Source organism: Brachyspira pilosicoli (assembly GCF_008016535.1).
GTDB classification, from domain to species: domain Bacteria; phylum Spirochaetota; class Brachyspiria; order Brachyspirales; family Brachyspiraceae; genus Brachyspira; species Brachyspira pilosicoli_A.
The window spans coordinates 1-57,671 of record NZ_SAXY01000058.1; the positions used below are offsets into that span (position 1 = coordinate 1).

The 57,671-nt window shown below is 28.0% G+C and carries 50 protein-coding genes, 1 tRNA gene and 1 pseudogene (1 of these 52 running past the window's edge); 25 read left to right on the forward strand and 27 right to left on the reverse strand.

All coding sequences use genetic code 11. The annotated features are described in order from the left end of the window. Positions 1 to 194 precede the first annotated feature (194 nt). Entirely contained in the window at positions 195 to 725 is a 531-nt protein-coding gene (locus tag EPJ72_RS09465) for a restriction endonuclease subunit S (protein ID WP_147731922.1), read from the reverse strand. Positions 726 to 880: 155 nt separating this feature from the next. Here EPJ72_RS09465 and EPJ72_RS09470 point away from each other — a divergent pair, with 155 nt between their 5' ends. The 3 genes from EPJ72_RS09470 (at position 881) to EPJ72_RS09480 (ending at position 4,129) form a co-directional block, all read left to right on the forward strand. Further along, positions 881 to 2,485 (forward strand): peptide ABC transporter substrate-binding protein, encoded by a 1,605-nt coding sequence (locus EPJ72_RS09470; protein ID WP_147731923.1) that lies wholly within the window; start codon positions 881 to 883, stop codon positions 2,483 to 2,485. 421 nt (positions 2,486 to 2,906) lie between these two features. Further along, complete coding sequence (locus EPJ72_RS09475; RefSeq protein ID WP_147731924.1) at positions 2,907 to 3,266, forward strand: hypothetical protein; 360 nt, start codon at positions 2,907 to 2,909, stop codon at positions 3,264 to 3,266. Between the two features lie 5 nt (positions 3,267 to 3,271). Further along, on the forward strand, positions 3,272 to 4,129 hold the full coding sequence (locus EPJ72_RS09480; RefSeq protein ID WP_147731925.1) for a radical SAM/SPASM domain-containing protein: 858 nt from the start codon (positions 3,272 to 3,274) through the stop codon (positions 4,127 to 4,129). A gap of 437 nt (positions 4,130 to 4,566) precedes the next feature. Here the strand turns inward: EPJ72_RS09480 and EPJ72_RS09485 are convergent, their stop codons facing one another. From EPJ72_RS09485 to EPJ72_RS09535, 11 genes are all read right to left on the reverse strand, one after another. Then, on the reverse strand, positions 4,567 to 6,258 hold the full coding sequence (locus EPJ72_RS09485; RefSeq protein WP_147731926.1) for a phospho-sugar mutase: 1,692 nt from the start codon (positions 6,256 to 6,258) through the stop codon (positions 4,567 to 4,569). 166 nt (positions 6,259 to 6,424) lie between these two features. Next, entirely contained in the window at positions 6,425 to 7,039 is a 615-nt protein-coding gene (locus EPJ72_RS09490; protein ID WP_158636895.1) for a leucine-rich repeat domain-containing protein, read from the reverse strand. 348 nt (positions 7,040 to 7,387) lie between these two features. Next, positions 7,388 to 8,443 (reverse strand): pseudouridine synthase, encoded by a 1,056-nt coding sequence (locus tag EPJ72_RS09495; RefSeq protein WP_147731928.1) that lies wholly within the window; start codon positions 8,441 to 8,443, stop codon positions 7,388 to 7,390. Between the two features lie 342 nt (positions 8,444 to 8,785). Then, a complete protein-coding gene (locus tag EPJ72_RS09500) occupies positions 8,786 to 9,214 on the reverse strand; it encodes an OmpH family outer membrane protein (RefSeq protein ID WP_147731929.1) in 429 nt (142 codons plus the stop codon). A gap of 92 nt (positions 9,215 to 9,306) precedes the next feature. Next, positions 9,307 to 11,931 carry an outer membrane protein assembly factor BamA gene (gene bamA / locus EPJ72_RS09505; RefSeq protein ID WP_147731930.1) on the reverse strand — a complete coding sequence of 875 codons (2,625 nt, stop codon included), beginning with the start codon at positions 11,929 to 11,931 and terminating at the stop codon, positions 9,307 to 9,309. After that, positions 11,931 to 16,373 carry a hypothetical protein gene (locus EPJ72_RS09510; RefSeq protein WP_147731931.1) on the reverse strand — a complete coding sequence of 1,481 codons (4,443 nt, stop codon included), beginning with the start codon at positions 16,371 to 16,373 and terminating at the stop codon, positions 11,931 to 11,933. Before EPJ72_RS09510 ends, bamA begins: the two co-directional genes overlap by 1 nt. A 170-nt stretch (positions 16,374 to 16,543) precedes the next feature. Beyond that, positions 16,544 to 17,257, reverse strand: coding sequence for a 2-C-methyl-D-erythritol 4-phosphate cytidylyltransferase (ispD, locus tag EPJ72_RS09515; RefSeq protein WP_147731932.1), 714 nt, complete (start codon positions 17,255 to 17,257; stop codon positions 16,544 to 16,546). After that, positions 17,244 to 19,085: an MATE family efflux transporter gene (locus EPJ72_RS09520; RefSeq protein WP_147731933.1), complete on the reverse strand. Its 1,842-nt coding sequence runs from the start codon at positions 19,083 to 19,085 to the stop codon at positions 17,244 to 17,246. Before EPJ72_RS09520 ends, ispD begins: the two co-directional genes overlap by 14 nt. Positions 19,086 to 19,198: 113 nt before the next feature. After that, positions 19,199 to 20,152 (reverse strand): M28 family peptidase, encoded by a 954-nt coding sequence (locus EPJ72_RS09525; protein WP_147731934.1) that lies wholly within the window; start codon positions 20,150 to 20,152, stop codon positions 19,199 to 19,201. Between the two features lie 458 nt (positions 20,153 to 20,610). Next, positions 20,611 to 21,711, reverse strand: coding sequence for an aspartate-semialdehyde dehydrogenase (locus EPJ72_RS09530; RefSeq protein ID WP_147731935.1), 1,101 nt, complete (start codon positions 21,709 to 21,711; stop codon positions 20,611 to 20,613). Positions 21,712 to 21,850: 139 nt separating this feature from the next. After that, positions 21,851 to 22,654 carry a M55 family metallopeptidase gene (locus EPJ72_RS09535; protein WP_147731936.1) on the reverse strand — a complete coding sequence of 268 codons (804 nt, stop codon included), beginning with the start codon at positions 22,652 to 22,654 and terminating at the stop codon, positions 21,851 to 21,853. A 574-nt stretch (positions 22,655 to 23,228) separates the two neighbouring features. On the opposite strand from EPJ72_RS09535, the gene EPJ72_RS09540 reads away from it, so the two are divergent. The 12 genes from EPJ72_RS09540 (at position 23,229) to EPJ72_RS09600 (ending at position 34,949) form a co-directional block, all read left to right on the forward strand. Beyond that, the gene (locus EPJ72_RS09540; RefSeq protein ID WP_147731937.1) at positions 23,229 to 24,533 is read left to right on the forward strand and encodes a CHAT domain-containing protein; all 1,305 of its coding nucleotides are present in this window, start codon (positions 23,229 to 23,231) and stop codon (positions 24,531 to 24,533) included. Further along, on the forward strand, positions 24,526 to 25,569 hold the full coding sequence (locus EPJ72_RS09545; protein ID WP_147731938.1) for an N-acetylmuramoyl-L-alanine amidase: 1,044 nt from the start codon (positions 24,526 to 24,528) through the stop codon (positions 25,567 to 25,569). The genes EPJ72_RS09540 and EPJ72_RS09545 overlap by 8 nt, the downstream gene beginning before the upstream one ends. A 4-nt stretch (positions 25,570 to 25,573) precedes the next feature. Continuing rightward, a complete protein-coding gene (locus tag EPJ72_RS09550; RefSeq protein WP_147731939.1) occupies positions 25,574 to 26,248 on the forward strand; it encodes an SAM-dependent methyltransferase in 675 nt (224 codons plus the stop codon). A gap of 64 nt (positions 26,249 to 26,312) precedes the next feature. Beyond that, positions 26,313 to 27,452 (forward strand): HD-GYP domain-containing protein, encoded by a 1,140-nt coding sequence (locus tag EPJ72_RS09555; protein WP_147731940.1) that lies wholly within the window; start codon positions 26,313 to 26,315, stop codon positions 27,450 to 27,452. A 588-nt stretch (positions 27,453 to 28,040) separates the two neighbouring features. Further along, positions 28,041 to 29,396, forward strand: a complete 1,356-nt coding sequence (locus EPJ72_RS09560) for a signal recognition particle protein (protein WP_147731941.1) — start codon at positions 28,041 to 28,043, stop codon at positions 29,394 to 29,396. Positions 29,397 to 29,415: 19 nt separating this feature from the next. Next, entirely contained in the window at positions 29,416 to 29,781 is a 366-nt protein-coding gene (gene rpsP, locus EPJ72_RS09565) for a 30S ribosomal protein S16 (protein WP_147731942.1), read from the forward strand. A gap of 27 nt (positions 29,782 to 29,808) precedes the next feature. Next, entirely contained in the window at positions 29,809 to 30,051 is a 243-nt protein-coding gene (locus EPJ72_RS09570) for a KH domain-containing protein (RefSeq protein ID WP_008726607.1), read from the forward strand. Next, a complete protein-coding gene (gene rimM / locus EPJ72_RS09575; protein WP_147731943.1) occupies positions 30,048 to 30,557 on the forward strand; it encodes a ribosome maturation factor RimM in 510 nt (169 codons plus the stop codon). Before EPJ72_RS09570 ends, rimM begins: the two co-directional genes overlap by 4 nt. Before the next feature lie 994 nt (positions 30,558 to 31,551). Then, positions 31,552 to 32,082: an ATP-dependent protease subunit HslV gene (gene hslV / locus EPJ72_RS09580; RefSeq protein WP_013244233.1), complete on the forward strand. Its 531-nt coding sequence runs from the start codon at positions 31,552 to 31,554 to the stop codon at positions 32,080 to 32,082. A 3-nt stretch (positions 32,083 to 32,085) separates the two neighbouring features. Beyond that, entirely contained in the window at positions 32,086 to 33,447 is a 1,362-nt protein-coding gene (gene hslU, locus EPJ72_RS09585; RefSeq protein WP_147731944.1) for an ATP-dependent protease ATPase subunit HslU, read from the forward strand. A gap of 25 nt (positions 33,448 to 33,472) precedes the next feature. Beyond that, positions 33,473 to 33,967: a bacteriohemerythrin gene (locus EPJ72_RS09590; RefSeq protein WP_242004982.1), complete on the forward strand. Its 495-nt coding sequence runs from the start codon at positions 33,473 to 33,475 to the stop codon at positions 33,965 to 33,967. Between the two features lie 715 nt (positions 33,968 to 34,682). After that, complete coding sequence (locus EPJ72_RS09600) at positions 34,683 to 34,949, forward strand: hypothetical protein (RefSeq protein WP_147731945.1); 267 nt, start codon at positions 34,683 to 34,685, stop codon at positions 34,947 to 34,949. Between the two features lie 93 nt (positions 34,950 to 35,042). On the opposite strand, the gene EPJ72_RS09605 is transcribed toward EPJ72_RS09600, so the two are convergent. Beyond that, positions 35,043 to 36,566 (reverse strand): YifB family Mg chelatase-like AAA ATPase, encoded by a 1,524-nt coding sequence (locus EPJ72_RS09605; RefSeq protein WP_147731946.1) that lies wholly within the window; start codon positions 36,564 to 36,566, stop codon positions 35,043 to 35,045. Between the two features lie 86 nt (positions 36,567 to 36,652). Beyond that, positions 36,653 to 37,147 (reverse strand): hypothetical protein, encoded by a 495-nt coding sequence (locus EPJ72_RS09610; RefSeq protein ID WP_147731947.1) that lies wholly within the window; start codon positions 37,145 to 37,147, stop codon positions 36,653 to 36,655. A 192-nt stretch (positions 37,148 to 37,339) separates the two neighbouring features. Between EPJ72_RS09610 and EPJ72_RS09615 the strand changes: the two genes are divergently transcribed. The 6 genes from EPJ72_RS09615 to gatA all read left to right on the forward strand — a co-directional run bounded on the left by EPJ72_RS09615 (position 37,340) and on the right by gatA (position 42,692). Beyond that, positions 37,340 to 37,879 (forward strand): hypothetical protein, encoded by a 540-nt coding sequence (locus EPJ72_RS09615; RefSeq protein ID WP_147731948.1) that lies wholly within the window; start codon positions 37,340 to 37,342, stop codon positions 37,877 to 37,879. Between the two features lie 223 nt (positions 37,880 to 38,102). Continuing rightward, positions 38,103 to 38,843: a basic amino acid ABC transporter substrate-binding protein gene (locus EPJ72_RS09620; RefSeq protein ID WP_147731949.1), complete on the forward strand. Its 741-nt coding sequence runs from the start codon at positions 38,103 to 38,105 to the stop codon at positions 38,841 to 38,843. 35 nt (positions 38,844 to 38,878) lie between these two features. After that, the gene (locus EPJ72_RS09625) at positions 38,879 to 39,610 is read left to right on the forward strand and encodes a basic amino acid ABC transporter substrate-binding protein (protein ID WP_147731950.1); all 732 of its coding nucleotides are present in this window, start codon (positions 38,879 to 38,881) and stop codon (positions 39,608 to 39,610) included. A gap of 52 nt (positions 39,611 to 39,662) precedes the next feature. Then, entirely contained in the window at positions 39,663 to 40,376 is a 714-nt protein-coding gene (locus EPJ72_RS09630; RefSeq protein WP_147731951.1) for an amino acid ABC transporter permease, read from the forward strand. Continuing rightward, complete coding sequence (locus EPJ72_RS09635) at positions 40,369 to 41,097, forward strand: amino acid ABC transporter ATP-binding protein (protein WP_147731952.1); 729 nt, start codon at positions 40,369 to 40,371, stop codon at positions 41,095 to 41,097. Before EPJ72_RS09630 ends, EPJ72_RS09635 begins: the two co-directional genes overlap by 8 nt. Positions 41,098 to 41,243: 146 nt before the next feature. Beyond that, entirely contained in the window at positions 41,244 to 42,692 is a 1,449-nt protein-coding gene (gene gatA / locus EPJ72_RS09640) for an Asp-tRNA(Asn)/Glu-tRNA(Gln) amidotransferase subunit GatA (RefSeq protein ID WP_147731953.1), read from the forward strand. Between the two features lie 811 nt (positions 42,693 to 43,503). Here the strand turns inward: gatA and pyrF are convergent. From pyrF to EPJ72_RS09700, 11 genes are all read right to left on the reverse strand, one after another. After that, positions 43,504 to 44,859, reverse strand: a complete 1,356-nt coding sequence (gene pyrF, locus EPJ72_RS09650) for an orotidine-5'-phosphate decarboxylase (protein ID WP_147731954.1) — start codon at positions 44,857 to 44,859, stop codon at positions 43,504 to 43,506. After that, complete coding sequence (locus EPJ72_RS09655; protein ID WP_199749284.1) at positions 44,856 to 45,773, reverse strand: dihydroorotate dehydrogenase; 918 nt, start codon at positions 45,771 to 45,773, stop codon at positions 44,856 to 44,858. Before EPJ72_RS09655 ends, pyrF begins: the two co-directional genes overlap by 4 nt. Then, on the reverse strand, positions 45,766 to 46,536 hold the full coding sequence (locus EPJ72_RS09660) for a dihydroorotate dehydrogenase electron transfer subunit (RefSeq protein ID WP_147731956.1): 771 nt from the start codon (positions 46,534 to 46,536) through the stop codon (positions 45,766 to 45,768). The genes EPJ72_RS09655 and EPJ72_RS09660 overlap by 8 nt, the downstream gene beginning before the upstream one ends. 24 nt (positions 46,537 to 46,560) lie before the next feature. Then, a complete protein-coding gene (locus EPJ72_RS09665; protein ID WP_147731957.1) occupies positions 46,561 to 47,382 on the reverse strand; it encodes a DinB family protein in 822 nt (273 codons plus the stop codon). 157 nt (positions 47,383 to 47,539) lie between these two features. Beyond that, positions 47,540 to 48,595 carry a hypothetical protein gene (locus EPJ72_RS09670; RefSeq protein ID WP_147731958.1) on the reverse strand — a complete coding sequence of 352 codons (1,056 nt, stop codon included), beginning with the start codon at positions 48,593 to 48,595 and terminating at the stop codon, positions 47,540 to 47,542. A 9-nt stretch (positions 48,596 to 48,604) separates the two neighbouring features. Next, a complete protein-coding gene (locus EPJ72_RS09675) occupies positions 48,605 to 49,282 on the reverse strand; it encodes a hypothetical protein (protein ID WP_147731959.1) in 678 nt (225 codons plus the stop codon). Beyond that, positions 49,275 to 50,492, reverse strand: a complete 1,218-nt coding sequence (locus EPJ72_RS09680) for an ABC transporter permease (protein ID WP_147731960.1) — start codon at positions 50,490 to 50,492, stop codon at positions 49,275 to 49,277. Before EPJ72_RS09680 ends, EPJ72_RS09675 begins: the two co-directional genes overlap by 8 nt. Then, a complete protein-coding gene (locus tag EPJ72_RS09685) occupies positions 50,489 to 51,166 on the reverse strand; it encodes an ABC transporter ATP-binding protein (RefSeq protein ID WP_147731961.1) in 678 nt (225 codons plus the stop codon). The genes EPJ72_RS09680 and EPJ72_RS09685 overlap by 4 nt, the downstream gene beginning before the upstream one ends. A gap of 20 nt (positions 51,167 to 51,186) precedes the next feature. After that, positions 51,187 to 51,954 carry a hypothetical protein gene (locus EPJ72_RS09690; RefSeq protein WP_147731962.1) on the reverse strand — a complete coding sequence of 256 codons (768 nt, stop codon included), beginning with the start codon at positions 51,952 to 51,954 and terminating at the stop codon, positions 51,187 to 51,189. Positions 51,955 to 51,987: 33 nt separating this feature from the next. Next, positions 51,988 to 52,704: a hypothetical protein gene (locus EPJ72_RS09695; protein WP_147731963.1), complete on the reverse strand. Its 717-nt coding sequence runs from the start codon at positions 52,702 to 52,704 to the stop codon at positions 51,988 to 51,990. Positions 52,705 to 52,726: 22 nt separating this feature from the next. Further along, positions 52,727 to 53,647 (reverse strand): hypothetical protein, encoded by a 921-nt coding sequence (locus tag EPJ72_RS09700; protein ID WP_242004983.1) that lies wholly within the window; start codon positions 53,645 to 53,647, stop codon positions 52,727 to 52,729. A gap of 422 nt (positions 53,648 to 54,069) precedes the next feature. Here EPJ72_RS09700 and EPJ72_RS13785 point away from each other — a divergent pair. Next, positions 54,070 to 54,905 (forward strand): annotated as a pseudogene (locus EPJ72_RS13785) (transposase). Here the strand turns inward: EPJ72_RS13785 and EPJ72_RS09710 are convergent. Both EPJ72_RS09710 and EPJ72_RS09715 read right to left on the reverse strand, forming a co-directional pair. Next, on the reverse strand, positions 54,898 to 55,440 hold the full coding sequence (locus tag EPJ72_RS09710) for a ComF family protein (RefSeq protein WP_147731964.1): 543 nt from the start codon (positions 55,438 to 55,440) through the stop codon (positions 54,898 to 54,900). The pseudogene EPJ72_RS13785 and the gene EPJ72_RS09710 sit on opposite strands and share 8 nt — an antisense overlap. Next, positions 55,433 to 55,933, reverse strand: coding sequence for a hypothetical protein (locus EPJ72_RS09715; RefSeq protein ID WP_147731965.1), 501 nt, complete (start codon positions 55,931 to 55,933; stop codon positions 55,433 to 55,435). The genes EPJ72_RS09710 and EPJ72_RS09715 overlap by 8 nt, the downstream gene beginning before the upstream one ends. A gap of 420 nt (positions 55,934 to 56,353) precedes the next feature. Here EPJ72_RS09715 and EPJ72_RS09720 point away from each other — a divergent pair, with 420 nt between their 5' ends. The 3 genes from EPJ72_RS09720 to EPJ72_RS09730 form a co-directional block, all read left to right on the forward strand. Then, the gene (locus tag EPJ72_RS09720; protein ID WP_147731966.1) at positions 56,354 to 56,905 is read left to right on the forward strand and encodes a CYTH domain-containing protein; all 552 of its coding nucleotides are present in this window, start codon (positions 56,354 to 56,356) and stop codon (positions 56,903 to 56,905) included. A 134-nt stretch (positions 56,906 to 57,039) separates the two neighbouring features. Then, positions 57,040 to 57,112, forward strand: a tRNA-Val gene (locus EPJ72_RS09725). A 35-nt stretch (positions 57,113 to 57,147) separates the two neighbouring features. Continuing rightward, a protein-coding gene (locus EPJ72_RS09730; protein ID WP_147731967.1) for a M15 family metallopeptidase crosses the window boundary here: on the forward strand, positions 57,148 to 57,671 show its beginning. It continues 571 nt past the right edge of the window; only the first 524 of its 1,095 coding nucleotides appear in the window; its start codon is at positions 57,148 to 57,150; the stop codon falls past the right edge of the window.

Consider the following 57,671-nt stretch of genomic DNA (forward strand, 5'->3'; position numbering starts at 1 on the left):
TATTGTTTAAAATATATAAAAGTGATAAAAAGCATAGTTTCCAAAGAAAGTTTTCTTGGTCTGCCATTATTAAAACCTTTATATACTTTTCTTAATTCTTCTAAAAGAAATAAATATGTTTTTTTAAACCAATCACACTTTGACAATCAATCATTTTTATAAAATCCTTTTTTACGAATATATTAACATAATTCTTACTTCTTTGAAACTATAAATTGATTTGTCAAGTACTTTTGAAACAAGTCTATTATATCAAGAACTTTTGACATATCAGGGTGCTTAATTCCTGCTCCTCTATAAAATGAAGATATTAAATCTAATTTATTTATTAATACATAATATAAAAACTTATTATCTAATTTATTTACATCTATTGAAGTGGCTATTCTATTAAAACCTGTAATAAATTTACCTTTATAATATTGAACTATAGCATTACCGCCTTCTGGGATGCATACTATTTCACCATTGTTTAAACTATTTGAAACTAATTTTTCTAAAGTAAATAAATTACTAATATTTGTTGTAAGTATTTTTACATCACCATTCTCAACTGCTAATTGTTTTAATTCATCTGCTGTAAAATATCTATATTTAAAAGTAGTTTTTTGTTTATCTTTATCAACTGAATTAAATTTTTTATCCCATATTGTTACAGACCATAAAGGTACATACTCCACGCCGTTGGGGCAGTGCTTTTTTAAAAGTTCTTTTATGGTGTTCATAACTTAAATATTATAAACAATTATACTATTTTTCTCAATTACATTTTTTATCTCTAAAAAATATTTTTATTATATCATTATATCAATAATAACTATTGACTTTATAATCATTAATTAATAAAATTATGTATACAAAAAAATTAGAGAGATAAAAAATGAAAAAAGCTATATATATCATTTTTTTAATACTATCAATAATTTCATGCAATAATAACAACAAAACATCATCAAATAATGAAATATCTATATCTCTTGGCGGAGAGCCTAAAACTCTAGACCCTACGCTAAACTCACTTAGTTTCGGCTCAATATATATGATACATTTCTTTGAAGGTCTTACAAAGAAAGATAAAAATGATGAAGTTGTAGCTGGTATGGCTAAAAGCTGGGATATATCTGAAGACGCTCTTACATATACTTTTTATTTGAGAGATGATGCTAAATGGTCTGACGGTGAAAAAGTGAAAGCTCAAGATTTTGAATATGCTATAAAGAGGGCAGCAGACCCTAAAACAGCAGCAGCTTATTCTCATATGCTTAATATTGTAAAAAATGGAAGTTTGGTTATAAGCGGTAAAACTAATGTTGATGCTTTAGGAGTGCGAACAATTGATGACAATACTTTAGAGATCGTATTAGAAAACCCTACTCCATATTTTCTAGAATATTTATCTGTGAGCAGTGCTTATTTTCCTGTGAGAAAAGACATTGTAGAAAAATACGGAGATGATTGGTCAAGAAACCCAGAAACATATATTGTAAACGGTGCTTATGTGATGACAGAGAGAAAAACAGATGAAAAAATTGTTATGGAAGTAAATACTAATTATTATGATAAAGACAGCATTATTGCCAAAAAAATTAATGTTATTATAATGAGCGATTCAAACACTTCTCTTGCCGCTATAAAAAGAGGAGACATACAATTTTCTGTAATAGAAGCTCCGCTTGGAGAGATATCTTCTCTTATAAAAGAAAATTATATATTACAAGAGCCTGCTTATGGAATATATTTTTTAGAGATTAATTCTAAAAAAGGTGTGCTTACAAATAAAAACATAAGAAAAGCATTAGCATTAGCATTTGACAGAAACTATATAATATCAAACATTACAAAGATGAATCAAACTCCGGCATATGCATTTGCAGCCTACGGAATGAAAGATAGTACAGGCAATGACTTTAGGGCAAATGGAAGCAATTACCTTAATCTTGGAAGCTACAGTGAAAACATAAAAGAAGCTAAAAGGCTTATGGAGTTATCAGGATATACAAATGGAGAACATTTCCCTGTACTTGAAATTAGAACTACACCGGGATATTTTACTTTAATATGCGAAGCTATGCAGGAGATGTATAAAGAGAATTTGGGAATAGATGTTACAATAAAGTCTGAAGAATACAACGAAACATTTCAAGCTATGGTTGAAAAGAATTATGATTTAGCACGCACTGGCTGGACTGCAGAGTACAGCGACCCTTTAGCTATGATTAGTTTCTTTTCTGAAGTAAGTGCTGTTAATCATAGCGGATTTAGCAGCAAGGAGTTTAACGATTTATTGAAATTTGCTTCAAGCACAACTAACACCGATGAAAGAACAAAAGCATTGCATAAAGCAGAAGATTTAATATTTGATTATATGCCAATAATACCAATAATATACAGAATGGACCCATTTATGATTAACCCAAAATTAAAAGGTGCAATATTCAATCCGCTTGGAAGATACAGATTTCACTATGCATATTTAGAAAAATAGTTTATTTAAATAAATACCAATTATTTTAAATTATTATAATATCTTTTTATTTTTAAAAGATTAATATATAAAAAAACTTTATATGTAATTGACATAATTATTATTTATGTTAAAATAATTTATATGAAATCTGTTTATTTAATTAGGTTTATAGACAGTCTACAGTCTACAGTCTACAGTCTACAGTCTACAGTCTACAGTCTACAGTCTACAGTCTACAGTAGTATAATTTTAAATATATTTAACCAAATTAAAAAATATTACTCATTAATATTATATAACATTATTTTTGTATTGCATAAAAAATCAAATAATTGTTTTTCTGACAAAATTAAAACATACATCAAAAAATTAATACTATTATATTTATTAAAAAATAATCATTATAAAAATTCAATCAAAAAAATAAGGAGAAATATATATGGCTGGCTTTATGGATTTTATTAATGATGCTGTTAATTCAGCTATTAATAGTAATGATAAGGATAGTTTTTTTAAAGTGGCATGCCTTTTAGTATATGCTAATAATGATACTGCTTCAAAAACAGATATTGAGTTATCAACAGAGCTTTATAATACAATATTTTTTAATGAGCCTATGATATCTATTCAAATGAATAAAAAACTAAAGAAGATATATCAGGATATTTGTGATAATGGATATGATCCTGATGATGTTATAGAAGATATTTTAAATGGAAGAATAGATAGAAATAAACTTAAAATATTTTTTGTATGTGCTTGTATTTTAGGATGTATGCCTAATGATTATGGAGAATAGTAAAAATGAAAAAAATCAAAATATTTTTAGATGCATTAATTAGTAATATAGAAAAATATAATCCAGATTTATACAGAAGATTAGTTTACGATGGGTATAAAAAATATTCATATATAGTAAATTATATTAAATATAAAGATAAATATTTTTTTCATGGAGTTTGTGTAGAGATATCAACATTTTGTAATAGGAAATGTCATTATTGTCCGAATAAAGACTATGAAACTCCTAAAAAATTTATGGATTGGGATACGTTTAAATTAGTTGTAAGTCGTTTACAAGATATTAATTTTACAGGATTATTTCAATATAATTTTTTCAATGAACCTTTGTTTGATGATAGGTTAGCATTATTTGCTGAATATGTTTCTAAGAATTTACCAAAATGTATACAAGTTCTTGTTAGTAATGGGGATATATTAAATGTTGATAAAGCAATTGAATTGTCAAATGCGGGTATTGATAAATTTGTAATAACAGTGCATGATGATAATCCAACAAACAATTTAAAAAGATTACAACCTGTAAAAAATATATTAAAGCATAAAATGAAATTACAGACTTCACAAGATTTATATCTCAATAATAGAGGTGGAGCAGTAGATGTTTCTAATGAAACTAGAAAAACAACTTATAAGACTTGTCAAGATATTAAAAATTTAAATATTATGATAAATGGTGATGTAGTATTGTGTTGTCAAGATTATTTTAGAAAATATGTTATGGGAAATATTAAGGAAAAAGATATATTATATATTTGGAATTCATATAAAGAAATCAGAGAAGAGCTATTAAAAAACAATAAAGCAAGATTATATATTTGTAAAATATGTTTAGAACAAGATAAAGATGAGGAAAATTAAATTTTAACTAATATGAAATTTATTATGTTATATAATTTTATAGTGTACTAATAAATTATATATTTATATAGTTACTAGATGATTTTAATGGAAATATTGTATATGAATTATAAAAAGTTATAAAATATTTTAGTATTTGTATAAATTTATTAGTGTAAATTTTAATACTAATATTGACTATTCATTTCTTTTTATTTTATTAATATCATAATTAATATTTTTTCTGTAATTATTTTAGTATTTTTATTAAAAAGAAATAAAAAAAGAAGAAGTTATCAATGAATGTAAAAAATATGGTAATATAGAAAAAATAAAATTAAACCTTATTATAGGTTTGACACAACATATTATTTTAGTAAGAAAATAGATTGTTATAATACAAAAAGAAGAAACCCTATTATTAAGAGCTTCTTCTTTTTTATTAAAACTTAATTATATTATTCTTTTATAAACTTCTTGAAATTAGTTGCTTTTTCTTTGGCTATATTTAATCTCTTATCTTTGCTTTCCTTTACGCAAACTTCAAAATAGAACTTTATTTTTGGTTCAGTGCCAGAAGGTCTTATAGTAATTTTAGTTTTATCAGAAAGTATATATTGAAGAACATTAGATTTTGGAAGGGTAATGTCGCTTATTTTTTTGCCGCTATTGTCATAAACTTCTTTTTTCTCATAATCGCTTATGCTTACAACTTCAACACCAGAAATCTCTTTAGGTAAATTGTTTCTATAATAAGTCATTAAATCAGCTATAGCCTTAGCTCCGTCAGCACCTTTTTTAGTGATTGAAATAGTTTCTTCATAGAAGTAACCATATTTTTCGTAAATGCTCTCTAAATAATCAGCTAATGTTATGTTATTATCTTTACAATAAGCAAGCACTTCGGCAAGCATTAAACAAGAACTAACACCGTCTTTATCTCGTACATTTGAATTTATACAATATCCAAAACTCTCTTCAAAACCAAATAAATAAGTGCCGTCTTTTGTTCTCTCTATAATGTCAGCAATCCATTTAAAACCAGTAAGTACATCATAAAGCTTAACATTGTTAGCATCAGCAATAGCTCTAGCAAGCTCAGTAGTTACTATAGTTTTTACTATATAAGGGTCTTTAACATTCTTTTTATTTGTAATGAGATAATAAGCCATAATAGAGCCTATTTGGTTTCCAGTAAGATACATATAGCTTCCGTCTTTAGTAAGCAAAGCACAGCCCATTCTATCGCAGTCTGGGTCAGTACCCATAACAAGCTCAGCACCAATCTCTTTAGCCTTATTAACAGCTATCTGTAATGCCTCTGGATTTTCTGGGTTAGGTGATTCAACTGTAGGGAAATTTCCATTAGGAGGCTGAGCACCTTCTAAAGTTGTTAAATTAGTAAATCCTGCCTTTCTCAAAGCCATAGGAACCATTTTATAACCAGAACCATGAATAGGAGTATAAACTATTTTTATATCATGATGTTTTTTTATGATATCAGGATTAACTAAATAACCCATTAAATCATTCATATATTTATCTTCAATATCTTTTCCTATAAGTGTAACCTTTGAAGCATCTCCCATTTTTACCTCTTCAGGTTTTACTTTCAATACTTCATCTATTATATTTTTATCATGAGGAGGAATAACTTGAGCACCGTCAGTCCAATAAACTTTATAACCATTATATTCTTTAGGATTATGGCTAGCAGTAACAACAATTCCAGCAATACAGCCCAAACTTCTAACAGCATAAGAAAGAAGCGAAATAGGGTGAATATCATCATATAAATAAACGCTTATTCCATTTGAAGAAAGTATCTCAGCAGCAGCTTTAGAAAATACATCAGAATTATTTCTTGAGTCATAAGCTATAGCAACTTTATAATTGCTTGCACCTTGCTTAAGTATATAATTAGCTAAGCCCTGAGTAGCAACACCAACAGTATATTTATTCATTCTGTTAGTACCAACCCCCATTATGCCTCTAAGTCCGCCTGTACCAAACTCTAAATCTCTATAAAAAGCATCTATTAATTCTTTTTCATTACCAGAATCTAATAATGCTTTAATCTCTTTTTTTGTTTCTTCATCATAAGAGCCATTAAGCCAAGAATTAATTCTATCTTGTACATTTTTTTTCATAAGTTATTACACCTCTAATATTTTATATTTTTTCTAATTTTAATATTATATTTAAAGTATATTATATAAAAACCATATAATCAAGTAAAATGTTTAATATTATTTATATAAAAAAGAGAACCTATAAATATTATAAGTTCTCTATTATTTTTGATTAAAATATTTTTTAATTACTAGGCATAGACTGTTTATATTTTATTTTATCAGTCCAATCATATCCTAAGAAACTCTCCCAAGGATTAGTATCTTGAGGCGGATTAGATGCAGTTGGGTCATCTACATTAGGCAAATAAAGATTCTGAGGTGTAGATTCTAAAACTTCCCCATCATATTTAAATATATTATCTCCATTTACTGATGCAGCATTGTCTCCATTATATTCTATATCATATAAAGCAACACATCCAGTAAAAGTATAAAATCCTATTTTTGTTAATGTAGAAGGTAAATTAACCTGTCTTAAAGATTTACAGTTATAAAAAGCCATGTTATCTATTGTTAATAAACCTTCTTTAAATATTAAAGCCTCAAAACCACATTTATTAAAACTAAATGGTCCTATAATAGTTAATGATGCAGGAAAATCAATTTCTTTCAAAGAAGAACAATCGCCAAAAGCAGTACTTTTTATCTCTGACAAATTATTAGGAAGCAAAACTTTTTCTAATTTGGAACAACCATTAAAAACTTGTATAGATAATATAGTTATTTGTGTACCTTTTAAATCAATTTCTTTCAAATTGGCACAATTTATGAATGCCCCCGATTCTATATTTTCCAATGTAGATATCTGGAACACCCTCTTCTGAAGGAGGATTACCTACATCAGATATACTAGGACGTGTTGTGGCTTTTCTGCAAGATATAATTAAGACAAATATTATAAATAAAAAGAGTAACTTCTTAAATATAACAAACCCTTTTTATAGTAAAAAACCTATGGAATGTGAATTTGTAATTTATTTTCATCAAATATTTATTTGAGTTTAACAAAAATTAAAGAAAAACATAGTATTTTTTTATTGATTTTTTTGTTCTATAGTGTATTATTAACAGAAAGAATATGTATATACTTCCATAATTTTAATATATTAATAAAGTGATAGCCCTATAACTATTATAGGGCTAATTATTTACTTCTCTTACTTAAAGATTTTGTATTCTTTTTTAATGACTTTTTAACAGATTTTTTTACTGGTTTTAATCTATTTTCTTTAGTAGATTTTTTAGCAGGAAGTTTTTTAGCAGCAGATTTTTTGGAAGCTAATCTCTTTTTCTTAGGCTTAGCCTTAGCCCATTTAGATTTATCATGCTGTTTTTTATCTTCTTTTTTTATTTCTTTCTCGCTATCTTTTAGAAACTCTTCTTCATTGAACTCTTCTTCAATAGAATTAATAGAATCATCAGAAAATAAAGACTCTATCTCTTTTAACTTTTTATCTTTTTGCTTAAAGAAAAACTCTATCTCTTTTTTTGTTAAATCTCTAATATGCCCAGCCTCTAAAGTACCAGATACATCATCATATTTGCTAACACAGCCAACAGATATTCTCTCCAAATCAATAACCTTATAACCCAAATAATCAAATATCTTTCTTATCTCTCTATTTTTACCTTCGTTTATAGTAAGGCGAATTTTACTTTGCATTCTTCCCTTTGAAAGAATTTTAAACTTAAAAGGAGAATATGTAACATTTTTTATAGTAACACCACCACTTGCTTTTAAAAGAGCTTCGGAATCTATTTTTCCATTAACAGTAACATCATAAACCTTTAATATTTCATAAGAAGGATGCGTGATGATATTAGCAAACTCACCATCATTTGTAATAATCATTATGCCTCGAGATTCAGAGTCCAGCCTTCCAGCATAAAAAAGCCTCTCTTTAATACCCTTAAAAAACTCTGTAATAATTCTCCTGCCGGGTAAATATTTAGTAGTGCTTACAACACCTAAAGGCTTATATAAAGCCATATACCTTTTAGTTTGCCTCTCTATAATATTTCTATCTATTGAAACACTGTCAGTCTCTTTAACTCTATAAGCAGGATCTAATATCACCTGATTATTTACCCTCACTCTTCCAGACACTATAGCTTTTTCGCAATTTCTTCTGCTTGCAAAACCAGATTCTAATATAACCTTAACAAGTCTAGTATTTTCTTTATTTGTCTTATTATCCATTTTTACTCTCTAATTATATGTATTGGGGTTTTTATTTGATTAATAATAAGCGAATAATTTAAAACACATAATATATAAAAAAGCTCCGCTTCAGCCGTATGCGACATAAATGCACCTAACTTTATAGTCAGGTGGGTTCTTCAGAAACATGACCTTGATTTCTCTATACCATATCGCGATAATGGCGAGCCTATCATTAATGCTTCAATCCAGATCCCTTTAGCATTAAATTATACTGGTGCAAGAATGTCATCGCTTCACGTACCAAGCAGAGTGATATTAATATAAAGTCTTTTTTATTATTTGTCAATAGTATGTATTTTACTAAATTTATTATAATAATTACTTCTTCATAACAGATTCTTTTACATCTTTAATAACAGCATCTGTAATATCAAAATTTCTATCTGCATAAAGAATAGCATACTCAGTTCTTTCAAGTATTAAAGTATACCCCTCTTTTTTTACAATACCAAGAAGTGAAGAAGCAACCTGTCTTTTAACCTGTCCTCTCAAAGAATTATCTCTAGGATTAGTATTAATTTCTGTATTATTAGTTTCTGAAGACATATCTCTATTATTTTGCTCTTCCATTTTTAATTTTAAATTCTCAACAAAAACATCATCTTTAGTAACTTCTTTTACAACTCTATCTAAATCAACATAACCAACTTTAGTAAGCCTATATGATTGAGTAAAAACTCTAGGGCTTATTATAGATATAACCAAAAAAGACAAAAACATTAAGCCAAAAATATAATATTTTTTCATAATTTATTTTCTCCTTTTATATTTTACTGACAAATTATTTATAAATATAATAAAAATTATAATAAAAACTGCAAAATATCAATATATAATTTTTAATAGAATGGGTGGTTCATTGTAAATGCAATTCCCCAACCTCTGCCAAGCCACTTACCAAGAGGAGAATAAGTATCCCCCTCAAAGTCCTGAAATCCTTTACCAAATCCAACATCCTCTTTATTGTAAACAAATCTTTTAGCAAAATAAAATCTAATATTAAATATAGGTATAGTAAGCCTCAAACCAAAACCTACAGAATACATATATTGTGAAGGGTCAAATATATCTTTAATATTCATAAACTGTGAAGGATAATTATAAGCATCTCCATCAGTATTAAGTCCCGTAGAATAAGGAAGCCATAATTGACCAGCATCAAGAAAACCAACAAATCCCAAAGTTTTTGGTATAATAGGTATACGAAGCTCAGCAAAGAATCTAACTTTAGCCCTACCATAACTCCAAGAATCTTTTTGTCCGCTGTCATTCGGCAAGTCATAAGTACTTAAGCCTCTATTATATTTAAATATTGTATATTTAGAAGTATCCCAACCTCTAACATCTTCAAATGGGTTAAGATAATAAAGTACATCAGCATCATTCTGTATAGGAAGTCCAGGAATAGCCACAATCTGACCAATTTCACCATAGAATGCAAATGATAACCATTTAGCAGCAGGCACAGCCAAGAAACCTGTAGCATTTAATCTCATTAATTGAGTATGGTTAAAGTAGAAATCCACTGTACCTCTTAAGAAACTTCCTCTTGTAGGGTTAAGATAATCGTTTCTGCTGTCTCTAAGAAGCGAATAAGATACTATGAATGTTGTAAACCAATCACTTTGCCATCTTTCGAAACTTCCGTCTTTTTTATTTACTCTATGAACTAAATATTTTTTGATATCATTCAATACATGATTAGGACCTGCATCGCTTGCTCCTTGGTCATACCACTGCTGATACTGCTGTACAATAGTATCAAATGTTAAGAAAGTTGAGTAGTAGTCAAAGAAATAATAACCAACTCTAGCAATACCTTCAAAACCATGCCTTGTATAATAAGAATATTTAGGAAGCCCGAATTGATCCGTACCTATCTGGTCGCCTGTATTAACACTCTCATTAAAATAAGATAAATCAATACCTAAATATATAGGCAAATTAAGCAAATAAGGCTCTGCAAAATTAACAGCTATTCTCTTTTGAGTCTGACCGAACTCACCGCTTAAACCTAATTGCAAACCTCTTCCCAAAAAGTTATTTTCCCTAATAGAAGCAAATACCTTAAAACCAGAACCAGTAGAAAAACCGCCTCCTCCAGATACCATAGCAGACTTACCATCAGTAACATTAAGTCCAAGCTCCATAAGCCCTTCGGCAGAACCAGGTTTTACATTTATGCCTATATTATCAAAGAATTGAGTATTATATAATCTCTCCTGTACACGCTGTATTTTGGCAGAGTTAAATACTTCTCCTGGTTTTATATCAATATATCTCTGTATAACAAAATCTTTAGTTTTAGTATTTCCTGATATTGTAATATTTTCTATATGAGCTTTATCGTTTTCAACTATATCATACATTATATTTACTATTTTGTTTTCTTCATTAACCGATATAACAGGTATAACTTGTCTAAATATATAACCCTTCTCAGAATATTTATTTTGTATGCCCTGATAATCAGACATATGATAAGTATAATTATATAAAGCACCCTTTTTAGATTTTATATCTGCCTGTATAACATCCGAAGGTATAACAAAATTGCCTTTAAATCCAATATCGCCAAAATAATATTTATCACCCTCTGTTATATAAATATCTATAATCAAATCCTGCTCATTTTTTATCTGAGGGTCTCTCCATTGATAAGTATAACGAACATTATTTACCTTAGCCTTATAATAACCCCTATCAGCATAATATTTCACTATTTTAGACTTATCTTCTTCAAACTTAAACTCATTGAACTTACCTAAAGATAAGAACCCATTTTCTTTTGTGGACATTTGCCTCTTTAATTCATTAGGAGAAAAGTGAGTGTTGCCGTGAAAACGAATGCTTGATACTTTAACTTCATTTCCCTCTACAATATTCATCTCTATAACAACATCAGAAGCCTCTTTATCTTCTGTAACTTTAGGTTCAACATATGCCTTTAAATACCCTTTGTCTTGATAGTTGGTAATAATGGCATTAACAGCATCATTTAACTTTTGCGGTATATAAGGGTCTCCCACACGCATTATAGGTTTTATGGCATCATTCAAAGCTGTTCTGCTTAAACGTTTATTACCGTTATATATTATATCTTTAATAATAAATCTCTCTGCTACTACTATATTAAGTATAATTCCGTCATCTTCTCTCGTAACATCTATAGCAACCCTGTCAAAAGATTCTGTATTAAATAAACTTTTTATAGCATTATTAATTTCAGCCCTAGCAAATTTACTTCCTTTCTTAATGGGAAAATTATTTTTTATCTGTTCCTCAGTAAGTCTTGTTTCACCCGTAACTATTATATCTTTAATAATAAGACCTTCATAGACAGCAATATTTTGTGAAGTTTGTAAATTGTCAAAATCACTCTCGGCCGCCCTTAAAAATAAAAAAGCAGTAAAAAGTATAGAAATAGAAATAAAAATAATAAAACGATTCTTTATAAATTTCACTAAAATCTCCAACGCGTAACTATGTTAAAGTCTTGTCCTGTTCCTTTTATATTGAAAGGGTTAATTTTATACTCAAATACAAAATTTGCAAGTCTGTAATTTTTTAGTAAAGACACCTCAAAACCAAATTGATGGTCAAAATAATAAGCATCCACTGGTCTTCCTAACTCGCTCGGTCTTGAAGCATCATTAACTTTATAAGTAACATCATATTTCAAATACAAATACTTAGAAACATATTTACCTATACCTACGCTAGTATTATCCCAAACAGAAGAAGCACTAAGATTATTATTTGTAACAAATAACAAATTGTTTACCACCGTAGGGCTTAAGTTAATATAATCTATGCCCAAAAACTGCCTTACCCAACGCTCTACTGGTCTTAAAACAGTACTTCTCAACATCAAATCACTATAATTCATAGTAAGCTGCTGCAATTGAGCATTATTCATATTGTTAGCAGAGTTTATAGTATTGAAATTCTCAGCATAAACTTGATTTTCTCTATTACCAAAAGTTCCCTGAGGTATTCCTGCTAATTGATTAACCTGATACTGTCCAAGCGAAGGAATAGTGTAAAATCTTACAGGAGAAATACCGCCCGTGCTGTCTGTTAATAATTGAGAAACTCTAGCATTCATCTCCATATAAAGTGTAACATTCTCCCCAGAATTTTGATATTCCAAAGAATCAGCAGAAACTGTAGTATTTGGAGAATAATATTTTTTGTATGTAAAAGCAGTTGCCTCTATTATAGGGTCATAGCTATTAACATCTGGGAATGTTAAAGTACCATTTTCTATTTGATAAACATTATGTAAATAATATATACTTCCTCTATCAAAATTAATACTACCTTCTAATTCTAATCCGTCTCTTAATGTATTATATACACTCATTTTAGAGCCGTCTTCAAGATAAACATCACCAACTAAATAATGAGTTACTCTTACCTGTTGCCATGCCTCTATAATAAAATCCCAGTAAATTTTACTAGCCATTCCATAAACATGCTCTTTATATGTATTTTGAGGGTTTATAGACAATTGAACATCGCTTTTCATGAGAGTTAATGTTCCGCCTATTCTCGGCTCTGCTATATTGCCTCCAACTTGTAAATCTACGTGCAAAGGTCCTCTTATTTTCACAACATTAAGGTCTAATGAGCCATTTAAAAGACCTAATTGCTCATCTGATGAAAGTAAATCAAATGCCATGTAATTTATATTATTTTTGAATATTTCAGCTTCTCCTGTAATAGATAAATTCTTCTTACCCCTATAAGTAAATGTAAGATTGTTTACATTAAACATATTTCCATTAAAATTAAAATCTACAACAGTGCTATCAAATACATCAGAGAAATATGCTATCTTTACCTTTTTTCCATGACCCAAAAATCTTCCATCAATTGCAATATCGTCTTTAAGACCATGCATTCTAGCGTATAAAGTATAAGGCTTATTATCAACCATAAAATTAGTCGGAGATGATTGTATCTCTGTAAACAACACATTAAATATCTCAAATATCTCTACATTAAGCCTGTCAGAAGTGAGAAGCAAATCAACTTGATCTTTGCCAGTATCTTTTACAGTGCCGTCAATATTAAGAATATTATAATTATCATAAACATATTTTAACGCTGTTTCACTTACTCCGTCTTTATTAGAAATAGTTCCAGATATACCATGACTTTTATTGTTTTCAAAAGTAATATAATCTTTTTTATAATTTACTACTGTTCCAAATTCCGGCAGCTTTCTTTTATTGATTGTAATAGGCGTTGTTTGTATCCTAAACTCTTTGCTTCCGTCTGATAAATAACGCATATTATAATTAATAGTGCCTGAATAAGTACTCAAATAAAATAACTTATCAACTTCTATAGTCATATTATGCAAATCTTTTGAAAAATAGGCATAAGGTATCTTTAATTGTTCTCCTGTCTTTTTAAATGTTCTTGATTTAATAATACCTGTAGAACCCGTTTTAATCATAAGTACATTTTTTATTTCAAGCTCATCTGTTTTATAATAACCTGTTAAAGAAACATCATATCTGTCGCCTAGAATTTCAAAGTCTTTTATATTAAACTTATCTAAATATACAACAGGGTCATTAAGAAGACCTATTACAGTGGCATTGGCAGTAATTATTCCATACATTCCGCCTGCAGTAGTGAGGTTAAAAGGCAAATCTGATATTGTTAGCTTTCCAAATAAATTATTCTGATTGATAGAAGCATCTAAAGCAATCAGTCCGCTATTATCAGCATCTTTGAGTAAAGCTGTAAATTTATTAATTCCGTCAGAAGAAGAAAGTATACCCTCTCCAAATACCCTATTATCTCCATAATCCACTATTATATTAGTAAATACTATACTTGTGTTTGAAAGTTCAAATTGAGTGTTTAGAGCAACTACAGGAGAGAGGCTTTTATTAAATTTTACATCTCCATACAAATATAATGGCTTATTTCTATAATTATCTATAGATACATCTGCATCAAAAGATATATCATTAACTTTTATTTCATTTGGAGTTGATATATTTAATTCAAAATCTCCATTAGTTGCTATAGAACCATTTGCAACTATTTCTGAGTTTTCAGTAGAAGCATATAATATTCTACTTCCATTAGTAGCCGTAAGAGTGAAGGCATTTACATTATAATCACCTATAGGAGTTTTTAAACTTCCATTAGCTTTTACATTAAAATTTTTATCATACTCTACAACAGCACTAGCATTAATTCCGCCGTCTTCTGAAAGCCTGTAAAATATATCATTAATCTCTATCTTATTACTATAAGCTAAAGCACCCACCCTAATTAAATACTCTTCTGTATAAATCTTTCTAGAGGACAAATTTAATACATGAACATTCCCCTTTCCATCTGTATATGAAGCATTACTTAAACTATATTTAACATTAAGAGAAGATAAATTATCAATAGGATTTCCGCCCAAAAATACAACAAACAATTCCTGAGGTATAATGCCGTCAGCATCTACTAATACAGCTCTAGTATTGTCTAATGATATATTAACATCAAAAGGCTCTATATATTTATTAGCACTTAAATTCATCGCTATGTATTTTTCTTTTTTCATATACCTTACAACCCATTTTAAAGGGTGCGTCAAAGCATTGGCATAAGATAATTCTGATATTATAAAACTAGAAGATAACTCTTCATCATTAACTCTTATAGGATTTAATGATAATGAAGCTGATAATCTATTAACACCCGCAGATATATCATTAATATTCAAACTCAATACACTGGAAACAGGGTCATTTAAAGGAACTATGCCGCTAAGTATTATATTTCCGTCTAAAGTATTAACATTAACATTAGACAATATTAAATTATTATTTGTAATTTCAGCATCAGCATATAAATTAAACAATTTATCCTTTGCACTAACATCAAAATCTACATATATATCTTTATTTACTTCGTAATTACCATAAGCATTAATTCTTAAATAATCAAAACGATTGATAGCATTACTAATCATTTTTATATTGTCATCATCTGGCTTTATAGCGTTATATATTAAAGGTGTATCTAATGCTATATTCATGAACTTATAAACTGTGTTTTTATCTATATTAGCATCCAAAAGTTCAAAATTAAGTTTATTCTTGTTATAATCATAATTAAAATTAAGTAAATCTTTTTTTTCTGTATTTTTTAAATTTAATTCCAAAAAATCATTATTATTAGTAGCATTTATATCATACTTAAATAAATCTTTTTCACTGTCTTTAGCTGTAACTATACATGTTAAAAAAGATAAATTGGGATTAATTTCTGTAGAAAAATTAACAATAGTTGCATCTGGAAGATTTAAGTTGTAAGTGAGAAAATATTTATATGACCTAAAGTTTCCATTGAGAGAGGTGATAGAAAATTGGGTTATATTGCCTTCTTCATCTTCTATTTTTGTATTAAAATTTCTAACAAGAATGCTCTTATCTAATAACATGTCTGTAACATTTTTAATAATTTCTCTATAATCTGTATTAGCATTCGTATTAGATTGAAAAATAGAAGTATCTAAAAACTCAGGATAAAAATCAGCCTTAGTAACATCAACATCACTAAGCATATAAAATATATCTTTTTTTATAAAAAGTCTTAATGGATTAAACTGCAAAAAAGCTCTCTCCATACTAGCAAACTCTTTATCATTACCCTTAGAATAAAGTTTTACATTATCTAGAATAATTTCTAATCTAAGCGATAAACTTATATCATCTATATGAATATCAATGGGATACACTTTATTTATATAAGACACAATATTCTCTAAGTACTTTTGCTTATTTGAAAAAACAAAAGAAACACTAAACAAAGTAGGTATTAAAAAAGCTATCAAGGTAGTAGCTAAATAAAGTTTAAAACGTGAGTGCTTTTTACTACGCACTCATATACCTCCGTAAGGCTATATAAAAGTAACTAATATAATAACCTATTTTAACAAAAATTGTTATATAAAATTTTCGGATATATACTTATTAAAATATATCTTATACATATATTAAATATACAAAAATACATAGCAAATTTACAAAATTATATATTTAATCTAGAAAATTAAATATCTTTTAGTTTTTTAAAAATGGATAAATCTTCTCTATTAGTTATTTTTATATTATTTGAAGAGCATTCTATAATACCAACACTGCCTGAATATTTACTATATATTTCAGCATCATCTGTTGCTAGCTTTTTGTTTTTAGCATCCATATATTTATTTATAGCTATTAAATATTTACTAAAATTGAATGCTTGAGGAGTAGCAGCTCTGTATAAACATGTTCTGTCTATTGTTTCTGTAATATTTTTATTATCATCAACTTTTTTTATAGTATCTGTTACTTTAGAAGCGAGTATTGCCGCATCATTTTTTAATACATAATTGTAAAGCCTTAATATTTCTTTTTTGGTTACTAATGGTCTTACGCCGTCATGAATAAATACATAATCAGTTTTTATATTATTATCATTTAAATATTTAATTGCATTATAAACAGAATAAACCCTCTCACTTCCGCCTTCTATATAATGCATTATTTTTTTATTACTATTATTTATAGCATTTTCTTTTTCTATATACTTTTTTATATTATTTATTTCATCTTTTGAACTAACTAAAACAATATTATCAAATTTAAACTTTAACATATTAATTAGGGTATGTATAAATATAGGCTTATTATCAACTTTGATAAACTGCTTTTTAACTTTTCCGCCAAATCTTTTTGACTGTCCTGCTATAAGTAAAATTAATGTATTATAGTTCTTCATTTTTATTATTTCTTAAATTTATTCTCTCTTCAATTTGTTTTTCTTTTTCAATTTTTCTCTCTTCTCTAAGTTTATGTCTTGCCTCTCTTCTTAATCTCACATTTTCTGATATTTGCTGTTTTTTAGCTTCTTTTTCTTTTTTTCTCTCTTCATTATATTTTCTTCTCTCTTCGTTCATTTTCTCTCTATTTTGCTTTATCTCCTCTATTTGTCTTTTCCACTCTGCAACATCTTTTGACCTCTTTTCTTCTCTATCTCTTATTCTCTCTTCACGCTCTTCCATTCTTTTTAATCTTTCTTCTTCTCTTTTTTCAAACTTTGACAATTTAGCAGGGTCTGTAATATTTTTAATTTTATTTTTTAATTTCAATGTATAATCTTTTCTCTTTCCAATATTTTTAGGGAAAAATCTAGCACTAAGACCATCAACAAATAACTTAGCCCTAAGCATAAATATATTTTGTGTTTTCATATTAATAACAGATACCCAAGGGACTCTACTAATTATAATAAGTGCTATAATACCTGCCATAGTGTTTGAGAATAAATTGCCCCAAAATACTGACCAATATGATAAATATTTAGTAGTAACTATTATAAATATAAACCTCAAGAACCATATTCTAAGTATACTGATTATGAGAGGCACCCGCGTACGTCCAAGCCCAATCAAAGCCCCCTGTGCCACCATCGTAATCCCAAAACCTAAAACACCTAAAGCAAATATAGGTAATGCACCATTAGCAACATACAAATCTTCTGCATTTCTTGTAAAAAGTATAGTCATATGAGGCGTTAAAGGCACTACAATCGCTATGAGAATAATTGCTGTAATAGCACTTAATAACATTCCTGTATAACATGATTTTTTTGCTTTATCTGCATATTTAGCTCCTATATTCATACTTACCATTGTAGTAACCGCAGAACCAAATGCAGCAGGCAAATTAAAACATACTGCTGTAATATTATTAGCTATACCCTGACCGTTCAATACTGTAGCACCATATTTTTCAACTTCACTATTTATTAAGAAGAATCCTAAATTACTTAAAAATGTGGTAAGCATTGAAGGAACCCCTATTATCATAAGTTCTTTCAAAATGCTTGAATCAAATTTAAACTCTTTTAAAGATAATCTATCATCACCTTCTTTTATAAATAAATCATAATACATCCAAGCTGTAACTATTGCATAAGTAGAAAAAGATGCTAATACGCTTCCTACTACCTCTAAATGCAAAAAATAAACATATACAAAATTGAAAACTATTTTTAATAAAAGTAATATAACACTTCTTATAAAAGTAGCTTCAGGCTTACCATTAGCATTTTTTATACCATTATATAAAGCAGCCAAAAAAGTCATAGGCATAACAAAGCTGTATAATGATAAATATTGATATACATTCTCCTTAACGCCTGAATGTAAATTTATAGAAACAAGTATGCTTACCAAATATAGTGTAGGTCCCATAGCAATACCAAATAAAACACCTGTAACTACTATTTGTGTAGATATTCTTTTGGCATTTTTTAAGTCGCCTAATCCATTATATTGCCCCACTATAGCCATAGCAGCAACACCCAAACCTTGAGATAATGCTGTCATCATATTTATTATAGGCTCTGCAAAGTTTACACTGCTTGCTATGATAGTATTAGTAACATTATTAAGAAAAAGCCCGTCCATTAGAGGAATCATTGACTGCACTAATGTCATCATCAATGTAGGAATAGAAAGCATTATTAATGTGTTTGTTATAGAGCCATGAAGTATTAAATCCCTTCTTGCCTCTGTGGATTGGCTTTTAAAAAAGTTGACCATATTTTCCCTTCTAAATTGCTGTATAATAACTAACTAAAAAATATTATAACAATAATAATAAACTTTTAAAGATATTTTTAATTATTTTATCTAGAATAAATAATATTTTTTTATTATTTAAAAGTATTTACTATTGTAAACTCTATAGTTTTTCCAACAGCTTCCAAAGTGTTAACATCTATTTTGTCTATTGTATCATTTTGAGTATGATGATATTTATAGCCCATATCTATAACATCTATAAAAGGAATATTGTTAAAAATAAAAGGAGTATGGTCATCTATTATGCCGCCATAAAAATCATTTACAAAAAACTTTTCATAGCCTAAATATTTAGCGTTAGACCATACATTTTTATAAATATCAGAATAATAAGTATAAGCAAAGTTCTCGTATTTAAATAAAGCCTCACTGCTTCCAACCATATCAAGAAGTATGCCGAATTTAATTTTATTTTTATCTAACACATTATCATTTACAAAAGCAATGCTTCCCTGTATCCAATCGGTTTCAATAGGTGAAGTGCCTACAACATCAAATAAATTTCCGTCATCCTCAAGGTCAAACAATACAAAACATATACTGTAATTAAGCTCATAATTTCTCAAAGCATTCATAAGTTCAAGCAAAAGCCCAGAGCTGCTTGCTCCGTCATTAGCACCGTCTATTGGTTTATTTCTATTTTCAGGTATAGGGTCTTTTTCTGCAACGCTTCTGCTGTCATAATGGCTAGCTATTATAATATATTTATCTGTTTTGCCATTTAGAAATGCATATATGTTCTCGCCCACTCTTGCTTTTATATATGGAGCTTCAAATTTATGACTAAACACTTCATAGCCCATATTTGAAATTTCTTTTTTAAAATATTCTCTCACCTTTTTATGTGCTTCACTTCCATAATTGCGTGGTCCTAAATCTGTTTGAGCTTTCACATAATCATAAGATTTTTTAGAATCAAAATATAATTTAGAATTACTAGAAGGTAAATTATTATTTGAAGCACTAACATCATTGCAGGAAAATAAAAGCATACAAATTAAAACGGCAAAAATATTTTTAATCATAAATTAATCACTTTTAAGTTTTTTGATATATTTTAGTCTAATATAAATAAATTAAAAGTCAATGAAATAGCAATAAAAAGAAATAGGTTTTGTTAAAAGTATTTTTTATTTTTGTATTCTTGATTCACAATATAAGTCTTGTTTAAAATTTTGTACTTTTTGCAACTTTTTGCTACGGGAAAAAGTTGAATAAAAAATCATATAACAAAATGTACTTATTTCAGAATATACTGAAAATTTTTAACTTTTTTTATTTTTATTATTTGCAGGGCTTTGCCCCGCACCCCACTTCTTTTATTGGTATAAAAGAAGCAAAAGAACTGCATTTTTACAGAATATAGTCACAAACATATGGTATTATTTTATATATATTTATAAGCAGAAAAATTAAAACAATATAAATAAAAAAGGCACTCAAAATAATTGAATGCCTTATAGTTTTCTACTAAATAATATTATTATTTATCAGTTTTTTTTACTTCTTTTTTTGTAGCTGCTTTTTTTGGCTTGCAAACTCTCTTTTTTGGAGCTTCTTCTTTTTTGCTATCTTTATCCAATAAAGGCAATACCAACTCAGCAATTTGTACAGCATTTGTAGCAGCACCTTTTCTTATTTGGTCTCCCGCACACCAGAAAGTCAAAGAGTTTTTAGCACTAATATCTTCTCTTATTCTTCCAACAAATATATTATCTTGGTCTGTTGTATCTAAAGGCATAGGATATTTAAATTGTGAAGGATTATCTACCACTTTTACACCTTTAGCTTTTGATAATAATTCTTTAGCTTTTTTAGCTGTTAATTTCTTTTCTGTTTCTATTGTTATAGATTCACTGTGGCTTCTTAAAACAGGTACTCTAACACAAGTGCAGCTTACTTGTAAATCTGGAGCATGTAATATTTTTCTGCCTTCATTAGTCATTTTTAATTCTTCTTTAGTGTACCCTGTTTTGCTATCGAATGCATCTATTTGCGGAATTAAGTTAAATAATATTTGATATTTGAAAGCTTTTATATTTAACTTTTTTTGTTCTGCATAATCATAAACCTGTTGCTGAAGCTCTTCCATACCCTCTTTGCCGGCACCAGATACTGCCTGATATGTAGAAGCTATTATTCTTTTAATTTTAGCAAACTTATGTAATGGGGCTAATGCCACCAAAGCAATAATAGTACTGCAATTAGGATTAGCTATAATACCTTTATGAAGCTTAACATCTTCAGGATTAACCTCTGGAACAACTAGAGGAACATTCTTATCCATTCTAAAAGCACTGCTGTTATCAATAACAACGCTTCCAGCTTTTGCAGCCAAAGGGCTTAGCTTTTTACTTTCATCGCTTCCAACAGCAACTAAAGTAATATCCATATCTTTAAAAGAATCTTTACTTGGTTTTTCTATTGTGTATTCTTTATTATTAAAAATAACCTTCTGACCTGCTGTCTTATTACCTAATAATCTTAATTCATTAACAGGAAATTTTCTCTCTTGCAATATCTTAAGCATCTCTTTACCAACGGCACCTGAAGCACCCAATAAACAAACATTTACTTTTTTCATAAAATTAACCCATATATTAAATTATTTTTTATAGTAAGAATTATATAATATAATTTTTTAAAAGCAATATTATTATAATGAAACAATTATTTTTTATTGTAATTTTTTAAAATTATTTATAAATACTAAAATAATAAAATTATAAAATAAACTTCATAGCTCTAAGTATCTCATAATAATCATTACTCTCATAAACTATTGTGTTATCATTAACTTTTTTAGCATTAGGATAGAATGACATCTTATAAGCATAGCCATGTTCTTTATAAGTTACTTCAAGCTTAAAAGTTTTTGGAAGTTTTAAACATTTAAAATCTTGTTTTAAAGCTTCTTCAGTTTTCTCTTTAATAGTTTCAATCATAAGATTAGGAGAGTAATTAATAGTAGAATAACCAACACCCTCTTTTACAGGAAGAGTAATTAAACTAGGGTGATTAGGGTCCATATTGTTAGCATCATCGCAAAGCCCTTTATCTCCAGACAAAAATACTGAAGGCACATTTCTATAAGCAGCTGCATAACTAAAAAACATAAACTCGCTTGCCACAACATCATTTAATTTTATACTGAATACTTTAGAATTACTCATAGTATGAGATAAAGGATTACTTCCGCTTGTAGCAGGACTATGATATCCTATAAACATTACAGCATCAAAACTCTCATCTATACCCTCAACCATAGAATAAGGGTCTCCGCTCCATTTTCTATGCACTTTCACAATATCAGGCAAAGCAGTTTGGTCTATATTCATAGCAGAGTCATGGGCATCTTTAACAAATATCTCTTTAGCACCAGCAAGTATTGCTCCCTCGCAAGCAGCATTAACCTCTTTAGTCATTTGTAATGCATGCTCTTTATAAGTTAATGAACCCATATCTGTATCCGGCCATTGTGTAGTAGTTGTTACTCCTTCTATATCTGCACTAATAAATACTTTCATTTTTTTTTCCTTAATAAAAATAATTTTGCCTAATATACTATTACATTTTTTATTTTATTCAACATGTTTTTATGTAATTATTGTTATATAACTTTTTTATTTTATTCAACTTTTTCCCGCGTACGAGCTGTACCACTACTCGCCTATCTGTGCACTCCCTACGGTCGGCGGCTTGCCGCACGACAATACTCTGTTTAAATCATAGCCCTTTAGACGTGCGGGGGTATTGCTTTTTTATTCACAATTATTTTTTTCTTTGAAGTATTCGCCATATGAGTTTTCCGCACGGTAATGCTATGCTTTAATTATAACTTCTTAGTCGTGCGGGGGAGTGCATTTTAATGTACAATTAAATTATAAAATTTATAATAAAAATGCAGTTCTTTTACTTCTTTTATACCAATAAAAGAAGTGGGGTGCGGGGGCTAGTCCCCGAAAATAATTCAAAAATAAACAAAATGTAATTTTTCTACAAAATTAAAATTACATAGCTTTAATTTTATCTATCTTTAATGTATAATACAAATGCTTTATAGGAATTAATATTAAATAATAATTTATATAAAAATAGTTTATGAGTAATTATATTGTAACACAAAATAAAAACTTCTTTGACTCTTCAAATTTTGACTGCATAAAAATAAAAAAATCTCAATTGAAAAAAATTAATAAAAAAGAAAAAATAAATATCTTCTTATACGACAATGAAAAAAATAAATTATACGGCACATATGAAATAGATTTAAATACCAAAACAGAAAAAGATAGTTTTTTATATTTAAATATAACAGACACCTACAAAAAAAGAAGAGGAATATATTATAACCTCGAAGAGAAATATAATGAGTTTTCAATTTATAATATAGATGAAAATATTTTTTCAAAGTTAAAAGAGAGATTAGTTTTATTAAATGAAAATCTATCGCAAACATTTCTAAGCTGCTCTATAGAGAAACATAAAGAAAAACAAAATAAAAAAGAATATGTATTTCATTATAAAGCAATAGAAACTTATCCATCATTATATATTGCAGAATATAAAAAACCTTTTGATTTTGATGCATACAACAGCATATATAAAGAATATTTAAGATTATTAAAAAGAGCAAATAGTGAAAATGATAATATAAGCAAGTATTTAGAAATTGGAAACTATTTAATGAATATGCTTATACCGGAAAAAGATTTTAGAGAACATTTGTTTGAAGGATTTAGAATAGTTTATTTAAATCTTGATGAAACGACCTCTTCAATACCTTGGGATATATTATCATACAATAATAAATTTCTATCAGAAAAAATAATATTTTCTTATATTAGTGATGTTAATGTAATGCATAAAAAAATTACAAATAATAAAAAAATTGCTGTAGTATCAATACCCTATGATGACATAAACGATGAAAAAGAAATAGATTTGTTAAAAACATTATCCTCCTATAACAATTTAAATATTGATATATATAAAAAAGAGCATAACTATTTTGAGTTTATAAAAGTTTTAGAAAATTATGACATAGTGCATATTATCACGCATGGTCATTCAAATGGTTTATCTTTAAGTAAAGATTATATATTGAATAATATTTCTGCATTAGAAAATCCTCCTAAACTAATTTTTATTAATGCATGCAATATGAATGACAGCAATATAGTAAAATCATTTTTATCATGCGGTGTAAACACTGTAGTTTCTGGAATTGGCAGTTTATCCGATAATATATACAATGATTTTGTTATGAGTTTTTATTCAAACTTACTTCATAAGCATTCGAGAATAAACACAGCTCAAGCATTTCATTTTGCACATATAGAGATAAAAGACAATTATAATGGTTTTATGCGTTATAGATTTAATGGAGTAGCTTGTTATGTTTAAAAATATTTTTATGTTGCTGATTGTAAGTATATTTGTTTCCTGCTCAAACAATACCGAAGAAATCACAGCACCTACTATAAACAAAAGAAAAAAGTCGCCTAGAATATCAACACTTTATAAATCTGATTCATACAATCTAAGAATTAATTATATAATACTTCACTACACTGCATTAGATGATAATACATCTTTAAAAGTATTAACAGACCCCGGAGTATCCTCTCACTATTTAATAACAACAAGAGCAAATGAGTCTATATACAAATTAGTAGATGATACAAACAGAGCTTGGCATGCTGGAATTACAATGTACCAAAACAGATACAGCATTAATGATAGTTCTGTTGGAATAGAAATTGTAAATTTGGGATATATACAAAAAGTAACAAACACCCCGCAGCAGCTTGCAAGAATGAATAAAAGACAACTTGAAAATTTATACTTTACTCCATACGATGAATATTTGGAGTATGAAGAATCACAAATAGAAAAAGTGGTATATCTTCTTAGGGACTTGGTAGATAAATATGGAATAAGACCATATAATATATTAGGGCATTCAGATATAGCACCATACAGAAAAAAAGACCCAGGACCAAAATTCCCTTGGAAAAGATTATATGATGAATATGATTTGGGTATATGGTATGATGAAGAAGATTATAGTAACTTTATGATGAGTAATGATTATAGAAGGGCTACTGTAATGGATATAAAAAATGAGTTTATAAAATATGGTTATACAAGTATGCCGACTAATAATGTGTGGGATTATGAATCAAGAAAGGTGCTGTATGCTTTTCAATGCAGGTTTAGAACTAATGATATAGACGGCAACATAGACAAAGAAACATACAGTATAGCAAGAGCTTTGAACCTAAAAGTTAAAAAACTTAATGAAGCTTATGAACGCTCTAAGGCTAATAACTTCCTTACAAATACATTCTTTACAAATATATTTATAAGTAATAATATAATAAATAATAATTGGGATTATATGCATACTAATAAAAATATTATAATGAGGAGAAAATAATTTGATGCCTGTAGTTTATATAGCTTCCAGAGATATTGGTAATTATAAAGATAATACAGAGAGGCTTAAAGAAATATTAACAGAAAGTGATATTATATTAGTTGAAAGTTTTAGAGAGGCTACTACGCTTTTTAAAAATCTTAACCTTAATATAGATAAATCAAAATTAATAGAGTTTAGCGAGCATACAAAAAAAGGTAAAGACATTGATGATATAATGATAAAAATATTAAATTGTAAGACTGTTTCTCTCATTAGTGATTGCGGAACACCGGCTTTAGAAGACCCGGGAAGAGAGCTTCTTGAATATTGCTATTCTTATAATATAAAAGTAAAACCCATGCCAGGTGTAAGCAGCGTTACGGCGGCTATTATGTGTTTGCCTTTTAATTTTAGAGAGTTTTATTATGCTGGTCTTTTACCAAGAGATGACAGAGAAAGAGAGAGAAAATTGATAGAATTAAAAAAATTAAATGTTCCTGTTATAGTTTTGGATACTCCTTATAGGCTTTCAAAAGTGCTTAATGCTGTTAAAAAAATATATTCAAAAAATAAAATTGTTGCTTTATGTATGGATTTAACTATGCCTACTGAAGAGATTATAATAGATGAAATTAGTGTTCTTTGTTCTAAATATGGTGAAAACAAAAAAAGAGAGTTTGTATTAGTAATAAAATAATATAATGATAATTGTATTAAATAATAATTTATTCCGAAATATATATAGCTAAAACGGAGAGAATATGTTTACTATACCAATAATAGAGCTTAAAGAGGGAATGAAAATAGCTGCAAATGTATATGACAGCAATGATAATATTATAATAGATATGGGCTCTATTGTAACAAAAAGCACTATAGAGTTATTAAAAAAAAACTATATCACTACAGTATCTGTTGTAGAGTTAATAGAAAATAAATATGAAAATAAGTTTGAAAATAGTATAAAAAATCAATTAAACAAAAAAGTGATAATAGAAGAAAATGGAAGAGATATACTAAAAATTGACAGTGAAAAAGCATCAGATATAAATAATCTCACAATAGAAAAAACAAAAAATGCTTATAATATAGCAAAAAATAACGGCAGTGTTGATTTTATAGAATTAAAAAAAGATGTTGATATTATGCTTAATTCTATATTAGAAAACAGAGAAGCTCATTCATATTTAGCTATATTAAAAAGAAAAGATGAATCTATATATAAGCATGCCGTGGATGTCGCTGCATTATCTGCAATTACTGCAATAGAAATGAATTTAACAAAAGCTGATATAGCTAATATTATGCTTGGTGCTTTGCTTCATGATATAGGAAAGATGCTAGTTCCAGAATATTTACTAAACAAAAAAAACTTAACTGCAGATGAAATTAATATGTTAAAAAGACATACAACACATGGATATAAACTTGCTAAGAGAGATAATTTGGAAGATAATATTGCAGATATAATATTAGAACATCATGAAAAATATGACGGAAGCGGTTATCCTTTTGGTAAAGGAAATAGAGATATAGGGCTTTATAGTAAAATAATTTCTATATCAAATAAGTTTAATAATCTTATTGTTAATGGAAATGATGGTTTAATATGCACTGCAGACAAGGCAATGAAAATTATTATATCGCTTTCAAAAAAAGATTTTGATATGGATATAGTAAAGCATTTCCAAAAGGCTATAGGTTTTTATCCTAACAATACAAAAGTAAAATTATCTAATGGTCAAACCGCAAGAGTAATACAGCAAAATACTAATTTACCTTTAAGACCTATACTCTCTATTGAAAAAAACGAAGACGGAACTGATGCTAATTATCTTGATATTTTAGACCTTTCAAAATCAAATAATGTGTTTATAAGAGAAGTGCTATATTATGTGTAAGCGTAAGGGATACATACTAAAATAAAATTGATGATATTATATTTTATATAAATATAAAGTGCCAGCAGTTTTTATAGTTATAAAATTGAATAAAATAAATATTTATATTGTTTTAATGTTTAGTATGTAAAATATAGTTAGTATTACTTTCTTAACTTGCACTTTTTGCAACTTTTTGCTGCGGGAAAAAGTTGAATAAAACATACATCAATATAAAAATTATTTGTTTAAATTAAGATATTTGCAGGGCTTTGCCCCGCACCCCACTTCTTTTATTGGTATAAAAGAAGCAAAAGAACTGCATTTTTTATGTAATATAGCTACAAACATATATCATTATTTAATATATATTTATAATCAGTATCGACTTTTTTTGTTGAATTTTTTATAGCTATATAATTTTAATTAATTTTCATTAATTTTAATATATAAAAAAATTGTTTAATATGTTAGATAATTTTCATAAAAAATAAAAAAAATATTCCAACCTGTAACAGCTTATATAAATTTATCCAAAAGTTATTGACTTTTTGATGTTTTTATTTTAGAATAGCTATGTATAATTTATTGATTTATTGGTGTTTTTAAATGTTTGATAATTTAACCAAATCTATATCTAACGTGTTCTCCAAATTACGCGATAAAAGAGTACTATCTGAAAAAGATATAGAAGACACCCTCATAGGAATTAAAGAAGCCTTATTATCAGCAGACGTATCTTTAGAAGCAGCCGATAAATTCTTAGAAGAAGCAAAAAAAAGAGCTATAGGTAAAGAAAAGTTAGAAAATGTAGATCCCGCTAATCAATTCGTAGCCGATGTACATGATACATTAGTTTCTATGATAGGCGAAGGTGAAAGCGGTCTTAAATTAGAACCAGTAGAAAAAACAACAGTTACACTTCTATTCGGTTTGCAAGGTTCTGGTAAAACAACAACTTCTGCTAAATTAGCAAAATACTATAAAGATAAAAGAAGAGTCTTTCTCGTTGGTCTTGACGTACACAGACCTGCAGCTATGGAGCAATTAGCAGTATTAGCTAAAGAGGTTGGTGTTCCTTGTCATATAGATACAAAAGAGAAAAAGCCTTATAAAATATTAAAAAGAGCTATGTCTATCGCTAAAAAAGAGCAGTATAATATGATTATTGTAGATACTGCTGGACGTTTAGAGATAGATGAAGAGATGATGCTTGAACTTAGAAGAGTTGTTAATTCTGTTGATGTTACAGAAAAATTACTCGTTGTAGATTCTACAGCAGGTCAAAGTGTGTTTGATGTTGCTAAGAGTTTTCAAAGCAATATTGGCATAAATGGTGTAATACTTACAAAATTTGACTCTGGTGTTAGAGGAGGAGCTGCTTTATCGCTTCGTTATGCAACAGGCTCTTCAGTTAAGTTTATAGGTACTGGTGAACATTTAGAAGATATAGATGTGTTTGATGCCAAAAGAGTTGCAGGTCAAATACTTGGAATGGGTGATATAGTAAAACTTGTAGAAAAGGTTCGTGCTGCCATCAGTGAAAAAGAAGCTCAGGAAATGCTTCAAAAGGTTATAGAAAATAATTTTGATTATAATGACTTTTTGAAACAGATAGATGCTACAGCCAAAATGGGCGGTATATCTAAAATGACTTCTATGATACCGGGAATGGCTAATGTGGATAATGAATTAATAAGTAGAGAAGAACAGAAGTTTGTAAAATATAAAGCTATTATACAATCAATGACTAAAAAAGAACGTCTTGCTTTGTTTCCTTTGAACAATTCAAGAAAGATGCGTATAGCTAATGGAAGCGGTCAAAGTATTTATGATGTAAATCAGTTAATAAAACAATTTACAATGATGAAGAATATGATGGGCAGCACTAAAAAAATGAATAAATTGGCAAAATCCCTAGAGGGCATAGGCATGTCTATAGAAGATTTAAATAAATTAATGTAATAATTTGGAGGAAAGAAAGGTGGTAAAATTAAGATTAAAACGTATAGGCCGCAAACATGAACCTCATTATCGTGTAGTGGCAACAGATTCTCGTTTTCCACGCGATGGCCGTTTTATAGAGGAGTTGGGCTGGTTTAATCCTAAGGCTAAAGATGTTTTATACAAATTAGATTTAGAGAACATCAAAAAATGGCTCTCTAATGGTGCACAGCCTACTTATGCAGTTAAAAGCATTCTCATAAAAGAAGGATTAATGGAGAAAGATAAAGGAGCTCCGCTTGCTAGAAAACAAAAAAGAGCATTGAAAAATCCTGAGAAGAGACGTAAGAATCGTACACAAGCTAAGCCAGAGGTAACAACAGAAGAAAGTAACAATGAGGCTTAATATATATTATAATAAAAGGAGTGTGCTATGACGGAAGAAAAAGAGCTTATTGAGTACCTAGCTAAAAAGCTAGTTGATGAGCCTGAGGGGGTTAGTGTAAAAGTAATCGAGGGTGAGAAAAGTACTATTCTCGAACTAAAGGTTAATCAAAGCGACATAGGTAAGATAATAGGTAAAAGAGGCCGTATTGCTCATGCTTTACGAACTATTCTTTTTGCTGCTTCTATGAAAAGCGGTAAACGTGTTATGCTTGAGATTATTGACAATTGAAAATTTTTTATTCAACTATCACTAGTGTGCATGGCTTAAATGGAGAGGTGGAATGTACTTTTATAGATAAAAGTTATTTTGCCTCTCTTCCTTTTTTAAATAATAATACCAATATATATATTGACAATCAAGAATATAAAATAATAAATATCAAGAAAAAAAACAAATCTTTTGTTTTCAAATTAGAAAAAATAGACAGTATCAATGATGCTAAAGCCTTAATAGGAAAAGACATTTATATTGACTATGAGAATCTTCCTTCTTTAGACGATAATAGTTTTTATGAGGCTGAAATTATAGGCTATAATGTAATAGATTCTGATGGGAAACTCTATGGAAAGGTAGCAGATTTATATTCTTTGCCTTCCAATTATGTTTTTGTTATTTCTTTGGAGAATAGTAAACAAGAGATTTCTATACCATTCGTTGGTGCATATTTCGGAAAAGTTGATAAAGTTAATAGGGTTTTAGAGATTATAGAGAAACCTATAGTTGATGAAGAGTGAATTTTTTATTTTAATTTTTATACAAAGATATTTTTTAATTTTTTTGTTTGTGGTGGCTTTGCCCCCTGCGAAGCGTGTCCGTAGGGTAGCACCACAGTTCTTTTGCCGATAGGCACCTACTCGGTATTGGTATAAAAGAACCTTATATCCTTCGGATACGCTTCGCAAAGAACTGCATTTTTATACAAAGTTACATCTATTATTTTATATTTAATATATATTCCAACATATAGAGTAAAAATATTTGCACTTTTGGTTCTTTGACGAAGTCCGCACAGCGACCGTAGGAAGTGCCTTCGATATTGGTATAAAAGAACCTTATATCCTTCGGATACGCTTTGCGAAGAACTGCATTTTTATTATAAATTTTATAATTTAATTGTATATTAAAAGGTATTCCCCCGCACGTATAATAAGTTATAATTAAAGCATAGCATTACCGTGCGGCAAGGTGGTACAGCTCGTACGCAGGAAAAAGTTGAATAAAAAATAATTATTTTAATATATTTTGAAATTTTTAAGTTTGTCAAAATTTATTTTTTATGTTTTTATTTTTTTCGGTGGCTAGCCCCCATACCCCCAGTTCTTTTGCCAATAGGCACCTACTCGGTATTGGTATAAAAGAACCTTATATCCTTCGGATACGCTTCGCGAAGAACTGCATTTTATTATAAATTTTATAATTTAATTGTACATTAAAATACACTCCCCCGCACGACTAAGAAGTTATAATTAAAGCATAGCATTACCGTGCGGCAAGGTGGTACAGCTCGTACGCAGGAAAAAGTTGAATAAAAATTTATATAAAAAATATAATTATTTATTGTATACTAAAAAAATTACACACATTTATAAAATACATAAATTGACAAAACTATTACTTTCAGTATATTTATAATATAAAATTAATCATTGTTAGGTTATTAAAAAAATTTGCATTAGAAAAGAATATATATTAAAATAACATATATAGAATTTAAAAAAAGGATGCTATATGTTTAAAGGCACTACAATATGTGCAGTATGCAGAGACGGTGTTACTGCTATAGCTGGAGACGGACAGGTTACTTTGGGTGAGACTGTGATGAAGCCTAATGCAGTTAAATTAAGAAAACTATACGGGGGTAAGGTAATATCAGGTTTTGCTGGCTCTACCGCTGATGCTTTTACATTATTTGAAAAATTTGAAAAGAAGCTGCAGGAGTTTTCTGGGGATTTAACACGTGCTGCTGTGGAGCTTGCTCGTGAGTGGAGAACTGATAAAATGCTTAGGAATTTACAGGCGCTTATTATAGTGGCCAGCAAAGAAAAAATGCTTCTTCTATCTGGTAATGGCGATGTGATAGAGAGTGAAAATAATATACTTGCTATTGGAAGCGGCGGACAATATGCTAAAGCTGCTGCTATGGCTTTGAGTGAAAATACTAATCTTTCTGCTAAAGAGATAGCTAGAAAGTCTTTGGAGATTGCTTCACAGATATGTATATATACCAATAGTAATATTTCTTTGGAGGTAATAGAATAAATTATGTCATTTGATGCGAAATTAGAAAGTGAGCTTACACCTAGAAGAATTGTTGAAGCTTTGGATCAATATATAATAGGTCAGACAGAGGCTAAACGTTCTGTAGCTATAGCTTTGAGAAATAGATATAGAAGACGTCATTTACCTGAGGAGTTAAAAGATGAAGTTGCTCCTAAAAATATTATATTAATAGGACCTACTGGAGTTGGTAAGACTGAGATTGCGAGGAGGCTTGCTAAATTAGTTAATGCTCCTTTCATAAAAGTAGAAGCTACTAAATATACTGAAGTTGGATATGTGGGCAGAGATGTTGAGAGTATGGTGAGGGATTTGGTGAATGCGGCTATATTTGAGCTTAAAACTTCTATGATGAAAGAGGTTGAAAAAGAGGCCACTGATATTGCTTTGGATAAACTTGCTAAACTTTTACTTCCATCTGTAAAAAAAGAAGATAATGAAATAATATCTGCTGAAGAGGCTGAGAAAAAGAATAATGCCAAAGAGCAAATAAAAAAACGCATAGCAAACGGAGATTTTGATGAGAGTTATGTGGAGATAAAGATATCATCTAATCAGGGCAGAATGTTTGGTATAATACCGGGAATGGGATTTGAAGAGAATGATATGATTCAATCTATGGTTGGAAGCATTATGCCTCAAAGCAAGAAAAATAAAAAATTAAGAGTAAAAGAGGCTAAGAAATATCTTATAAATGAGGCTTCTGAAACTTTAATAGATATGGAAAAAGTTACTTCTGATGCTTTATCTTTAGCTGAGAATATGGGTATAATATTTTTAGATGAGATAGACAAAATTGCTAGCGGAAATAAAACAGACAGTGCTGATGTGGCTCGTCATGGTGTACAGAGGGATTTACTTCCTATAGTTGAAGGCACAACTGTTAATACTAAATACGGGCCTATAAAAACTGATCACATACTTTTTATAGCGGCTGGTGCTTTTCATGTTAATAAGCCTTCTGATTTAATACCGGAATTACAGGGAAGGTTTCCTATTAGAGTTGAATTAAAGGCTTTATCTAAAGAAGATTTTAAAGATATACTTGTTAATCCTAAGAATGCTATTACTAAACAGTATCAGGAATTACTTAAAACGGAGGGTGTTACTATAGAGTTTGAAGATGAGGCTTTAGAAAAGATAGCTGATTTGGCTTATAATATTAATACTAATGTTGAAAATATTGGGGCTAGAAGACTTTATACTATTATGGAGAAGGTATTTGAAGAAATTTCTTTCAGTGCTGATGAACATAGCGGAGAATTTATAAAAATAACTTCCGATAATGTTAAGGAGGCTGTAAAAGATATAGAAGAAAATAGAGATATTAGCAGATATATATTATAATTATTTTAACAAATAGGAGGATTTTATGAATGATATAGAAAAAGCTGATTTAAGCCAACTTAACATTGAAGATACAGGGGTTGCTTTAAATGAAAGTAATTTATTTATTAAATGGCGACCTATATACGAGACGAAGCATAAAATTATAGATAGCCAGCATAAAGAACTTGTTAATATTATTAATGAGCTTTATTTAAGTGCTATTAACAATGCTAATGATTCTAATGGCGGGTTCATTAAAGCTGTTAAGAAATGTATTGATTATACACAATATCACTTCAAAACTGAAGAGAAGATTATGGATTTAATCAATTATTCTGATGCTGAAAATCATAAGGCTATGCATAAAAACTTTTGTATGGAATTAGTTAATCAAATTAGAAAATACGAAGAGGGTCAGCCTTTTGTTGCTAATAAGTTTTTGAAATATTTAAAAGATTGGCTGTTAGAACATATTGCTTTTAGAGATAAAATTTTTGTGGAAGAAGTAATAGCTTACTTGAAAAAAAACAATATATAGAATTATTAATTTAAATCAAATCTATAATGACAAGGGTTCATAGCAGCAATCAAAGTAAAGTTAGCTATAAAATATAAATTTATATTAAGACTTCAGACTAATTTTCTTCAATTCACATATTTTATGACTTCATTATAAACATATAATAAAAATGAAATTAAATAAATTTATTTAATAATTATAAATATTATATTTGAGTATTCCTTAATTTTTTAATATAATGTTAATTTACACAAAAATAGCAAAAAATATATTTTTTATAATTACTTGACAAAAATTATTTATTTGCTATCATATACTAATGATGAACTATATGAACTATATATTTAACATCACGCATCGCATCGCATCGCATCGCATCGCATCGCATCGCATCGCATCGCATCGCATCGCATCGCATCGCATCGCATCGCATCGCATATAAACTAAATTCTGTTTCTATTAATACATTATCATATTTAAATAAAATATCGGCAATATTCTCATTGCATTTGTTTTTATCAATTTTTGGCGGCAATAAACATTGTCAGTTAATCATTCATAATAGCATCATAAAAACATTATTAATATCATCATTAAGGAGATTTCTATGTTAAATAATTTGAATAAAAAAATTATTAAAATTGTTGTCAGCATTTTTTTGTTAGCTTTAATTTCAATAAGCTGTGAATCGAAACAAGATCCTACAAAACAAGATCCTATTACTTTCAGACCTATGGATTTAGTTGGCACATGGTATAGTACAGATGGAAAAGCTGATAGTTTTACTATAACATACGAAGGCTATATGACTTTAAATGATGGGTCTCAATCTAAAACCATTCCAATAGAAAACTGGAGATATACTATGAGTAATGAAGTTACTTCCTATGAGCTGTTTTCGGGTATAGTACGTTTTTATTTCAAAAGTTCTAGTGAATGTGAGGTGATTATTAGTACTGCAAGCGGAGAATCACGAGGGTATTTCAGAAAAGCAGTATAATATATATTTTTACTGTATCTTATATGCGGTTATTTTATTATTAACTGCATATAAAAAATTTGAAATTCTTCGTTAAAAAGAAAAATAATAACATTAATTAAGATTAAATCTATACTGCAAAGCTTCTGTTATATGCGATATTTCTATTATCTCTTTATTTTCTATGTCAGCTATAGTTCTTGAAACTTTAAGTATTTTGTTATAGCTTCTTGCACTCATTGAAAACTTTTGCATTGCCATATTCAGCATATTTTTAGCTTTGCTGTCTAATATGCAAAACTTTTCAATATCTCTTATACCCATAGATGAGTTTGAAAATATTTTAACTCCATTTTCTCTAAATCGTTTTTCCTGTATTTTTCTTGCATCAGTAACTATTTTACGCATAGAAGAAGAACTCTCTCCATCTACTTTTGAAATCATTTTATCATAATCTACTCCTCGTACCTCTATTGATATATCTATTCTGTCAAGTATAGGTCCTGAAAGTTTAGCAATATATTTTTTTCTTGCATTTTCAGAGCATCTGCAAATATGTTTTTCATCTCCGTAATAACCGCAAGGACAAGGATTCATAGCAGCAACCAAAGTAAAATTAGCAGGAAAAGAAATGCTTCCATTTGCTCTGCTTATAGTGATAGTTTTCTCTTCCATTGGCTCTCTTAAAGTTTGAAGTGCTGAGCTTTGAAACTCCACAAACTCATCAAGAAATAAAACTCCATTATGAGCCAAAGTAATTTCACCTGCTTTTATATTTCTTCCTCCTCCTACTAAACTCACATAAGAAGAAGTATGATGAGGTATTCTAAAAGGGCGTTTTTTTACTATCGGCATATTTTTTGACAGCAGTCCGTATGATGAATATATTTTTGTTACTTCAATAGCCTCTTCAAAAGTGAGTGGAGGAAGTATTGTAGGTATTCTTTTTGCTATTAAAGTTTTACCGCAGCCGGGTGAGCCTATCATTATAAAGTTATGCCCGCCAGCAGCAGCTATCATCGCAGCACGTTTTGCATATTCCTGACCCTTTACTTCAGAAAAATCTACTGTCTCATTATTATCTGCAGCAAAATTAAAATTGCCTTTAGATATTATAGCTTCTTTTTTGCCTTCAGAAACATCCATTGCTTCTTTTAGTGTTTTTACAGGGTATAAATTAAGTCCTTCAATAATATTTGCTTCTTCCATATTGTTAAAAGGTATAATGGCGTTTTTTATTCCCAATTCTTTAGCATTCAAAAGCATAGAGAATATTCCCTTCACCTCTCTTACGCTTCCGTCTAATGCCAATTCGCCTAGTATTATAGTGTTATTCATAAAGTCAGAAAAAAATAACTGTGCACTAGATGAAAGTATACCCAAGGCAAAAGGCAAATCATACATGCTTCCTGATTTTTTTATATCTGCTGGAGCTAAATTTATAGTTATTCTCTTTGGTGGGAAAAATCTGTCGCTATTATTTATTGCAGCAATTACTCTCTCTTTTGCCTCATTAACTGCTTGGTCTGGCAATCCAACAACATCAAACTTTGGTAAGCCTTCGGATATATTTACTTCTATAGTTATTGGTATGCCTTCTATACCATAAAGAGCTTCTGAATATATTTTGGTATGCATAAAGTATTACTCCTATTAATTTTTTTATGCATATAGTTAAACAAACTTTTTATAATTTTAAGCCTTGATTTTATATTATTTTTTTATTAATTTATTTTTGTCATAGTGCCTCTATAATATACAGGAGTTGGATTTTCTTCATCTGTAAAACTAACTTCAACAATAACATCTGCAGTAGAATTATCAGCATTGAAAGTAGATATTGTTTTATAAGAAGTATAATCATCAATTATAGTGAACTCTAAAGTGTTTTCTTTCGGATTATTAATTTTATCAAAAGATAAGCTAGGTTCTGGGTAGCTATAGCCTGATATATATACATCTATAGAGGCATCATTTTTTATTACAAATTTCCAAGTTAAATATTCAAGAGTGTTATCAGATTTTAGTTTTCCATTCCAAGTGCCTTCATGTTTTATAATATCTTCTTTATTGTTATTTACTTCTGTGTTAGTTTCGTTAGTATTTGTTTCATTAGATGATGATGCAGAGCTGTATTCTACTCCTGTTGTTTTTTTATTGCGGCAGCTTAATAATAATACTATTGCCATCATTATAATTAATAATAGTTTTTTTATCATTTTTTATATTATCCTTTTATATATTCTCTTTTACTAAAATAATATTCTATATGTAAATATCTCATATAATATAAAAAAAATATATAAATAGTGTTGCAAATTTATTAGCTATAATAATATAAATAATATGTTAAACTATTTTTAATTTATTTCGTATATTATAGTATACTTTAATTTTTGGGATAAAAAATTATGACAAAAAATATTACATTAATTATATTATTTTTATTTGCTCTAAACCTATACCCTATCGCTACATCAAAGCAATATAATAATTGGAAGGTAAAAACTATTGTATATGACGGCACAGATAAAAAAACTGTTACAATGTCTTTAAATCTTGATAAAAAGCTAGAAGTATATATAGCTTCAAGACAAGAACAATTAAACATCACAATTACTTGGTATAATGATAAAATTAATAATGATGATGCTGTAATATCATATTATTTTGACAATAAACAAAAAACAGAAATAGAACCAATAGTACGCTCAGAAAAAAATAATTTTGATATACTTTATACTATTTCTCCGTCATTTGGAATAGTACAGGAAGATGAAATAATTAACTTTTTTAAAGATTTAATTAATCATACTACTATGACAATAAAGCCATATAGAGAATCAAAAAATGCATATAATATAGATTTAAAAGGCATAAAAGAAGCAATAGAATATACAGATTTTTCTAATACTTTATTTGATAAATATAAAACTAGTATTTTAAAATAACTTGACTTTTTTTTCTTGTAGTATTATACTATACAGTAATATTGGAGCTATTTATGAGTTATAGTTTTATTACTCTTAAAACATATACATTCTTTCAAGTATTAATCAGGCGTTAAGCCTAGTCATCTATTATATATCAATAAAAAAACGCATTTTATTAATAAAAAAAATATGTTAATATTATACATCTTTATACATATAAAAAAAATTTAGGAGATAAAAAATGTTTAAAAAAATAATAATTATTACATCATTACTTTTAATATCTTTAATGGCTTTTATGAGCTGCTCTAAAAAGGAAAATAAACTTTATGTTGGAACTAATGCTGAATTTGTACCTTTTGAATATAGAGAAGGCGACCAAATTGTTGGATTTGATGTAGACTTAATTAATGAAGTAGCAAAAATTATAAAACAAGATATTGAGTTTGTAGACATGGCTTTTGACGGACTTCTTCCAGCTTTACAATCTAAAAAAATAGACATAATCATTGCTGGTATGACTGCAACTGAAGAGAGAAAGAAGTTTGTTAATTTTTCAGAACCTTATTATAACAGTCAGCAATCTATATTAGTTCATAAAGACAATAATGATATTATTGGCTTTGATAATTTAGAAGGTAAAAATGTTGGTGTTGTATTAGGTTATACAGGGGATTTAATTGTAAGTGAAATGTCTAATGTAAATGCTCAAAAATATGGTGCTACATCAGAGGCAGTAATAGCTTTAAAAAGTAAAAAAGTAGATGCTGTAGTTTTAGATTATGAACCTGCTAAACAATATTTTAATCAAAATGATGATTTAAAATTAATTATTACAGATTCAGTAAATGAAGAGTATGCTATTGCTATGAGAAAAGAAGATACAGAATTGCTTAAAAAAGTTAATGATGCTTTAAATACTATAAAAGAAAATGGCACTTATGACATGCTTATAGAAAAATATTTTAACGCTGGATTATAATATTATAATATAGTTATTAGTGGGAGATTATTTTAATGAAAAATATATTAAGAGTTGTTTTATTAGTTTCTTTACTTGCTGTGCTGTCTTGCGGTAAAGAAGAGAGCGATGTTTTGTATGTAGGCACTAATGCTGAATATCCTCCTTTTGAGTATTTAGATGAGAATGGAAATGTTGTTGGATTTGATGTTGAGCTTATAAATGAGATATCAAAAATAATAGGAAAGAAAATAGAAATAAAAGATATGACTTTTGACGGACTTATACCTGCTTTAGAGGCTAAAACTATAGACATACTTATAGCTGGTATTACTGCTACAGAGTCAAGAAAGAAAGTTATTAATTTTTCTAATCCTTATTTTGAATCTCAGCAGGCTATTATAGTAAAAGAAGATAATAACACTATTACTAACTTTGACAGCTTAAACAATACTTATACAGTTGGTGTTGTTTTAGGATATGTGGGAGATGTTGCTTTAACAGAGAGTAAAAAAGTTGATAAAATAGAGAGATTTAATAGAACAGCAGATACTATAGTGGCATTACAGAATGGCAAAATAGATGCTGCTATAATGGATTATCCTATAGCCGTTGGTTATATAAAGAACAATGAAGGTCTTAAAGCTATTAAAACAGATTTATCTATACAAGAGCTTTGTATTGGTTTTAGAAAAGAAGATACTAAGCTTTTGGAAGATGTAAACAAAGCTTTAGATACTTTGAAAGAAAACGGCAAATATGATGAGCTTGTAAAAAAATATTTTTAATATTTAAGTTTAAAATACAGAGATAATTTGTAATTAATTTGAAGGAAAGCAGATGACAGAATATTTAGAGTTGCTTAAAGAAGTATTTATAGCCAACCATAGATATATGTATATGGTTAAGGGGCTTTTATTTTCTATAGGAACTACTTTATTTGCTACACTTATAGGTATAGTTCTTGGTATATTAATTGCCCTTATGCAATTATCTCATATTTATCCTTTAAAAAATATTAAGGGTTTTGAGACATTTAATCCTATATCAAAGTTAGCATTTGGATATGTAAATTTAATAAGGGGTACACCTGCGGTTGTTCAGCTTATGATTTGGGCGAATGTAGTATTTGTGGGAGCTTTAAGAAATACGCCTATACTTATTATCTCTGCTATAGCTTTTGGGATTAACTCTGCTGCTTATGTTGCTGAGATTATAAGGGCTGGTATCGAGGGGCTTGATAAGGGGCAGATGGAGGCTTCTAGGGCTTTAGGGCTTAATTATGTTCTTTCTATGAAAGAGATTATTATACCGCAGGCTGTTAAAAATATACTTCCTGCTTTGGTGAGCGAGTTTATTACTCTTATTAAAGAAACTTCTATTGTTGGTTTTATAGGGGGAGTTGATTTGCTTCGTTCTGCTAACATTATTACTAGTCAAACTTATAGGGGGGTTGAGCCTCTTATTGCTGTGGGTATAATATATTTGATATTAACTTCTATCTTTGCTATGTTTATGAGAAAGGTAGAGAAGGGGCTTAGAGAAAGTGATTAAAATAGAAAATTTACATAAAAAATTTAATCAATTAGAAGTATTAAAGGGCATAGATGTTAATGTTGAGAAGGGTGAGATTATTGCGATTATTGGTCCTTCTGGAAGCGGTAAATCTACTTTCTTAAGATGTATCAACAGACTTGAAGAGCCTACCTACGGAAAGATATTTATAGACGGTGAAAATATATTAGACAAAAAAACTGATATAAATAAAATAAGAGAAAAGGTTGGAATGGTATTTCAGCATTTTAATTTGTTTCCTCATAAAACAGTAATGGAAAATATTATCTTAGCACCTATGAAATTAAAGGGCTTAAGCAAAGAAGAGGCTGAAACTAAGGCACTTGAGCTATTGCAAAAAGTTGGGCTTGTTGAGAAAAAAGACACCTATCCTAATAAACTTTCAGGAGGGCAGAAACAGAGAATTGCCATTGCTAGGGCTTTAGCTATGGAGCCTGATGTTATGCTATTTGATGAGCCTACTTCTGCATTAGACCCTGAGATGATTAAAGAAGTTTTGGACGTTATGATAGATTTAGCTAAAGATGGTATGACTATGCTTATAGTTACTCATGAAATGGGGTTTGCTAAAAATGTTGCAAGCAGAATACTATTTATGAATGATGGTATTATACTTGAAGATGAGACACCTGAAGAGTTCTTTAATAATCCTAAACATAATAGAACTAAAGAGTTTTTATATAAAGTTTTAAATAAATAGTTTTTTGTAAATATAAAATTTAATTACTATAATTTATAAACTTTTCGAGAGCAGTATAATCATAAAATATTTTAGTTTATCTTTTTTGCAAAAAAAAATATATATGATATAATATAATCTAAAATTTATTTAAGAGGTTCCCTACAATGGATTTAAATGAATTGAGCATAATTGAAATTAGAGAGAAATTAAAAAATAAAGAAATAGATGCTGTTAGTTTAACAGAATCTATTATAAAGAAAATAGAAGAAGATGATAAAAGAGAAGATAAAATATATGCTTATTTAGAAATTTTTAAAGATGAAGCAATAGAGCAAGCTAAAAAAGCACAAGAGAGAATTAACAAAGGTGAAGATTTGCCTCTTCTTGGAGTTCCTTTAGCTATTAAAGATAATTTATGTTATAAAGACCATTTAATGACAGCTTCTTCAAAGATGCTTGAAGGCTATAAAGCTCCATACACTGCCCCTACAGTTCAAAGATTAATAGACAATGGTGCTATTATAATTGGAAGAACTAATATGGACGAGTTTGCAATGGGCGGCACTACAGAAACTTCTAATTATGGAATAACTAGAAACCCTGTTAATAGAAAACATGTTCCTGGAGGTTCTTCAGGCGGTTCTGCTGCGGCTGTTGCTGCTAATTTTGCTTTTGGTGCTTTGGGAAGTGATACTGGCGGTTCTATTAGACAGCCTGCTTCTTTCTGCGGTATAGTTGGTGTTAAGCCTACTTATGGAAGAGTTCCTAGATTAGGTTGTATTGCTATGGCGAGTAGTTTAGACCAAGTAGGACCTCTTGCTAAAGATGTTAAAGATGCTGCTTTAATGACTAAAATTATTGCTGGTTTTGACCCTAAAGAATCTACTACTTTAAACATACCTGTGCCTGATTATAATTCTTTATTAGACGGAAATGTTAAGGGTATGAGAATTGGGCTTGCTAAAGAATATTATGAAACTGATTTATTAAATAATGAAGTAAGAGAGAATGTAATGAAGGCTATAGATAATCTTAAATCTCAGGGTGCTGAGATAGTGGATATATCTTTGCCTAATGCTAAATATGGTTCTAGGGTTTATACTGCTGTTATGGCGGTTGAGGTTGCTTCTAATATGGGCAGGTATGACGGTATAAGATATGGATATCACCCTAAAGGCGATTTTAATTTAGATGAATATTATTATGCTTCAAGAAGTGCTGGACTTGCTTTTGAAACTAGGGCTAGAATATTATTTGGTACTTTAATGACTGGTAAAAAATTCTTCTACAGTCATTATCAGCATGCTCTAAAGGTGAGAAAATTAATGCAAATGGACTTTGACAATGCATTCAAAAATGTTGATATTATTATATCTCCTACTTCACCTATAACTGCTGGTCTTTTGGGTACAAGAGATCAAACAGACAGTGCTTTAGGTTTCTTGGCAGACAGTTATGCTTCAAACATTAACTTAGTAGGTCTTCCTGCTATGAGCGTGCCTTGCGGTTATGACAAAAACAATATGCCTATAGGTATACAGTTTATAGCTAAGCAGTTTGATGAAGCTTCTATGTTCAAAATGGCTTATGCTCATGAAGTAAATTATAAATAATAATTTTTTATATAGACTAAATTAATATTATTTTAATAGTATAGAATATATATTATTAAAATAATATTTAATTTTGATTAATATTTTTGAAATTGTAATTTAAATTATTTATTATTGTATATTAAGAAATTTTAAAACCATATAAAGTTTTTATTAAATTTTTAAGCCTATCAAAGTTTTTATATTTTATTACTCTCGGGGACTAGATATCCTGAGAAGCGTACCTGTAAAGTAGCTTCGTGTTTTTTATTGGTATAAAAGAACCAAAAGAACTGCAATTTTAATCTAAAATATATATTGTTTTTTATTTTATATATATTCCAAACATACAAAGCTAAAACACTTGCACTTTTTGCAACTTTTTGCTATGGGAAAAAGTTGAATAAAATAAAAGCTTATATAATAAAATATGGTTGTTTAACTATATACTAAAAATTTTTAAGTTTGTAATTTGTTCTATTTCTTCGGGGGCTAGTTCCAGTACCCTTACTTTTTTTGCGACTGAAAGGAGTGCCGGAGGCGTGACCAAAAAAAGCAAAAGGACTACATTTTTTAGATTAAAATAAGCTATTATTTTATATTAATATATATTCCAAACATATAAAGAAAAATCACTTGCACTTTTTTAGTTCTTTGACGAAGTCCGCAGAGTGTATGCCATGGGAAAAGTTGATAAAAAATTAAAATATTAAGTTTAAATATTTATTAACGCACGTTTAGTTGATATTAGTTTTTTGATTTATTGCAATTATTAATAAAATTTATATTTTAAGTTTTGTTTACCGTGCGGTGTTTTTTAATAAAATTATTATCAAACATTCCAGTTATCTGGGTCTTTATTCCACTCTAAAGCTTTCTTCAATTCCTCTTCACTTATATACTTCTCATCTTTTGCTATTTCCATTAATGAAGAGAAATTAGATAGAGAAGAGAATTTGATATTTGCATCTTCAAAGTTTTTCTTAGCCTTTTCAAACTCATAAGAAAATATTGAAATAATCTCAAGCCCAATAGCTCCTTCCGCCTTAGCTGCCTCAAATGCTTTTATAGAACTTCCGCCTGTTGAAATTAAATCCTCTATAAGTATTAATCTCTTGCCGTTACAATCAGCTCCTTCAATCTGTCTTCCTCTGCCATGCTCTTTTTTCTCTGCTCTAATATAACACATAGGCTTATCAAGTTCATATGCTATAAAAGATGCCCAAGGTATGCCGGCAGTTGCAGTACCAGCTACTATATCAAAGTCTTTTAATTTTAATATATTTACAAAAGATTCAACTATCACTTTTCTATATTCAGGAAAACCTATTACATATCTATTATCGCAATATATAGGGCTTTTTATTCCAGATACAAAAGTAAAAGGCTCTTTAACATTAATTTTTACAGCTTGAGATGAAAGCAAAGCCATAGCTATTTTTTGAGCCTTGCTTTTTTTATTGTTTTCCATACCATCAGCAATCTCTTCTACAACCATTCTGCAAGCTTTAACTCTGTCTTCGCTTCTTGTGATAGGACGTCCAACTACAAGATAATCGCATCCGTTTTCTATAGCCTCTTTTGGTGTCATAATTCTCTCTTGGTCATCAACGCTAGCCCACTTCGGACGAACCCCCGGACATACTGTTCTAAATCTCTCTCCGCATTCTTTTTTGATAATAGCAGCCTCTCTAGGTGAGCATACAACTCCGTCAAGCCCTGCCTCTTTTCCAAGTTTTGCCCAATTAACAGCTAAATCTTTTAATGCTATATTTGAAGTGAACATGTTTTTTACGTCATTTTCTGAAAGACTAGTTAAAACTGTTACACCTATTATTAAGTTCTCTTTGTTTAGTTTTTTTATCTCTTCAACAGTTTTTTCCATCATCTTCTTTCCGCCGCTTGTATGCACATTAAACATAAATACATTCTGTTTAGCAGCAAAAAGCGAAGCCATAGCTGTTGTATTTGGTATGTCATGAAATTTCAAATCTAAAAATACTTTTTTATTTTTATTAGCCAAATATTCTATTATCTCGCCTTTAGTATATAAAAATAATTCAAGTCCCACTTTATAAAACACAGCCTCATCGCCAAGTTCATCTATTAACGCTACCGCCTCAGACATAGAATTAAAATCTAATGCTATTATAAGTCTGTCTTTTGGATTGTTATCTGCTATCATCATAAATGTGCTACTCCTATTAAATCTTTTATATTATTAATATTATTCTCTTCAAGATAATTGTTTATTTGTTTTATTATTTCTATAGGGAGTGTTGGGTTAGAAAATATTGCAGAGCCTATGGAAATAACTGAAGCACCTGCCATTACAAATTCTAAAGCATCTTCATATTTTTGAATCCCTCCCATTCCTATTATAGGTATATTAACGGCCTTGTAAACTTGATAAACCATTCTTAAAGCAATAGGCATTATAGCTGCCCCCGAAAGCCCTCCAAAAATATTGCCTAATAATGGTTTTTTTGTTTTTATATCTATCTTCATAGCTAAAAAAGTATTAACCAAAGAAACACTATCCGCACCCGCATACTCTACAGATTTAGCAATGCTCGCAATATCAGTAACATTCGGAGATAATTTTACTATTAAAGGCTTTTTTGTTAATACTTTTTTTACTTCTTTTGTAGTTTTCTCAGCACTTTCACAGCTTGCCCCAAAAGCCATACCGCCATTTTTTACATTAGGGCAAGATATATTAAGTTCAAAAAAATCAACTCTCTCTATCTCATTAGCAATCTCTGCCACTTTAACATACTCTTCTAATGTGCTTCCATTTATATTTAAAATAATAGGTGTTGAGTATTTTATATTTTTTATAATCTCATCTCTAAAATATTCTATACCCGGATTTTCTAAACCTATACAATTAATCATTCCGCTTGGTGTTTCTGCAATGCGAACACCACTGTTGCCATCTTTTTTATTTAATGTTATGCCTTTTAAGTTTACAGCACCAAGTTCATTAACATCAAAATAATCATTATACTCTTCACCAAAGCCAAAACAGCCAGATGAAGTTATCACTGGGTTTTTTAATTCTTTACCTAAAAAATTAATATTAAGTCTGTCATTATTCATTTTTAATCCATAAATATTTAGCATCAAATACAGGTCCGTCAGAGCAAGCCTTTTTTAATACTACCGTTTTATTGTCATAACTAACTTCAACATTGCATCCCAAACAAGCATTAACTCCGCAAGCCATTCTCCTCTCAAGAGAAGCATAGCATAATATGTTGTTTGCTAATGCTATTTTTATTATTCCATTCATCATAATGGTAGGGCCGCAAGTGTATATTATATCAAACTTCTCTTTTTTTATTATTTCGTTTGTTTTCTCTACAGCATTACATTTATCACCAACAGAGCCGTCATCTGTAACTATGTGTAAGTTAATATTATTAGTATTAAATCTTTCCATTATGTTGAGGGCGTACTTATTTGCTCCCCCCATTACAAGAGTGATGTTATTATTATTATTTGTTAATTTTTCTATTAATAGCTTTATAGGTGCAATACCCATTCCGCCTGCAGCTATAAGCACTTTTTTATTATTAATATTAGTGTCAAAACCGTTACCTAAAGGGCCTTGTATATTAACTCTTTCTTTTAGAGTAGATAAATATTTTGTGCCTTCGCCTTTTACCTGATAATAAAACTCTATTTCCTCATTAGAAACATAATGAACACTAATGGGTCTTCTTAAATATGTGCTGCTTTTGAGCATAAAAAATTGTCCTGCCTTAATATGCTTAAAAGCCTCTTTAGATTTTATTTTGAGAATATACTTATCCTCTGATATTTTTTTGTTTTCTACAATCTCACAATCTTCTAAAAACATAATTTCGCACAACCGCTAACAAAATTAAATTATAGTAATTAAATTGGAATAATCATTTATATACCCCATCATATCAAGCATAGCAGATATCTCGCCTCTATGATGAGTATTATGATTTAATTCATGCATTATTATATGATAGATTGGCTTTTTTAACATATCATCAGCGAAATCTATTTTTATTATTACATTATAATCATCTATACTATTTATTATATCTATTATTATATCATCTAATTTTTTTCTTGTATCAAATAAGGTATCTAAATTAGCATCTATTGGTTTATTGAATAAAAAATTATCATTAAGATATGTTAATATATCTTCATTTGCTATTATTTTTTTGCTTGAATACTTTCTTAAAATAGAAAAGAAATATATATCTGTTTTTATAATATGAGTAAAACTATTTATTAATGATTTAAAATAGCTTCTTGTTTCTTTGTATAAATCTGATTCATTAATTTTTTGTATATCTCTAAAAATATTTATAAGCATTCTATTTGCTTTTCTATTATATTCTGCCATAAGAGTAAGAACTCTTTGTGATGTGATTGTTTTATAAGTTATGATATTTTCTTTTTTATCTGATGTTTTTTTATTAGCTTTTTTGTACTCTTTTTTTATTTCTGAAAAGTCTTTTTTTAATTCTAATAAATTATCATATATTAATTTTTTCTCTTCTCTTAATTTTTTTAATTTTTTATTTTTTAATTCTTTTAGATTTTTATTTAAATTGTTTATAATACTTGATTTTAATATCTCTATCTCTTCTGACTTTTTATTTAACCTATTTAATTCTGAGTTTATTTTTTTTTCTAATAAATTAATTTTATGGTTTATCATAAACGATTCCTTTTTGCTATAGTAAAAACAGCAATTAACTAATAGTAATAGAGAAATTTATTTTTGTCAAATAATTATTAATTATTTTTTATTATTCTTAAAAATAATAATTTATAATCTCTTTTTTAATTATCAATAGATGTGTAAACACCATTATTTAATAACTGTATGATAATTTACACTCTACAACATTATCTATACCTTCTATGCCTTCAATAGGTATATAGTATAATAATTCAAAATCAAAATTATTATAGCTAATTAAAGCTTTGATTGTGAAGTCCATTAAATAATTTGGAGAATGTGAGAAATATGAAATAATACTAAAAATACTGTCAACAAATGAAGTATATAATCCTATAGAATAAAATGAATGGCTTTGTTCATAAAAATATTCTATATATGGAATAAATACCCAATTTTGTGATATGTAATTATAATTTATTCCAATTAGAGATTTTATGCCGTCAGTATTTTTATATATTTGGTCATTATATAAAAGGTCATAATTTATATTTCCATAGAGTTTTAAATTAAAATCAAATATATATGAGGCTTCTAGTCCGAGTGCAACATTATTTTTTAAGTTTAAATCATATTTATATTTAACAATGCCCATTAAACCCAACTCGGTTGTAGAATATTTTGCATAATACCAAGCAGTATAAAATTGAGGCTCTTCCAAAAGGTCTATAGATTTTGTATCGGTTATAAATCCTATGGAATGAGTTATATTATCTTGATAAATATTAAGCTCTGTATTATATAGAGAATTATAATCATCATAAAATACACTATCTTCAACAAATATATATTGTCTGTTAAAACCTTCACCAAAATGGAATTTTCTTTTTCCAATATAAAATGCCATTACATCATTTAAATATGAGAACTCTATTTCATCAAATGTAAATGTTATAAATCCATCATTTTTTTCTTTTAAGCTAGAAGTAGACATATCAAATTCAAGATCATATTTTGTATACACTCTAATAGCTGGCTTAAATATAAAATAAAAGTTAGGATTTAATAATTCAAAACCTATATAAAAATAACTATCATTACTAAGTACATCATTTTTTATAAACTCACTAGGCTCTAAATCTATATAACTAAGTCTATTTTCAATACCAAATTTAGGACTTATAATTGCAAATGATGTATTAAAAAATATACCTAGTAATAATAAAGTTAATATAATAAATTTTTTCATAAATAATTATTAATTAAATAAACCAAATAATGCCTTCATATTCTCGCTTCTAAAATACGAGCTAGTAACATCAGAGGATTCCATTCTCTCCACATTACAAACAGTACTTAAATTAGTGTTAATTATAAGATTATAAAATTCCATCTTACTAAAACCGCCGCTGCTGCTTATTTTATAAATGCCTTTTTTTATAGCCTTTCCTGTATTATCAAAAAAATCTATTATATAATCTTTGCCTTCTTTTTTTAGAAGAGCCTTAGCATATGGAACATTTTTGCTGTTTTTTATTAAACTAACACTATTATCAGCATTAACACTCTCAATCTTATAATCATTAATAAAATTAACAGACATTATATCGCTCATATTAGCAGCACCTGTTATAACATAATTGCCTGATATTTTTAAAGCCGAAACTTGATTTCTTCCCATAACAAAAGAGCCTTGAGTGTTTGCAAGAAAAAGACTCTTACTATTTTTTAAATATACTAGTTTATAATTTCTTCCTGTGATAAGCTCAAAATCACTAACAACACTCGTACCTTTTTTACTGTCTGTATCTACAAAGTTGCCTATCAATCTGGCGTTTTTTCCATCTATATGATATAAACTAACAAACTCATTAAAAATATTTTTTGAGTATAAAACATTAGCAAATATAAATATTATTAATAAAAACTTATACATATTTGATTACCTCTATTATAGGCATTCTTATTACTTTTATTATAGGATATATTCCAGAAAGTATAGAAACACCTAATACCCATATAAATATTAAAATAATGTCTTTTAATCTAAATAATAAATTTAAATCATATCCGTCAGTAGAGCCCGGAAACTGGAGTCTTATATTAAAAATATCTATTATACCAGATATACCATAAGAAACAAATATAGATATAATTGAGCTAATTACAGCTACTATTATAATTTCTAAAAATAAAAGAAGAGTTACATTTTTTATATTTATTCCTAATGCTCTCATTGTACCAAACTCATTTAAACGCTCTAAAAAGTTTGTAGTTAATATTTGCATAACTGATACAAATACTAATACACTTAAAATACCTAAAGCCATAAGATAATTATCATTATACATCTTAATAACAGCAATGAAATATGTATTTAAATCTTTCCAATCTTTAGCTTCGTAATTTAAATTATTAGAATTAAAATAATCGTTTAAAGAGTTTTTTACTTCTGTAGCCTTGCTATAATCATTTAAATAAATAAGCAAATTATGAGCATTTCCTTCTTCTAAACCAAAAGTAGTGTAAGCAGCATTTAGAGGACAATAAAGAATCATAGGGTCTAAATAACTATTATTTAATGTTATAGAACCAACAGCCATTAAAGATCCTAATGTGATGCCATCTCCAAAATCTGTCATAAAATTTAAATATGGGGTATCATCATAATTAAGATTAAAATATTTACCCAAATCGTACCCCAAAACAACAGTATCCACATCATCATTAAATATAGGTGTACCCTCTTTTAACATAACAGTAGACATTACTTTTGAAGAATCCTCATAAGCATAGCCTACAAATATTTTACTTTTATTTTCATTACCTACTATTCCGTTTAAATCTAATTTTTTCTGATAATCATCAATGCCTTCAATAGTTTCTAATTTTTTATAAAGTATGTCAAAATCAGAATTATTTAACATATTGATTTTTTCGCTTGTAGTATCCCAATAAGATTTATCAGCAATGACAACAGAACCTCCGCTTGTATTTATTATTGATATAATTCCTTCTTCAGAGTAATTGTTGTATCCGCTTATAATCATAAGTGAAACAAAAGAAACTATTATAAGTATCATATTTAAAATAGTTCTTATTTTATTATACCATAAATTATCCCAAGCCAATTTTATAATATTCATAAACTTCTCTCCAATATACCATCTTTCATAGTATAAATAGTATCAACATATTTTTTTATAGATTCATCATGCGAAATAAAAAATCCTATTCCATTTCTGTTTTTTATTTCTTTTGTTATATATTCATAAATAAATTTACTAGTGTCTGTGTCAAGATTTGCACTTATCTCATCGCCGAATATATAAGGTGCATCAGTAACTAACGCTCTTGCTATTGCCACTCTTTGCTTTTGTCCGCCTGAAAGCTGTTCGGGCTTTTTGTTTTTTAAATCATCAATTTTTAGATTTTCTAATATTTTCATGACTTTATTTTTAGTGTCTTTATTATCTACATTTAAAAATCTTAATGGTAAAGCCGCATTATCAAATACTGTTTGAGTTTTAAGTAATTCTAAAGATTGAAGTATTAAGCCAATATTAATAAGTCTGAACTTACTTCTTTTATAATCATTTAAATTAGAAATCTCTTCAGAGTCCCAATATACAGAACCTGTTGTTGGAGTATCTATACTTGAGAGAATATGAAGCAATGTACTTTTTCCAGCACCGCTAACTCCATTAATCCAAACTATCTCTCCTTTCTCAATTTCTAAGTTAATATCTTTGTTTGCCAATATATTATAATATTTTGTTTTATATAATTTTGATATATTGCGGCAACTAATTGCCTTCATTTTATGCTCCTTATATATTTTTATTTAGTATAATAAAAGAATTCTCTGCCATTTCTATAACCGTTTTCAAGTAAAAATGTATATAAACCATCTGGATAAATCTGCTTAGCAAGTTCAAGTTCTGCAAATGCATCTTTTACTTTGTTTGATTTAATATAAGCTACTGATTTATAAATATGCATTCTATACATCATATATTCAGGAAGTGAGTCATAATCTTCAAAAAAATCAATTACAGCAGAAAAATTATAATTATTATAATAACCCATTGTGTATATTTGCCATATTGCTATTAACTGTTTTGCTCTGGCATCATTTGGATTTTTAAGCAGAGCAAGACGGGCATAATTATTCATATCTATTACTATAGTGTATGGAAGTTCGTTGTTTACTGAAGCTAAATTAATTAGTGAGGCAGAAAAATCAGAAAAAGCTGAATAAATATCAGAATCAGCATTTTTAAATAATTTATCTTTTTTTGTATTATTATGAACATCTAAAAGCATTTTATAACTTTCACTAGCATTTCCAGATAAAACAGAAATACTAGACCAAAGTGAGTATGCTTCTATAGATAAATATAATTTCTCTTCAGTTGTTAAATTACTGTTTTTTATTTCATTAACTAACGCTTCAATTTCAGCATCTTTTAAAATTCTTGCTGCAGAATAAAATTCGCTGTTTTTATTGTTTATATTATTTAATATAGATTCTGCCTGAGGAGATAATGTTATTTTTGCTTCCAACAAACTAAATGAAAGTAATATTATAATAAAAATTTTACTCATCTATTTTCCTTAAATTAAATAATTTAATTAATTTTAATAATGTTCAAATAAACTAACACCTTTTGCATTTTCCTCTTTTACAAAATTTACAAAAGCCGCATCAGGAAATATATTATAAGCCATATCAAAATATTTTTTGTAATTAGCTTCATCTTTTTCTACAAAGTATATTTGAGACATCCATAAATAAGTAGTATGCTTTTCCCAATCTTCTTTAGCATTTGCTTCTGCTTTTTTGAATATAGGCATTGATTTATCATATCCGCCTCCATAGAATTTCGGCATAAATGATACATATATAGCTTTACCTAATAATGAAGGGAAATGATTTGGATTTATTGCTAAAGCCTTATCATATAAATCAATAATTTTATTTGAATACTCCATAAGCTCATTTAATGTAGCATAGTTTACAAATGCTGTCATTAAATCTGCTAATGATGCTAAATAGTCAGGATCTTTTTCTGAAAGAAGCGGGTCGTTGTTTGCAACATTGTCTTTTAAATATTTGTATATTTTTCTTTTAGACTCTTTACTAGCACGTACTTCCATTACAACTGTTACATTAGTTATGATTTGCTTTTGAAGTTTGTCTAATTTCTTCTCTCTTAATCCTTGCACCTGTGCTTCTACAGACTCATCTCCAGAGTTCATATAAAATGAATTATAAAGCTCATCTATTTCTTTAATGTAGGCAAATGATTTTACACTGAATATTAACAAAAATAATAAAATTAAGTTTTTTTTCATAATTTAATCCTTATATTGATAATTAAAAACTAATAGCACTAATTACTACATTTATTATTAAACTTTTATTATTATCAGTAGCTAAAGTTATTTGTAGAGGTGCAGTAGAGAATAAATTAAATCCTATGCCGCCTCCTACCATGTATAACATCTCACCATCATTAATACTTTGATATTCATATTTTCCATATCCAATATTTCCAAAACCCACTAAATATAAATCATTCCAACCAGATGGCAAGAATCTCATATATAATTTATATTCTAAATGTAGAAATGTTAAAAAGCTATAAGGCTCTACATATTTTTCAGCATTGTTTAATGGAAGCATCTGCAATATGCATAAATATTTCTCTCCAATAGAATAATTCTTTTTAGAGTCATTAAAATAAGCACTATAACTAATATACGGCATAATGCCCAATTCTCCCCAATAGTGGAAAAATGAATAAGGCATAGATGCATATATTCCATAAGAATATTCTTTTCCATTTGGTATAATATTAAAATCTATTCCTGTATTAAATTTTAATTTATTAATAGAATTATCATAAATTAAAGCAGATACATCTACACTCTGCTGAAGCTTGAAAATATTATTTATTTCTTTAGTGTTGCTGTTTAAATCAAGTATTTTACCAACGTTAAGGTTATATGTGAGAGAAACATTTTCAAACATATATCCTGTTGAAAAATTACCATAAGATTCTAAGGTATCAAAAGTATATTTATCAGTATATGGAATTAATCCTTGTTTATATTTTAGATTTATAAAAAACCTATCGTATCTATATTCCATGCCAGCATATGCAAAAAGTCCAAAAGAGTATGAGCCATATTCATAGCTTATACCTATACGTGGAATATAGAGATATGAAGCATTTTTTCTATATAGATATCCAATATCAATAAAGAATGGAAAGCCTGTAACATGGTAAGTCATATAAAAACTTGATCTTTTGAATGTGTCTTGTGCTTTTAAATTTAAAGAACTAATAGATATAAATAAACAGAAAATTATTAGGAATAATTTAGAAGTTTTTATATTAAGCCTTAATGAAATTTGACTAAAAAAAAATTGATGCAACACCAAAAGAAAAATGGTTAATTGTAAAGTGTAATTTTCCAAGACTACTGTAGACTGTAGACTGTAGACTGTAGACTGTAGACTGTAGACTGTAGACTGTCTACAATGATTTGTATCAAAATATCAGTTTTCATAGGCACTAATATAACATAATTTAATAATTATGTCAATAAAAAATATGAAAAATTTGTCATGGAGCCATAGATATTGCACGTTTTTTAGTTAAAATAAAGTAGGTATTCCTTATAATATAAATAACCCAATTTAAAGGAATACCTATGAAAGAATATACTTCAAATCAAAGAAAAAAGATAGTTCTAAAAATTAATAAAGTTAAGAATAAAGAAATATTAGCTTCTAAATATGATATTAGTATTAGAACATATTACTATTGGAAAAAACAATTAGAAACTTGTTCTATTATAAAACCTAAATCTACTACACTTAAAACTAATAAAAATAAATTGAAAAATAAGAAAATTATTAAAAGAATAATCGAGATAAGAAAATTATATGGTTATGGTAAATTTAAAATAAAAAAACAATTAGAGTTAGAAGACATTAAAGTAGGAACAACAGCAATAGAAACTGTTCTAAAAGAACATAATTTGTATAGAAGTAAAAAGAAAAAAATTAAGAGAAAACATAAAGGAAAGCATGCGATTTATATCAAGGAGGCAGGGGAAAAAGTACAAATAGATGTTACGCTCTGCGGACTTCGTAATATGCTTTTTTTGGTGAAATACGTTATTATCAATTTACTGCTGTAGATTTAGCAACGAGAATGAGCTTTAGATATTTATACAATAAAAAAATATATATAATATTTTCTTTCTTTGTATTCATTGTATTAAATAGATAATGGTATTAAATTTATTTATCATAGGCATTTGTTTAAAATATAAGATACATTATATTTATTTTGTAATAAAAATTGCATTAAAAAGTTTACAGTCCTGCGGCTTCCATTGGAATTTACGTAGACACATACAGCTATATAATTTTATAAAGACATAACCGAGACAAAAAATAATTTTATAATTTTTACCCTAAAGAATTATTCTTAGAGAAAGCTAATCAAAAATTAAGAAAATATAATAACTTTTTTAATTAAAGATATGATTCCTATAACAAAAAATTAGTATCTCTAAATTATAATTAAACTTAAATCTTTTAAATATTTTTATTATCTCTTTTATAGTTTCACCTGAGGCATAAACATCATCTATTAAAAGAATATTTTTATTTTCAAGTTTTTTATAGTTTATTATTTCAAAAGCATCTTTAATATTTTCACTTCTCTCTTTTAGAGTTTCTAAAAATTTCTGTTCTTTTATATCTTTTTTTATTTTTAATAATTCACATTTTTCTATATTAAACTCTTTAGATATATAATCAGCAAAAAAATCCATTACACCGTTATTTTTATTTGAAGGAACATAAATTATAATATCAAATTTTTTATTATTTTTTTTTACATAATCATAATAATAATTTTTTATATTTTCTGTTATCTTTATAGGAAAATTAATATTATTTTTTTTAAAAGCTCTTAATTCATCACCAAGCTCTCTATCTAAATCACCTAATGCCGTTATCGGTATATTATCTATATCGAATTTTTTGTAAGCTAAAAAAATATTATTCATTATATTTATTTTTTAATATAAGATACATTATGCTTGCAAAAATCCAATTTACTATTACACCTTTATATCCTAAAATGACACTATTTAACCAAGCATTAATATTTACATCAAAAATAAAAGTTAAAATTACAGATGATAATCTTCCTAATATTAATGCAAATAATGAAACTAATATAAAAGATATATTTCTATTTTTCATTAAAGTTATAACAACAGCAAATACTATTCCCTCAAGCATCAAAAAATATAATGTTGGAGGCATAGGCATGTTTGTGAGAAAATAATTCAAAAGAGGAGATATAAAGCTAAGCATTATTAAAAATATAGGATTTAATACATATGCTCCCAGAGATAAAGCAAAAAATATAGGCAAAAATTCTGTGCCTTTAAACCCAAAATAATGTGTTACGATAGGAGAAGCTAAACTTATAATACTTAGCAAAAACAATATAAAAATATTAACATTAATTTTTTTTAAAGATAAAGTTCTCATAAAAATATCCTAATTAAATTATTTTTTATAATTATATCATACTTAATATATGCATATTTGTCAAAATTTACGCACGCAAAATAAAATTTAAAATATATACGCATTAATAATGATAATTTAAATTTTATATAAAGTCTGCTTACCGTGCGTTGAATAATATTAAAAAATTTATTAAAAGCTTGGGCGGGTATTAATATTTTTAAATAGACAATAAAAATAATTTAAACTAAAATTTTAAAACATTTTGTAAAGAATAAAGGGCGGGGTGTGTAAATGGATTTTTCATTAAAAACAAATCAATTACATATAAATACCGTTTAAGCTAAACTATTTATAAATACATATTTCTTTTTTAATTAAAAGCATATTTGTATCATATATTTTTTGACAATTTATTATATATTAAATATAATATCAATTATGGTAAATAATGAAATAGAAATAAAAGCTCATGTTAGAGATTTTGAAAACACTTTAAGTTTTCTATATAAGAATGCAAAGTTTAAAAAGAAGTATTTTAAAAAAGACATTTATTATGCTAAAACTGATGATATTTTAAATAATGATATAAAGTTAAAAAATTGCATTAGGCTTAGAGTAGAACATGGCGGTTATACATTTTGCTCTAAAGATAGGAAAATAATAGAAGGTGTAGAAGTTAATGATGAAATAGAAATAAAAGTGAGTAAAAAAAAGTCAAGATTTATAATTAATTTTTTATCATCACTTCAAGGCTATAGAGAGTATGTGAGAAAAGAAAAGAAGGGCTATGCTTTTACATATAAGAACTCTTTAGTGGAAGTGTCAAAAATAAAAGGTTTAGGAGATTTTATAGAGATAGAGTTTTTAAATAGTGAAGAGAGTGTAGAAAATCAGGTTTCTCAGTTAAAAACTTTCTTAAAAGAAATAGGAATAGATGAAAAAGACATAGAAACAAAAGCTTATATTGACATGCTAAAAAAAGCTAAATAATTAGATTTTATTTACGATAACGAAACATAATTTTTAAGTTTATAAGTTAGGCTTTGTTTTGTGTTTAAAAAGATTTAATATATGCTTGACTTTTTTTAGTGTATATGTTAGTATACTTAAGTCTTAAAACATAAGGGCGATTAGCTCAGCTGGGAGAGCGGGTGCCTTACAAGCACTAGGTCGGCGGTTCGAACCCGTCATCGCCCAAAGTCTTCTAAAATGTTTACATTATTTTTTAGTATATGGCAGGTTTTGAACATCTTTTAATTATAGTAGCTATTCTTTTTCTATTAATATTACTTACTTTTCTTATTAAAAAAATTACTAAACATATTTCTATATTATTTGCTGTTATTATTATAATGGTGCTTTCTGTAGCTTCACTTGTAGGAATATATTTTAATTATACGACTAATATATCTGCTAATATGGAAGCTTTTTCTATGGAAAAGCAAATGGCAGAAGAGAAAAAAAGGCTTATTAGCAGTGTAAGCATGAAAGATGGAGTATTAGAGATTTTATCTTTACATTTGGCTTATTCAAATAGAATATCTAAACCTATAATAAGGAATGGCGAAATAGGTTTTTATTTAGATGAAATTTGGTTTAATTGGGCAGACGGTAAACTTTTAACAGATGCAGATATATCTAATGCTGATAATTATATAAGTTTTGGTTTTTATCCATATCCTGTTAATGGACTTCCTGTTATACAAAAGGCTACCCCTGAAAGGACTTTAGAGCTTCAGGAATACTATAAAAGAAG

Bases quoted from the DNA above. Each gene is read 5' to 3' on its own strand.
- pyrF (WP_147731954.1), bottom strand. From the start codon at position 44,859: ATGATGATAGCAGATAACAATCCAAAAGACAGACTTATAATAGCATTA.
- EPJ72_RS09555 (WP_147731940.1), top strand. From the start codon at position 26,313: ATGTTTACTATACCAATAATAGAGCTTAAAGAGGGAATGAAAATAGCT.
- ispD (WP_147731932.1), bottom strand. From the start codon at position 17,257: ATGAAGAACTATAATACATTAATTTTACTTATAGCAGGACAGTCAAAA.
- EPJ72_RS09630 (WP_147731951.1), top strand. From the start codon at position 39,663: ATGACAGAATATTTAGAGTTGCTTAAAGAAGTATTTATAGCCAACCAT.
- EPJ72_RS09535 (WP_147731936.1), bottom strand. From the start codon at position 22,654: ATGAAAGTATTTATTAGTGCAGATATAGAAGGAGTAACAACTACTACA.
- EPJ72_RS09475 (WP_147731924.1), top strand. From the start codon at position 2,907: ATGGCTGGCTTTATGGATTTTATTAATGATGCTGTTAATTCAGCTATT.
- EPJ72_RS09590 (WP_242004982.1), top strand. From the start codon at position 33,473: ATGAATGATATAGAAAAAGCTGATTTAAGCCAACTTAACATTGAAGAT.
- EPJ72_RS09470 (WP_147731923.1), top strand. From the start codon at position 881: ATGAAAAAAGCTATATATATCATTTTTTTAATACTATCAATAATTTCA.
- EPJ72_RS09615 (WP_147731948.1), top strand. From the start codon at position 37,340: ATGACAAAAAATATTACATTAATTATATTATTTTTATTTGCTCTAAAC.
- EPJ72_RS09710 (WP_147731964.1), bottom strand. From the start codon at position 55,440: ATGAATAATATTTTTTTAGCTTACAAAAAATTCGATATAGATAATATA.
- EPJ72_RS09625 (WP_147731950.1), top strand. From the start codon at position 38,879: ATGAAAAATATATTAAGAGTTGTTTTATTAGTTTCTTTACTTGCTGTG.
- gatA (WP_147731953.1), top strand. From the start codon at position 41,244: ATGGATTTAAATGAATTGAGCATAATTGAAATTAGAGAGAAATTAAAA.
- EPJ72_RS09480 (WP_147731925.1), top strand. From the start codon at position 3,272: ATGAAAAAAATCAAAATATTTTTAGATGCATTAATTAGTAATATAGAA.
- hslU (WP_147731944.1), top strand. From the start codon at position 32,086: ATGTCATTTGATGCGAAATTAGAAAGTGAGCTTACACCTAGAAGAATT.
- EPJ72_RS09655 (WP_199749284.1), bottom strand. From the start codon at position 45,773: ATGAATAATGACAGACTTAATATTAATTTTTTAGGTAAAGAATTAAAA.
- EPJ72_RS09675 (WP_147731959.1), bottom strand. From the start codon at position 49,282: ATGTATAAGTTTTTATTAATAATATTTATATTTGCTAATGTTTTATAC.
- EPJ72_RS09495 (WP_147731928.1), bottom strand. From the start codon at position 8,443: ATGGATAATAAGACAAATAAAGAAAATACTAGACTTGTTAAGGTTATA.
- EPJ72_RS09720 (WP_147731966.1), top strand. From the start codon at position 56,354: ATGGTAAATAATGAAATAGAAATAAAAGCTCATGTTAGAGATTTTGAA.
- EPJ72_RS09540 (WP_147731937.1), top strand. From the start codon at position 23,229: ATGAGTAATTATATTGTAACACAAAATAAAAACTTCTTTGACTCTTCA.
- EPJ72_RS09715 (WP_147731965.1), bottom strand. From the start codon at position 55,933: ATGAGAACTTTATCTTTAAAAAAAATTAATGTTAATATTTTTATATTG.
- EPJ72_RS09485 (WP_147731926.1), bottom strand. From the start codon at position 6,258: ATGAAAAAAAATGTACAAGATAGAATTAATTCTTGGCTTAATGGCTCT.
- EPJ72_RS09700 (WP_242004983.1), bottom strand. From the start codon at position 53,647: ATGACTTACCATGTTACAGGCTTTCCATTCTTTATTGATATTGGATAT.
- EPJ72_RS09530 (WP_147731935.1), bottom strand. From the start codon at position 21,711: ATGAAAAAAGTAAATGTTTGTTTATTGGGTGCTTCAGGTGCCGTTGGT.
- EPJ72_RS09695 (WP_147731963.1), bottom strand. From the start codon at position 52,704: ATGAAAAAAAACTTAATTTTATTATTTTTGTTAATATTCAGTGTAAAA.
- EPJ72_RS09550 (WP_147731939.1), top strand. From the start codon at position 25,574: ATGCCTGTAGTTTATATAGCTTCCAGAGATATTGGTAATTATAAAGAT.
- EPJ72_RS09500 (WP_147731929.1), bottom strand. From the start codon at position 9,214: ATGAAAAAATATTATATTTTTGGCTTAATGTTTTTGTCTTTTTTGGTT.
- EPJ72_RS09620 (WP_147731949.1), top strand. From the start codon at position 38,103: ATGTTTAAAAAAATAATAATTATTACATCATTACTTTTAATATCTTTA.
- EPJ72_RS09560 (WP_147731941.1), top strand. From the start codon at position 28,041: ATGTTTGATAATTTAACCAAATCTATATCTAACGTGTTCTCCAAATTA.
- EPJ72_RS09665 (WP_147731957.1), bottom strand. From the start codon at position 47,382: ATGATAAACCATAAAATTAATTTATTAGAAAAAAAAATAAACTCAGAA.
- EPJ72_RS09605 (WP_147731946.1), bottom strand. From the start codon at position 36,566: ATGCATACCAAAATATATTCAGAAGCTCTTTATGGTATAGAAGGCATA.
- EPJ72_RS09680 (WP_147731960.1), bottom strand. From the start codon at position 50,492: ATGAATATTATAAAATTGGCTTGGGATAATTTATGGTATAATAAAATA.
- EPJ72_RS09610 (WP_147731947.1), bottom strand. From the start codon at position 37,147: ATGATAAAAAAACTATTATTAATTATAATGATGGCAATAGTATTATTA.
- EPJ72_RS09570 (WP_008726607.1), top strand. From the start codon at position 29,809: ATGACGGAAGAAAAAGAGCTTATTGAGTACCTAGCTAAAAAGCTAGTT.
- EPJ72_RS09670 (WP_147731958.1), bottom strand. From the start codon at position 48,595: ATGAAAAAATTTATTATATTAACTTTATTATTACTAGGTATATTTTTT.
- EPJ72_RS09465 (WP_147731922.1), bottom strand. From the start codon at position 725: ATGAACACCATAAAAGAACTTTTAAAAAAGCACTGCCCCAACGGCGTG.
- EPJ72_RS09545 (WP_147731938.1), top strand. From the start codon at position 24,526: ATGTTTAAAAATATTTTTATGTTGCTGATTGTAAGTATATTTGTTTCC.
- hslV (WP_013244233.1), top strand. From the start codon at position 31,552: ATGTTTAAAGGCACTACAATATGTGCAGTATGCAGAGACGGTGTTACT.
- EPJ72_RS09685 (WP_147731961.1), bottom strand. From the start codon at position 51,166: ATGAAGGCAATTAGTTGCCGCAATATATCAAAATTATATAAAACAAAA.
- EPJ72_RS09525 (WP_147731934.1), bottom strand. From the start codon at position 20,152: ATGATTAAAAATATTTTTGCCGTTTTAATTTGTATGCTTTTATTTTCC.
- EPJ72_RS09690 (WP_147731962.1), bottom strand. From the start codon at position 51,954: ATGAGTAAAATTTTTATTATAATATTACTTTCATTTAGTTTGTTGGAA.
- EPJ72_RS09520 (WP_147731933.1), bottom strand. From the start codon at position 19,085: ATGGTCAACTTTTTTAAAAGCCAATCCACAGAGGCAAGAAGGGATTTA.
- EPJ72_RS09660 (WP_147731956.1), bottom strand. From the start codon at position 46,536: ATGTTTTTAGAAGATTGTGAGATTGTAGAAAACAAAAAAATATCAGAG.
- EPJ72_RS09600 (WP_147731945.1), top strand. From the start codon at position 34,683: ATGGATTTAGTTGGCACATGGTATAGTACAGATGGAAAAGCTGATAGT.